The 57,671-nt window shown below is 69.4% G+C and carries 41 protein-coding genes and 2 pseudogenes (2 of these 43 running past the window's edge); 18 read left to right on the top strand and 25 right to left on the bottom strand.

What is annotated here, in order from left to right; translation table 11 throughout:
- From K7G19_RS05615 to K7G19_RS05590, 6 genes are all read right to left on the bottom strand, one after another.
- A protein-coding gene (locus K7G19_RS05615; RefSeq protein ID WP_370639500.1) for a molybdopterin-dependent oxidoreductase crosses the window boundary here: on the bottom strand, positions 1-1,843 show its 5' portion. Its footprint begins 965 nt before the window's first position; the window shows 1,843 of its 2,808 coding nt (coding positions 1-1,843); it begins with the start codon at positions 1,841-1,843; its stop codon lies off the left edge, out of view.
- A gap of 76 nt (positions 1,844-1,919) precedes the next feature.
- Positions 1,920-3,149, bottom strand: coding sequence for an NAD(P)/FAD-dependent oxidoreductase (locus K7G19_RS05610; RefSeq protein ID WP_226106228.1), 1,230 nt, complete (start codon positions 3,147-3,149; stop codon positions 1,920-1,922).
- Positions 3,146-3,499, bottom strand: a complete 354-nt coding sequence (gene nirD / locus K7G19_RS05605) for a nitrite reductase small subunit NirD (RefSeq protein ID WP_187829076.1) — start codon at positions 3,497-3,499, stop codon at positions 3,146-3,148. The genes K7G19_RS05610 and nirD overlap by 4 nt, the downstream gene beginning before the upstream one ends.
- A gap of 108 nt (positions 3,500-3,607) precedes the next feature.
- Complete coding sequence (gene nirB / locus K7G19_RS05600; protein ID WP_226106226.1) at positions 3,608-6,214, bottom strand: nitrite reductase large subunit NirB; 2,607 nt, start codon at positions 6,212-6,214, stop codon at positions 3,608-3,610.
- A gap of 88 nt (positions 6,215-6,302) precedes the next feature.
- Positions 6,303-7,655 (bottom strand): MFS transporter, encoded by a 1,353-nt coding sequence (locus K7G19_RS05595; protein WP_150082829.1) that lies wholly within the window; start codon positions 7,653-7,655, stop codon positions 6,303-6,305.
- Positions 7,656-8,196: 541 nt separating this feature from the next.
- A complete protein-coding gene (locus tag K7G19_RS05590; RefSeq protein ID WP_226106224.1) occupies positions 8,197-8,706 on the bottom strand; it encodes a helix-turn-helix domain-containing protein in 510 nt (169 codons plus the stop codon).
- Between the two features lie 88 nt (positions 8,707-8,794).
- Here K7G19_RS05590 and K7G19_RS05585 point away from each other — a divergent pair, with 88 nt between their 5' ends.
- A complete protein-coding gene (locus K7G19_RS05585) occupies positions 8,795-9,415 on the top strand; it encodes a GNAT family N-acetyltransferase (protein ID WP_226106222.1) in 621 nt (206 codons plus the stop codon).
- An 18-nt stretch (positions 9,416-9,433) separates the two neighbouring features.
- On the opposite strand, the gene K7G19_RS05580 is transcribed toward K7G19_RS05585, so the two are convergent.
- The 3 genes from K7G19_RS05580 to K7G19_RS05570 all read right to left on the bottom strand — a co-directional run bounded on the left by K7G19_RS05580 (position 9,434) and on the right by K7G19_RS05570 (position 11,797).
- Complete coding sequence (locus K7G19_RS05580; RefSeq protein ID WP_150082826.1) at positions 9,434-10,129, bottom strand: DsbA family oxidoreductase; 696 nt, start codon at positions 10,127-10,129, stop codon at positions 9,434-9,436.
- A gap of 137 nt (positions 10,130-10,266) precedes the next feature.
- Positions 10,267-11,214 carry a hypothetical protein gene (locus K7G19_RS05575; RefSeq protein WP_149316326.1) on the bottom strand — a complete coding sequence of 316 codons (948 nt, stop codon included), beginning with the start codon at positions 11,212-11,214 and terminating at the stop codon, positions 10,267-10,269.
- Positions 11,195-11,797, bottom strand: a complete 603-nt coding sequence (locus K7G19_RS05570; RefSeq protein WP_226106220.1) for a hypothetical protein — start codon at positions 11,795-11,797, stop codon at positions 11,195-11,197. The genes K7G19_RS05575 and K7G19_RS05570 overlap by 20 nt, the downstream gene beginning before the upstream one ends.
- Positions 11,798-11,974: 177 nt before the next feature.
- Between K7G19_RS05570 and K7G19_RS05565 the strand changes: the two genes are divergently transcribed.
- The 3 genes from K7G19_RS05565 (at position 11,975) to K7G19_RS05555 (ending at position 14,590) form a co-directional block, all read left to right on the top strand.
- Positions 11,975-12,568: a TetR/AcrR family transcriptional regulator gene (locus tag K7G19_RS05565; protein ID WP_149316325.1), complete on the top strand. Its 594-nt coding sequence runs from the start codon at positions 11,975-11,977 to the stop codon at positions 12,566-12,568.
- Between the two features lie 164 nt (positions 12,569-12,732).
- A complete protein-coding gene (locus tag K7G19_RS05560) occupies positions 12,733-13,422 on the top strand; it encodes a type 1 glutamine amidotransferase domain-containing protein (RefSeq protein WP_226106218.1) in 690 nt (229 codons plus the stop codon).
- Positions 13,423-13,492: 70 nt separating this feature from the next.
- Positions 13,493-14,590 carry an NADH:flavin oxidoreductase/NADH oxidase gene (locus K7G19_RS05555; protein ID WP_226106216.1) on the top strand — a complete coding sequence of 366 codons (1,098 nt, stop codon included), beginning with the start codon at positions 13,493-13,495 and terminating at the stop codon, positions 14,588-14,590.
- A gap of 195 nt (positions 14,591-14,785) precedes the next feature.
- Here K7G19_RS05555 and K7G19_RS05550 read toward each other — a convergent pair whose 3' ends face one another.
- The 3 genes from K7G19_RS05550 to K7G19_RS05540 form a co-directional block, all read right to left on the bottom strand.
- Positions 14,786-15,637, bottom strand: coding sequence for a DMT family transporter (locus K7G19_RS05550; protein ID WP_226106350.1), 852 nt, complete (start codon positions 15,635-15,637; stop codon positions 14,786-14,788).
- Between the two features lie 195 nt (positions 15,638-15,832).
- A complete protein-coding gene (locus tag K7G19_RS05545) occupies positions 15,833-16,117 on the bottom strand; it encodes a hypothetical protein (RefSeq protein ID WP_149316322.1) in 285 nt (94 codons plus the stop codon).
- A 136-nt stretch (positions 16,118-16,253) separates the two neighbouring features.
- The gene (locus K7G19_RS05540) at positions 16,254-16,676 is read right to left on the bottom strand and encodes a VOC family protein (RefSeq protein WP_223819542.1); all 423 of its coding nucleotides are present in this window, start codon (positions 16,674-16,676) and stop codon (positions 16,254-16,256) included.
- A 531-nt stretch (positions 16,677-17,207) separates the two neighbouring features.
- Between K7G19_RS05540 and K7G19_RS05535 the strand changes: the two genes are divergently transcribed.
- A complete protein-coding gene (locus K7G19_RS05535; RefSeq protein WP_226106214.1) occupies positions 17,208-18,596 on the top strand; it encodes an FAD-binding oxidoreductase in 1,389 nt (462 codons plus the stop codon).
- A gap of 94 nt (positions 18,597-18,690) precedes the next feature.
- On the opposite strand, the gene K7G19_RS05530 is transcribed toward K7G19_RS05535, so the two are convergent.
- On the bottom strand, positions 18,691-19,860 hold the full coding sequence (locus tag K7G19_RS05530) for an MFS transporter (protein WP_226106349.1): 1,170 nt from the start codon (positions 19,858-19,860) through the stop codon (positions 18,691-18,693).
- Positions 19,861-20,171: 311 nt separating this feature from the next.
- Between K7G19_RS05530 and K7G19_RS05525 the strand changes: the two genes are divergently transcribed.
- The 7 genes and pseudogenes from K7G19_RS05525 to K7G19_RS05495 form a co-directional block, all read left to right on the top strand.
- Entirely contained in the window at positions 20,172-21,830 is a 1,659-nt protein-coding gene (locus K7G19_RS05525; RefSeq protein ID WP_226106212.1) for an ATP-dependent DNA helicase RecQ, read from the top strand.
- A 161-nt stretch (positions 21,831-21,991) separates the two neighbouring features.
- Positions 21,992-23,215 (top strand): efflux RND transporter periplasmic adaptor subunit, encoded by a 1,224-nt coding sequence (locus K7G19_RS05520; RefSeq protein WP_226106210.1) that lies wholly within the window; start codon positions 21,992-21,994, stop codon positions 23,213-23,215.
- A gap of 13 nt (positions 23,216-23,228) precedes the next feature.
- Positions 23,229-26,468 (top strand): annotated as a pseudogene (locus K7G19_RS05515) (efflux RND transporter permease subunit).
- 193 nt (positions 26,469-26,661) lie between these two features.
- Positions 26,662-27,039, top strand: a complete 378-nt coding sequence (locus tag K7G19_RS05510; protein WP_226106208.1) for a hypothetical protein — start codon at positions 26,662-26,664, stop codon at positions 27,037-27,039.
- Positions 27,040-27,150: 111 nt separating this feature from the next.
- Complete coding sequence (locus tag K7G19_RS05505) at positions 27,151-27,675, top strand: host attachment protein (protein ID WP_226106206.1); 525 nt, start codon at positions 27,151-27,153, stop codon at positions 27,673-27,675.
- A gap of 13 nt (positions 27,676-27,688) precedes the next feature.
- Entirely contained in the window at positions 27,689-28,651 is a 963-nt protein-coding gene (locus tag K7G19_RS05500) for a YihY/virulence factor BrkB family protein (RefSeq protein WP_226106204.1), read from the top strand.
- Positions 28,652-28,746: 95 nt separating this feature from the next.
- Positions 28,747-29,478: pseudogene (locus K7G19_RS05495) on the top strand (YoaK family protein); the annotation flags it as partial.
- Between the two features lie 17 nt (positions 29,479-29,495).
- On the opposite strand, the gene K7G19_RS05490 reads toward K7G19_RS05495, so the two are convergent.
- The 4 genes from K7G19_RS05490 to K7G19_RS05475 form a co-directional block, all read right to left on the bottom strand.
- A complete protein-coding gene (locus K7G19_RS05490; protein WP_226106202.1) occupies positions 29,496-30,383 on the bottom strand; it encodes a DUF3626 domain-containing protein in 888 nt (295 codons plus the stop codon).
- A 187-nt stretch (positions 30,384-30,570) separates the two neighbouring features.
- Positions 30,571-32,826 carry a xanthine dehydrogenase family protein molybdopterin-binding subunit gene (locus tag K7G19_RS05485; protein WP_226106200.1) on the bottom strand — a complete coding sequence of 752 codons (2,256 nt, stop codon included), beginning with the start codon at positions 32,824-32,826 and terminating at the stop codon, positions 30,571-30,573.
- Positions 32,819-33,817 (bottom strand): xanthine dehydrogenase family protein subunit M, encoded by a 999-nt coding sequence (locus K7G19_RS05480; RefSeq protein WP_226106198.1) that lies wholly within the window; start codon positions 33,815-33,817, stop codon positions 32,819-32,821. Before K7G19_RS05480 ends, K7G19_RS05485 begins: the two co-directional genes overlap by 8 nt.
- Entirely contained in the window at positions 33,814-34,524 is a 711-nt protein-coding gene (locus K7G19_RS05475) for a 2Fe-2S iron-sulfur cluster-binding protein (RefSeq protein WP_226106196.1), read from the bottom strand. Before K7G19_RS05475 ends, K7G19_RS05480 begins: the two co-directional genes overlap by 4 nt.
- A 352-nt stretch (positions 34,525-34,876) precedes the next feature.
- On the opposite strand from K7G19_RS05475, the gene K7G19_RS05470 reads away from it, so the two are divergent.
- Positions 34,877-35,821, top strand: coding sequence for a LysR family transcriptional regulator (locus K7G19_RS05470; RefSeq protein ID WP_226106194.1), 945 nt, complete (start codon positions 34,877-34,879; stop codon positions 35,819-35,821).
- A gap of 36 nt (positions 35,822-35,857) precedes the next feature.
- Here K7G19_RS05470 and K7G19_RS05465 read toward each other — a convergent pair whose 3' ends face one another.
- Both K7G19_RS05465 and K7G19_RS05460 read right to left on the bottom strand, forming a co-directional pair.
- Positions 35,858-37,294, bottom strand: a complete 1,437-nt coding sequence (locus tag K7G19_RS05465) for a S9 family peptidase (RefSeq protein WP_226106192.1) — start codon at positions 37,292-37,294, stop codon at positions 35,858-35,860.
- A gap of 225 nt (positions 37,295-37,519) precedes the next feature.
- A complete protein-coding gene (locus tag K7G19_RS05460) occupies positions 37,520-38,224 on the bottom strand; it encodes a glutathione binding-like protein (RefSeq protein ID WP_150082815.1) in 705 nt (234 codons plus the stop codon).
- A gap of 322 nt (positions 38,225-38,546) precedes the next feature.
- On the opposite strand from K7G19_RS05460, the gene K7G19_RS05455 reads away from it, so the two are divergent.
- Positions 38,547-41,291, top strand: coding sequence for a penicillin-binding protein 1A (locus tag K7G19_RS05455; protein ID WP_226106190.1), 2,745 nt, complete (start codon positions 38,547-38,549; stop codon positions 41,289-41,291).
- Between the two features lie 66 nt (positions 41,292-41,357).
- Positions 41,358-42,029: a MarC family protein gene (locus K7G19_RS05450; protein WP_149316305.1), complete on the top strand. Its 672-nt coding sequence runs from the start codon at positions 41,358-41,360 to the stop codon at positions 42,027-42,029.
- 158 nt (positions 42,030-42,187) lie between these two features.
- On the opposite strand, the gene K7G19_RS05445 is transcribed toward K7G19_RS05450, so the two are convergent.
- Both K7G19_RS05445 and K7G19_RS05440 read right to left on the bottom strand, forming a co-directional pair.
- On the bottom strand, positions 42,188-42,877 hold the full coding sequence (locus K7G19_RS05445; protein ID WP_226106188.1) for a methyl-accepting chemotaxis protein: 690 nt from the start codon (positions 42,875-42,877) through the stop codon (positions 42,188-42,190).
- Positions 42,817-43,677, bottom strand: coding sequence for a hypothetical protein (locus K7G19_RS05440; protein ID WP_226106186.1), 861 nt, complete (start codon positions 43,675-43,677; stop codon positions 42,817-42,819). Before K7G19_RS05440 ends, K7G19_RS05445 begins: the two co-directional genes overlap by 61 nt.
- 354 nt (positions 43,678-44,031) lie before the next feature.
- Here K7G19_RS05440 and K7G19_RS05435 point away from each other — a divergent pair, with 354 nt between their 5' ends.
- Positions 44,032-44,889, top strand: coding sequence for an SDR family oxidoreductase (locus tag K7G19_RS05435; RefSeq protein ID WP_226106184.1), 858 nt, complete (start codon positions 44,032-44,034; stop codon positions 44,887-44,889).
- 175 nt (positions 44,890-45,064) lie between these two features.
- Complete coding sequence (locus K7G19_RS05430; RefSeq protein ID WP_226106182.1) at positions 45,065-47,212, top strand: ATP-binding protein; 2,148 nt, start codon at positions 45,065-45,067, stop codon at positions 47,210-47,212.
- 88 nt (positions 47,213-47,300) lie between these two features.
- On the opposite strand, the gene treY is transcribed toward K7G19_RS05430, so the two are convergent.
- The 4 genes from treY to K7G19_RS05410 form a co-directional block, all read right to left on the bottom strand.
- Positions 47,301-49,889 carry a malto-oligosyltrehalose synthase gene (treY, locus tag K7G19_RS05425; protein WP_226106348.1) on the bottom strand — a complete coding sequence of 863 codons (2,589 nt, stop codon included), beginning with the start codon at positions 49,887-49,889 and terminating at the stop codon, positions 47,301-47,303.
- A 157-nt stretch (positions 49,890-50,046) separates the two neighbouring features.
- Entirely contained in the window at positions 50,047-52,104 is a 2,058-nt protein-coding gene (locus K7G19_RS05420; protein WP_226106181.1) for a DUF3459 domain-containing protein, read from the bottom strand.
- A 135-nt stretch (positions 52,105-52,239) separates the two neighbouring features.
- Positions 52,240-54,018, bottom strand: coding sequence for a glycogen synthase GlgA (glgA, locus tag K7G19_RS05415; protein WP_226106180.1), 1,779 nt, complete (start codon positions 54,016-54,018; stop codon positions 52,240-52,242).
- Positions 54,019-54,259: 241 nt separating this feature from the next.
- Positions 54,260-56,785 (bottom strand): glycogen/starch/alpha-glucan phosphorylase, encoded by a 2,526-nt coding sequence (locus K7G19_RS05410; RefSeq protein WP_150082532.1) that lies wholly within the window; start codon positions 56,783-56,785, stop codon positions 54,260-54,262.
- Positions 56,786-57,166: 381 nt separating this feature from the next.
- Between K7G19_RS05410 and K7G19_RS05405 the strand changes: the two genes are divergently transcribed.
- A protein-coding gene (locus K7G19_RS05405) for a DNA topoisomerase IB (protein ID WP_370639486.1) crosses the window boundary here: on the top strand, positions 57,167-57,671 show its 5' end (the start). The gene runs 617 nt beyond the window's last position; 505 of the gene's 1,122 nt are visible here — the first part of the coding sequence; the start codon lies at positions 57,167-57,169; its stop codon lies beyond the right edge, outside the window.

Genomic DNA, 57,671 nt, shown 5'->3' with positions numbered 1-57,671 from the left:
CGGGTTTGCGCGGCGCGGTGGCGACGAAGCGCGCGCGCCGGTCCGGATGCGAGAAGCCGCCGTCGGCGAACAGCCGTGTCGTGCCATTGCCGTTGCCGCTGGCGCGCACCGGCCATTGCACCGGTTGCAGCGTGTCGTAGCCGTGGGCGTCCAGGCCGGCCAGGCCGCCGATGTCGAAGGCGCGCGGGACCGTGTCTTCCCTGCGGGCATGGCCGTTCTCGTTGCTTTCGTGGCTGTCGTTGCTGTCATTGCGGTATGCCGACAGCCGCGCATGCTCGTCGAAGATCTCGCGCGGCGATCCATAGTCGAAGCCGGCAAATTCCATCCGGCGTGCGACCTGGCAGACGATCCACCAGTCGGCGCGGGCCTCGCCGGGCGCGGGAAGGAAGGCGCGCTGGCGCGAGATGCGCCGCTCCGAATTGGTCACCGTGCCGTCCTTTTCGCCCCACCCCAGCGCCGGCAGCAGGATATGCGCGCTGTCGTTGGTATCGGTGCGGGTGACGATGTCCGACGCGATCACCAGTTCGCAGCGCTGCAGCGCGCGCCGGGCCTGGTCGGCGTCGGGCAGGCTGACCACCGGATTGGTGGCCATCACCCACACCGCCTTGATGCGGCCCTGTTCGATCGCCTCGAACAGCTCGACCGCTTTCAGCCCGGGACGATCCGCGATGGCCGGCGCATCCCAGAAGGTCTGCACCAGTTCGCGATGGCGCGGCTCGGTCAGCTCCAGATGGGCGGCCAGCATGTTGGCCAGGCCACCGACCTCGCGTCCGCCCATCGCGTTCGGCTGGCCGGTCAGCGAGAACGGGCCCATGCCGGGCTTGCCGATGCGGCCGGTCAGCAGGTGGCAATTGATGATGCTGTTGACCTTGTCGGTGCCAGCCGACGATTGATTGACGCCCTGCGAGTACGCGGTAACCGTACGTGGGGTCTCGGCGAACCATTGGTAGAAGGTCAGCAGATCGGTTGGATCGACCTTGCAGGCGCGGGCGACGGCAGCCGGATCGGCCTCGCCGGCGGCGGCCTGCAACGCGGCCGCCAGCGCGTCGTCGCCATCGGTATGCGCCTGCACGAACTGCGCATCGATGGCGCCTTCCCGGTGCAGATGATGCAGCAGGCCGTTGAATAGCCAGACGTCGGTGCCCGGCCGTATCGGCAGGTGCAGGTCGGCGAGATCGCAGGTGGCGGTGCGGCGCGGGTCGATCACCACCAGCTTCATCTGCGGGCGTTCGGCCTTGGCCCTGGCCAGCCGCTGGAACAGGATCGGATGGCACCACGCGGTGTTCGAGCCGACCAGCACCACCAGATCGGCCATCTCCAGGTCCTCGTAGCAGCCGGGCACGATGTCCTCGCCGAACGCGCGCTTGTGGCCGGCCACCGCCGAGGACATGCACAGCCGCGAGTTGGTATCGATATTGGCCGTGCCGATGAAGCCCTTCATCAGCTTGTTGGCGACGTAGTAGTCCTCGGTCAGCAGTTGCCCGGAAACATAGAGGGCGACCGACTCGGGGCCGTGGCGCGCGATGATGTCGCGCAGGCCCGAGGCCGCGCGATCGAGCGCCTCGTCCCACGACGCGCGCCGCAGCGTGCCGTCGGCCGCGCGCAATTGCGGATGCAGCAGGCGCTCGTTCAGGTCGACGGTTTCGGCGAGCGCCGAGCCCTTGACGCACAGGCGTCCCGCGTTGGCGGGATGCGAGGGATCGCCGGCGACCTCGACGGTGCCGTCGGCGTGCCGCTGCGCGCGCACGCCGCAGCCGACGCCGCAGTAGGGGCAGGTGGTCTGCACGCTCGCCACCGGCGTGGACGGCGCCGCGGCGTCTTCCGCGGCGCCATCTTGCGTGATGGCGCCCGCGGCGATGGCGACTGGAATATCGGAGAGTTTCACACCTTGCCCCTTGCTGGCTTGCTGCTGTGCGCGATCACGCGGCTACCGCCTCGCACTGTGCCTTGCCGAACAGCAGCCGGTTGCGCATCGCGCCGATCGGCGTGCCGTTCTGGATCAGCTCGAAATACCACGGACCGTCCTGCACGTCGCCGTACAGCACGGCGCCCGCCAGCCGGCCCTGTTGCAGCACCAGGCGCTTGTAGACGCCGCGGCGCGGGTCGCGCAGCACCAGGTCCTCGCTGTCCTCGCCGCCGACGATGTCGCCGGCCGAGTACAGCTCGACGCCGCTGACCTTCAGCCGCGTGGCCGTGGCCTGCTGGACATAGCGGCGGTGTCCGGCACCGGCCAGGTGCGCGGCGCACACGCGCGCCTGATCCCAGATCGGCGCCACCAGCCCGAAGGTGGCCTGGCGGTGCTGCACGCATTCGCCGACGGCATAGATGCGCGGGTCGTAGGTCTGCAGCGTGTCGTCGACCACGATGGCGCGCTCGCAATGCAGGCCGGCGGCGCGGGCCAGCTCCGCGTTCGGACGCACGCCGGCGGCCATCACGACCAGATCGGCGGGAATCCGCGCGCCGTCGGCCAGGCGCACGCCGGTGACACGCTCGTCTCCAAGGATCTCGCTGGTATTGGCGCCGAGCAGGATGCGCAGGCCGCGCCGTTCCAGCGTGCGCTTGAGCAGCGCGGCGGCGTTGGCGTCCAGCTGGCGATCCATCAGCGCATCGCCCAGATGCAGCACGGTGACGTCCATGCCCTGGCGCAGCAGGCCGTTGGCCGCCTCCAGCCCGAGCAGCCCGCCGCCGATCACCACGGCATGGCGATGCGCGCGTGCCGCCGCCAGCATGGTCTCGACATCCTGGATGTCGCGGAACGCGATCACGCCGTCGAGCTGGTGTCCGTGGACCGGGACGATGAAGGGACGCGAGCCGGTCGCCAGCAGCAGCCGGTCGTAGCGGACCTCCTTGCCGGACTGCGAACGCACCAGCCGGCGCGCGCGATCGATCGCCACCACCGGATCGCCGGCCAGCAGCGTGATGCCATGGCGCGCATACCACTCGCGCGGATGCAGCATGATTTCGTCGACGGTCTTTTCCCCGGCCAGCACCGGCGACAGCAGGATGCGGTTGTAGTTGCCGTGCGGCTCGGCGCCGAACACGGTGATGTCGTACAGGTCGGGCGCCAGCGCCAGCAGCTCCTCGACGGTGCGCATGCCGGCCATGCCGTTGCCGACCACCACCAGGCGGGGCTTGTCGGTTCGCGTCATGCCGCCACCCATACCTTGCCGTCGTAGACGCGCGCCGGATAGGCGGGCACCGAATGCTCCGGCGCCTCCAGGCATTCGCCGGTGCGCAGGTCGAAATGCTGCTTGTAGATCGGCGAGGCCACCACCAGCCGGTCGCCGAGGTTGCCGACCAGACCACGCGACAGCACCGAAGCATCGGCGTTCGGATCGTAGTTGCCGATCGCGAAGACCTGGTTGTCCGGGCCGACGCGGAACACCGCGATCTGCTGATACCCGACCAGTGCGCAGACGCCGGTGTTCGGCACGATGTCGCGGAGCGCGCAGACCGCGGTCCACTGTTCGGAAGAAGCGTGCGTGGCAGACTGGCTCATGATGGTTTCCTCGGCTGCGTAGGGCATGGCGGCTGATGTGGCGACTGACGTGACGACAGATGTGGCGGCTGACGTGGCTGGTGTCGTTCGGCTGGCGAAAGGGTCCGGTTACGCTACCGGGTCCGCCTCGGCGATCCGATCCATGCGGACCAGCGGCACCGCCACCGGGCGCTGCGCCGGCATGCCGCCGCCAGCGCCGCGTTGCAGCTTCCGTTCCTCTGGCGTGGCCGGACGGATCTGGCCGCGCTCCTGCACGAACACGACATGCTCGTCCCCTCGCTCGCTGTTGACGAAATGGTGGAAGCGCTGGCGCGTCTGCGGATCGGTGACGGCCTTCTTCCATTCGCACTCATAGGTATCGACCACCAGTTGCATCTGCGCCTCGAGCTCGGCCGCGATGCCGAGGCTGTCGTCGACGACGACGGCCTTCAGGTAGTCGAGGCCGCCTTCGAGGTTGTCGCGCCAGACGCTGGTGCGCTGCAGTCGGTCGGCGGTGCGCACGTAGAACATCAGCACGCGGTCGATGTAGCGGACCAGCGTGTCGCGATCCAGATCGCTGGCCAGCAGCTCGGCATGGCGTGGCTTCATGCCGCCGTTGCCGCAGACGTACAGGTTCCAGCCCTTGTCGGTCGCGATCACGCCGATGTCCTTGCCCTGCGCCTCGGCGCATTCGCGCGTGCAGCCGGACACGCCGAACTTGATCTTGTGCGGCGCGCGCAGGCCCTTGTAGCGGTTCTCCAGGTCGATGGCCAGGCCCACCGAATCGCCGACGCCATAGCGGCACCAGGTCGCGCCGACGCAGGACTTCACGGTGCGCAGCGACTTGCCGTAGGCGTGGCCCGATTCGAAGCCCGCTTCGATCAGCTCTTCCCAGATCAATGGCAGCTGCTCGACGCGCGCGCCGAACAGGTCGACGCGCTGGCCGCCGGTGATCTTGGTGTAGAGCCCATATTTCTTCGCCACGCGGCCTACCGCGATCAGCCCGTCGGGCGTGACCTCGCCGCCCGGCATGCGCGGCACCACGGAATAGGTGCCGTCCTTCTGGATATTGGCCAGGAAGTAGTCGTTGGAGTCCTGCAGGCTGGCGTGCTCGGGCTTGAGCACGAACTCGTTCCAGCACGAGGCCAGGATGCTGGCGACGGTCGGCTTGCAGATGTCGCAGCCCTGGCCCTTGCCGTGCGCGGCCAGCAGCGCGTCGAAGGTGCGAAAGCCGCCGACGCGGACCAGGTGATACAGCTCCTGGCGCGAGTAGGCGAAGTGCTCGCACAGGTGGTTGTTGACCGCCAGGCCCTGCTTCTTCATCTCGGCCTTCATCAGCTGCGTGACCAGCGGCACGCAGCCGCCGCATGCGGTGCCGGCCTTGGTGCAGGACTTCAGCGCGCCGATGCTGGTGGCGCCGTCGCCGACCGCGGCGCAGATCTGGGCCTTGGAGACGTTGTTGCAGGAGCAGATCTGCGCGCCGTCGGGCAGTGCATCGACCCCGAGGCCGGGTCTGGCCCTGCCGTCGGAGGGCGGCAGGATCAGGAATTCGGGCGATTCCGGCAGCGGCATGCGGTTCAGCATCATCTGCAGCAGCGTGCCGTATTCCGCCGCATCGCCGACCAGCACGCCGCCGAGCAGATAGGTGCCGCACTCGGACACCACCAGCTTCTTGTAGACCTCCTTGCGCTCGTCGGCGAACTGGTAGACGCGCGCGCCGGGGGTGTGGCCGTGCGGGTCGCCGAGGCTCGCCACGTCCACGCCCATCAGCTTGAGCTTGGTGCTCATGTCGGCGCCGGTGAAGGCGGCCTCGTCGCCGAGCAGCTGGCTCGCGGTCACGCGGGCCATGTCGTAGCCGGGCGCGACCAGGCCGAAGATCTTGCCCTGCCACAGCGCGCATTCGCCGATCGCGAAGATGTCCGGGTCGGAGGTGCGGCACTGGTCGTCGATCACGATGCCGCCGCGCTCGCCGATCGCCAGGCCCGCCGCGCGCGCCAGTTCGTCGCGCGGACGGATGCCGGCCGAGAACACGATCATGTCGGTGTCCAGATGCGTGCCGTCGGCAAAGCGCATCCGGTGCGTACCGTCCTCGCCGTCGACGATCTCGACGGTGTTCTTGCCGGTATGCGCGGTGACGCCCAGCGCCGCGATCTTCCGCCGCAGCATCTGGCCGCCGCCGTCGTCGACCTGCACCGCCATCAGCCGCGGCGCGAACTCGACCACGTGGGCCTCCAGACCCATGTCGCGCAGCGCCTTGGCGCATTCGAGGCCAAGCAGGCCGCCGCCTACCACCACGCCGGTGCGCGAGCGGGCGCCGCACTCGCGCATCGCTTCCAGGTCCTCGATGGTGCGGTAGACGAAGCAGTCCGCGCGATCGCGGCCCGGCACCGGCGGCACGAAGGGATAGGAGCCGGTCGCCAGCACCAGCTTGTCGTAGTGCAGCGTCTCGCCGGTCGACACGGTGACCGTGCGCGCGGCGCGGTCGATCGCCGTGGCGCGCGCGTTCAGCCGCAGCGCGAAGCCGGTCTCGTCGAAAAAGCCGGGCGCGACCAGCGACAGGTCCTCGGCGCTCTTGCCCGCGAAGAACTCGGACAGGTGCACACGGTCATAGGCCGGGCGCGGCTCCTCGCACAGCACGGTGACCTGCAGGTTGGGGCCGCCTTCGTCGCGCGCCTGCGCCAGGCATTCGAGCAGTTTGTGGCCGACCATGCCGTGGCCGATGATGACGAGCTTCATGATGCGTTCCTTGTTCGTGGGCGCCTGCGTGGGCATCTGTTCTTGCGTTCCGGTCCGTTCTTGTGGGCAGTGGGGCGGGCGGGATCGGCTAGCTGGCGAGCGCGCTTTCCAGCAGCGCCTGCTCACGGGCCTTGTGCTCGGCCGAGAAGCGCACCGCCACCGCGCACAGCGCCGACAGCACGACCAGCACGCCGAGCACCATCAGCGTTTGCTGCAGGCTGCCCAGGCTCTTCATCAGCAGGCCGGCGGCCACCGCGCCGACGTTGCCGCCCGCGCCGATGATTCCGGACACGCCGCCGAGCGCCTTGCGATCGATGAAGGGCACCAGCGCATAGGTGGCGCCGCATGCCATATGGGTGAAGAGACCAAAGGCCAGCATCGCGATCACCGCCAGCGCGACCGAATTCGACTGCGAGAACCACAGCAGGCCCAGGCCCTCGCCGAGCATCAGCACGAACAGCAGCGTGGTGCGGGCGCTCAGGCCATGGGTGCGCGCGACCTTGTCCGAGGCCCAGCCGCCCAGCGCGCGGGCGAACAGCGCCAGCAAGCCGAAGCTCGCGGCGGCCAGGCCCGCGGCCTTCAGCGACAGCTCGAACTTGTCGACGAAGTACATTGCGGCGACGTTGTGGATGAAGATCTCGACGCCGAAGCAGGCGCCGTAGGTCACGAACAGCAGCCACACGCGATAGTTGGCGCTGGCGGCGACGAAGCTGGCCCAGCCGCCTTTCTTGCCGCCGTCGATGGCAATGCCCTGCGCGCGCAGTTCGGCGTAGTTGCCCTGCGGGCAGTCCTGCGTGAAGCGCCAGTACAGCGCGGCCATCAGCAGCATCGCGACGCCGGGCACCAGCAGCGCCACGCGCCAGCCCATCGTCTCGCTGACGCCGAGCATCAGCACGCCGGCCAGCAGCAGCGGCATCAGGCCCTGCGCGGCGCCGCCGCCGGCATTGCCCCAGCCGGCCGAGGCGGCGTTGGCGGTGCCGACCACGTTGGGCGCGAACATCACGGAGGTGTGGTACTGCGTGATCACGAAGCTCGCGCCGATCGCGCCGATCAGCAGCCGGAAGAACAGGAAGGCCTCGTAGGTCTGCGCCATCGCCACGCCCAGCACGGGAATCGCGCCGAGCACCAGCAGGCCGGTATAGGCCTTGCGCGGGCCATAGCGGTCGCACAGCGGACCGATGATCAGCCGCACGAGGATCGTCACCGCGACGGCGGCGATATTGATGTTGGCGACCTGGTCGGGCGTCAGGCCGAACTCGCCGCGCAGCATCGGCATCAGCGGCGCGCAGGCGAACCAGGCGAAGAAGCAGATGAAGAACGCCATCCACGTCATATGGAAGGCGCGCATCTGTGGCGTGCGGAAGGTGAACAGCGCGATGCGGGTCGCTTTGCCTTGCGCGCTGGAATTCAGGCTTGCATCCGGGCTGGGGGTCGCTGCCATGCTGGCTCCAAGAAAACAAAAGGCGTCCCGAGAGCCGAGGCGGTAATGCGATCGGATCAGGGGACGCCGTTGTCCTGACGCCGGCGGTGAAGACCGCCGACGCGCTGTGTGTCTGGAGCGGGCCGCCGTTGGTCCGCTCGCGTCACAATTCAGCAAGCGGCATGCCAGGGGGTTTTGTGCTGTGGGATGCAGAAACGGCGCTGCCGCGGCGCGGCATACGCCACGCGATGCGCGCTGATGGGGCGGGGCGGCACGACGATGGTGCGGCGCAATGCGCGGCTGCGGTGCGGCCGCCTGGTCGGCGTGGGAGGGGCCGGGGATGCTGGAGGGCCGGGTGGCGTCGGTCGCCTTCGTGACGTCGCTGGCGTGGGTCGGCTCGGACCAGGGGCAGGGCCAAAGGCCGGGTAGGGCAGGGCTACGGCCGGCCAAGGCCAGGGGCTAAGGGCTAGGGGCTAGGGGCTAGGGCTAAGCCTAGGGCTAAGCCTAGGGCTGGGCCTAGCGCCAAGGCCAGGGCCAGGGCCAGAGGGCGGGGCCCGTCGGGCTAGCCGGCTTCGGACGGCGATGGCTGGGAGCGGGCGGCATCGCGCGGCGCCGCATCCGCGTCCGGATAACGGGCGCGCACCACCTTCAGCTGGTTCGGCGACACCTCGTTGCCGGCCTCATCGAGCAACGCGGCGTGGACCTTGAGCCCGCTGCTGGCCGAACGCACCTCCATCAGCCCGCAGCCATCCTTCAGATGACGGTCGCCCCACTGCATCAGCCCGATCAGCACCGGCAGCAGTTCGACCGCGGCGCGGGTCGGCCGGTAGGCGAAGCGCTCCCGCTCACCAGGCTCGCGGTAGCCGACCCGGCGCAGCAGGCCGGCTTCGGTCAGCGTCTTCAGCCGGGCCGACAGTACCGCCGGCGAACACTGGAGCCGGCCGAGCAGGTCGTCGAAGCGGCCGACGCCGTTCAGCACATCGCGCAGGATCAGGATCGACCACTTCTCGCCGATCAGCGAGAGCGTGCCGGCGATCGAGCAATGGCGGAGGTCTTCGTGGGTCAGTTCCATGACCGAAGCATAGCAGGCTGACTTCATTTGCAAAAGTCAGGTTTCCGCCTATACTCTGGCTACGACAAATGAAGTCAGGATGCCACTCATGCCCGCCGTCTTGCGTGCCGCCGAAATCGCTCCCTTCCTGTTTGCCAAGCCCCTGGCGTTCGGCGACTTCCCGCAGACCTGGACCATCAAGGGCGGGCAGACCTTGACGGCCCGTGCGGTGCGGCCGGACGACTTTGTCCGCCAGCGTGCCTTCGTCGACGGGCTGTCGCGCGAGAGCCGCTACTACCGCTTCCTGACGGGCGGGCTGGTGTCCGACGAGTTCATCGCACAGTCCGTCCGCAGCCGCTGCGCGCTGGTGCTGACCACGCGGGAGGAGGGCGATGGCGCCGAAGAACGCATCGTCGCCAATGGGGAATACGTGGCTGGGGAAGGCGGCGTGGCCGAATTGGCCCTGGTCGTGACCGACCGCTGGCAGGGGCGCGGCATCGGACGCCGGCTCGTGCAGACCCTGGTGCAGGGCGCCCGGGCTCAGCGCCTGCGCGCCTTGCGTGGCGAGGTGTTGAGCGAAAACCGCCGCATGCTGGCGATCCTGCGCGAGCACGGCTTTTCCGTGCGGCTGCATCCCGGCGACGCGTTGCTGCACGAGGCCATGCTGACGCTGGCGCCGGCCCGGCAAACCAACGAGTGGCTGCCGGAGGACTGGTTCGCGATGCGCTGAGCCGCGGCGGCGCGGCGTTCAGCCTTTGGCGCCTTCAGCGCCTTTGGTTCCTTCAGGACCTACGGCGCTTTCCGCGCCCTCGGCGAGGATCTGCCGGATCACCCGTTCGAACGCTTCGGCCGGTTGTCCGCCGGTGACCAGATAGCGCCCATTGAAGATGATCGACGGCACCGAGTGAATGCCCATCGACTGGTATTCCCTTTCCTCGGCGCGGACCTCGTCGGCATAGTTGCCGCCTTCCAGCACGCGCCGCGCCGCGGCACCATCGAGTCCGGCCGACTGCGCCGTCTCGACCAGCACGTCATGGTCGCTCGGATCCTTGCCCTCGCCGTGATAGGCCCGCAGCAGCGCCAGCTTCAGCGGCAACTGATGGCCTTCGAGCCGCGCCCAATGCAACAGCCGATGCGCGTCGAAGGTGTTGTACACGCGCTCGCGCGGACCGAACGAAAAGCCGACATCGGCGCCGCGCTCGCGAATCATCGCCTGCGTCTCGGCGATCTGGGCCGGCGTGCGGCCATACTTGTTGCCGAGATAATCGACGATGGCCTCGCCGTCGGGCCCCATGTCGGGGTTCAGCTCGAACGGGTGCAGCACGACCTCGGCGTCGACCTCATCCCCGAGGTGCGACAGCGCCAGCTGCAGCGAGGACAGGCCGATCGCGCACCAGGGGCAGGCGATGTCGGAGACGAAGTCGATTTTGAGGGCTGGGGGCATGGATCTTTCCGTGACACGATCTGTTTTGCAATGCGGCTGGGTCGTACGGCCACATGAATGCGCGACAGATTAACCCGAATGACTGATCTCTGCTCTGAATGCCAGGATGACTTGTCGGACCCTTGTCGCACTTACTATTACGATTGGGCCCGGATAAACCGAAGCAACGTGTACGAAGCCCGCGACTTGCCGCTTCCTTGCTTGACCGTCTTCTCCTGCAGTTCGACCAACCAGCGTTTTCCCACGATGTCCGCGGCACGGGCGCCGGCACCGCGATGTTCGTCTTCTCCATTTCGCTGGATGACATCGGCGGCAACGATCCCCTTCAGCACGGGCCCGGCCGTGGGGTGCAACTCGAACCGGCGTGCATCGGGAACGAGAAAGAGGACACCTTCCCGCTGAATAATCGTTTCGTCGATCACGGTGGCGTCCGCTCGCTCCCTGCCTCGATGCAGGCTATGGCTATCGAACGACAGCTCGCGGTCTCCTTCAACGAGTCGCAGCGTGGCGCCGTTGTCATCAAGGACACGGAGAAAATCCCTGATCGCAAAGAGCGTCCTGTCGTCGAGGGTCTCTGCCGCTTCTTCGAATGCAGTCGGATTCTCGGCCGCGATATTGACCAACAGGTTGCTCACGTCTTCCAGGGTTTGCCGGAGCGACGCAACGATCGGTTCGCTGGTCTCGCCATTCTCTTGCAGGACAAATCCGAAGGAACCCCGCACAACATCGGTGACCAGCATCGTGGAGATGTCCCGACGCGGCACCGGTCCACGCGTCGCCAGCGGGCCCAGCGCCTGGCTGGCCATACGCTTGGTGACCAGTTCCTGATAATGGCTGATGGCGTCGGCAGCAAAGTCGGCTCGGATTCCCCGGGATCCCACTACGGGTGTTCCGCCAAAGAAGACCGCAACTTCGGCGTTGGAAGGCAAATCGGACTCCATGCGCGCGAGCCGTTCCGCCACGTCTGCCCGGCGATGCGTCAGTTGCAGCCAGCCTAGCGGGTCCTCTTTCTCCGTGCGTCGGGCGAGCAGTGCATCGAGGGTCGATAGTTCTGCCTGCAGGCTGTCAAGTTCCAGCTTTCTCATCAGAGCCCCCTGTTTCCAGCACGGCAAGCGCGGCGGCATCGTCGTCGACAAGGCCAACTTGCAGCATGCCCTTCCAATGATATGAATTCCGCTGGTGGGAAAAGAGCCCGAACCAGTAACGCGTGTCATCGACCAGCAGGGACCCTGGGCTCTGAAGGTCCATCAGGAATGCCTCACAGTGATATCGCGCCTTTACCGTTGCCGGTATCAGCAAATCGAGATGCTCTTGCTGGAGGACGTTCCACTTTGCGTTGTCGCGCGCTTCCTTCGGCCGCTCCACGAAGGTGACGACGTCAATGTCGCCGGGCGGACGCATGCGGGCGCTTTCGACGTCTTCGACGAAGCTGCCATCGAGCCATTGAAATCCTTGTGTCAAGCCAATGTCCCTCAGTGCCTTCCGATATGCCAGCAGGCCACGGAAGATGGTTTTTCGCGCTGGCGATTTCGCGAATCTCCGGGCCACATCTTCGATGCCGACCTGATAGGGGGACATGGAGCCGCGGCGTGCTGGTGAGTCGCCTACGAAAGGGGGTAACACGCCCGATGGCGTAAAAGCCGGAATCACAGTGTCGATCTCCGTCATGTGTGATTCCGAATGCTGCCCGGATGACGGATCCGCAACTTGCGACTAACTGAGCCGTCGATCGATTTAGGTATGCCGGAGCGACTTATGAGATTCTTCTGACGCCGGTTGAGCCGACTTGGACGACGTCGTTCAAATTACTAGACGACCGGTCTAATTCTGCTATCATCCCACCCCATGGCAACCACCACTACCGCTGACGTCCGCCAGCACATCCTCGACACGGCCAAGCCGATCATGCTCCGCAAGGGCTTCTCGGCGGTGGGGCTGAACGAGATCCTGCAGGCGGCGGGGGTGCCGAAGGGGTCGTTCTATCACTATTTCGGCTCCAAGGAAGCGTTCGGCGAGGCGCTGCTCGAATCGTATTTCGCCGACTATCTGGCCCACCTCGAACAGATGCTGGTGCGCGGGCAGGGCGATCACGGACAGCGGCTGATGCGTTACTGGACCGAGTGGCAGAACGCGCAGGGTACCGAGGATCCCGAGGGCAAGTGCCTGGCGGTCAAGCTCGGCGCCGAGGTTTGCGACCTGTCGCAGGCGATGCGCGGCGCGCTGGAGCGCGGCACCGGGCAGATCGTCCAGCGGCTGGCGGCATGCATCGAGGCAGGGTTGCGCGACGGTTCGCTGCGGGAGATCGACGACCCGCATGGGCTGGCGACGACGCTGTACCAGCTGTGGCTCGGCGCCACGCTGTTGGGGAAGTTTCGGCAGGACGGCAAGCCGTTCGCGCTGGCGATGGCCGCGACGCGGCAATTGCTGAAGCTGTCGTAGAAGAGCAGGGCCGGCGAATAACCCGCCGGTGGCGACGCGGCAATGAGGCGTCGCTTTTTTTGGCTTCGTTACTAGACGACCGGTCTAATTCCGGCGTTTCCGTTTCGGTTATCTCCGTTTCAGTCACCTCCATTTCACCGAATCGACCGACAAGGATTCGCATCATGAAACTGCTGATCGTATTGACCTCGCACGACCGCCTCGGCGACACCGGCCAGAAGACCGGCTTCTGGCTGGAGGAACTGGCGGCGCCGTACTACGTGTTCCGCGACCAGGGCGTCGATATCACGCTGGCCTCGCCGCAGGGCGGGCAGCCGCCGCTGGACCCGAAGAGCAGCGGCCCGGCTTCCCAGACCGACGCCACCCGGCGCTTCGAGGCCGATGCGGAGGCGCGCGCCGCGCTGGCGTCGACGCGCAAGCTGGCCGAGGTGTCGATCGACGATTTCGACGCCGTGTTCTATCCCGGCGGCCACGGCCCGCTGTGGGACCTCGCCGAAGACCGGCATTCGATCGCGCTGATCGAACGGGCCATCGCCGCCGGCAAGCCGGTCGCGGCGGTGTGCCACGCGCCCGGAGTACTGCGCCACGTCAAGGGACCGGACGGCAAGCCGCTGGTCCAGGGCAAGGCGGTGACGGGCTTCTCCAATACCGAGGAAGCGGCGGTCGGCCTGACCGACGTGGTGCCGTTCCTGGTCGAGGACGTACTCAAGGCCAATGGCGGCCGCTATGAAAAGGCCGCGGACTGGCAGCCGTACGCCGTCACCGACGGGCTGCTGATCACCGGCCAGAACCCGGCTTCGTCCGAGCCGGTCGCGCACGCGCTGCTCGGCGCGCTGGCGGCACAAGGCCGCTGAGGGCACTTCGTGCCAGACGCCTCTTGCTCAAGTTCGCTCCTGTTTTGATCTCACTGAAGGAAAACAATAGATGTCCGCGCTGTTCCAACCGTTCCAACTGAAAGATGTCACGCTGCGCAACCGTATCGCGGTGCCGCCGATGTGCCAGTACGTCGCCGAGGACGGCGTCATCAACGACTGGCACAAGGTCCATCTGGCCGGCATCGCGCGCGGCGGCGCGGGTCTGGTGATCGCGGAGGCGACGGCCGTCTCGCCCGAAGGCCGGATTACGCCGGGATGCGCCGGCCTGTGGAACGACAGGCAGGCCGAGGCATTCGCTCCCGTGGTGAGCGCCATCAAGGCCGCCGGCGCGGTGCCCGGCATCCAGATCGGCCACGCGGGGCGCAAGGCCAGCGCGAACCGGCCGTGGGAAGGCGACGACCATATTCCCGAAGGCGATCCGCGCGGCTGGCAGACCATCGCGCCTTCCGCCATCGCGTTCGGTGCCGGGCTGCCCAAGGTGCCCCGTGCGATGACGCTCGACGATATCGCCCGCGTGCGCGCCGATTTCGTCGCCGCCGCGGAGCGGGCGCGCGACCTCGGCTTCGAATGGCTGGAGTTGCATTTCGCGCATGGCTATCTGGCGCAGAGCTTCTTCTCGCCGCACTCCAACCAGCGCGACGATGCCTACGGCGGGTCGGCCGAGAATCGCGGCCGCTTCCTGGTCGAGACGCTGGCGGCGGTGCGCAAGGTCTGGCCCGAGCGCCTGCCGCTGACCGCGCGTTTCGGCGTGATCGAATACGACGGCCGCGACGAGGAAACGCTGAGCGAAGCCATCGCGCTGACGCAGCGGCTCAAGCAGGAAGGGCTGGACATGCTGAGTGTCAGCGTCGGCTTTTCGACGCCGGAGGCGAATATCCCGTGGGGTCCGGCGTTCCTCGCGCCGGTGGCCGAGCGGGTGCGTCGCGGGACCGGCCTGCCGGTGGCATCGGCCTGGGGCATCGATACGCCGCAGCTCGCCGAACGCGTCGTCGCCCAGCAGCAGCTGGACCTCGTGATGGTTGGGCGTGCCCATCTGGCCGATCCGCATTGGCCGTATCACGCGGCCAAGGTGCTCGGCGTCGAGCGCGCCGCGTGGACGCTGCCCGCGCCCTACGCCCACTGGCTCGAGCGCTACAAGGTCGCCTGAGCGCGACGAAGGCCGCACCGCGGCGGGGCGCTGTCCGCGCCCTCCGCGCATTGGCTCGAGCGCTACAAGGTTGCCTGAGCGCGACGAGGGTCCCGCTGCGGCGGGGCCCTGAGCGCGCCCTACGCGCATGGCTCGAGCGCTACAAGGTCGCCTGAGCGTGACTGCGGCCGCGCGACGGCGGGGCCTTCAGCGCCTTCACGCGGCCGAGCCGGTGCCCCGCGCCTCCGCCTTGGCCGGGCGGCGCGCACCGGCCGTCGCGGTGCAGCCGATCGACGCGACGATGATGCAGCCGATCGCCAGCCACTGCGTGGCGCTCAGCTGCTCGTGCAGCATGACGAGCCCCGCCAGCGCCCCCATCGCCGGCTCCATGCTGAGCAGGATGCCGAAGGTCCGCCGCGGCAGCCGCTTGAGCGCGACCATCTCCAGCGAGTAGGGAATGGCGCTGGACAGCACGCCTACGGCCAGCCCGGCCAGCAGCAGCGCCGGGCTGAACAGCGCCGTGCCCGCATGGGCGAAACCGAACGGAAACACCACCAGCGATGCCATCAGCAAGCCCAGCGAGGTCGCCTGGCCGCCGTGGGCATTGCCCGCGCGTTGGCCGAAGATGATATAGAGCGCCCAGCCGACCCCGGCCGCGAGCGCATAGCCGATGCCGACCGGATCCAGATTGCCGGCATGTTCGCGCAACGGCAGCAGCAACAGCAATCCGATCACCGCAAAGGCGATCCAGAGGAAATCGATCGCACGCCGCGACGAGGCGATCGCCACGGCCAGCGGGCCCGTGAATTCGATCGCAATCGCCAACCCGAGCGGCACCGTCCGCAGCGACATGTAGAACATCAGATTGGTCGCACCCAACGCCGCGCCGTACAGCGCGATGGCACGCGCATCGGCCCCCTTCAGCGGCCACCGCCACGGCCGCCACGCAATCAGCAGGATCAGCGCGGAAAACCCGACGCGAAGCGCGGTGGTGCCCTGCGCGCCGACCGCATCGAACAGGCTCTTGGCAAACGACGTGCCGATGCACAGCGAGGCCATCGAACCCATCAGGGCAAGCACGGCGAGCAGGGTGGAACGGTCTTGGGAAGCGGGAGAGGACACGGTTTCTTGTTTTGTGGTCCGACGGGCGGGCCGATCGGGCTCTCGCCGCAACCATACCGGCGCGGCGGTGGATGAGGCGCAAGTGTAGTGGAAGGCGTGGGTATGGGACAGCCAGCAAAGCCGATTGGACCGAACCGGCGCTTACTGCGCCTCCGCACTCCCTGCCGGTCCTGCCTGCGTTGCCCCGTTCTGTTCGACCTGCTTCGCCTTGCGCATCCCTCGCAGATTCAGCGCGGCCAGCGCGAACTGCAGCACCACCAGCGCATAGGCGCTGGTGTGCAGGCCCCAGACGACCCACAGCACATTGCTGAGCAGGAAGACCCAGAAGCCGACCTTGCGGCGCGTGGCGATGCGCGAACCGATCAGCCAGGTGGCCGCGACGGTGATGGCCATCGCCGGCCATTGCAGCATGTCGATCCAGTCCATCGCCTCTCCTGGTTGCGTGTCGGCCCATGCAGGCCGAACGCCGCCAGCATAGGCCGGAGCGCCTACCGCGGGACACCGGCGTCGGGCCGCATCGGCTGTCAGCCGATTCCGACACCGGCGCCGCGGCCCGCAGCCCTCAGCTCGCGAAGGTGACGTAGCCCTCGGGCGAGATCGGCCAGGCCGGGTTGTAGGCCACCTCCCACAGGTGTCCGTCCGGATCGGCGAAATAGCCCGAATAGCCGCCCCACGGCAAGGCGCGCGCCGCCGATACCAGTTCGGCGCCGCTGGCCACGGCCTGCGCCATCAGGCGGTCCACTTCCTCGGGCGATTCGACGTTGTGGCCCAGCGCCGAGCCGCGTGCGCCGGGGCTCGACGGCCCATGGATTTCCGCCTCGAAGGAGGTCTTGTTCCATAGCCCGACGATGAAGCCGTTGAACTGGAAGAACGCGATGTCGCCGTTGTCGAATACCGGCGACCAGCCCAGCCCACCGCAATAGAAGGCCTTGGCGCGGTCGAGATCGGCGACGGGGAGGGTAACGACGGAGATGCTTTGCTTCATGATGGCCTCGCTGAAAAGGCTGCACGGCATGCCGATGGGGCAGCCGACACAGCGTCGAACGAAAAGGCTTCGCGCCGAGACCGGGGATGGACAGCAAGTCGACGTGTCGACGTGGACGCACGCGGCCCTGCCCACCGGATCTGCGGGCGAAGGTCGCGGGTCGGCGGGTGCCGACAGAACCCCTGATTCGGGGCGGGCGGACTAACCGATACCGCCGCTGTCTTTTTCGACGCCGCGATTATCCCGCACGAGGTCGGCACCCGCAAATTCCGCTTGCCTTCGCATGGAATGGCCTGAATGGCGCGCGGAATGGCACGCAAACAGCCCGGCTTTACATTTGCCAACCCCCCGCCTTAAATGTTCCGCACCAGCGCCCTCCGCCGATCCCGCCTTCTACCCTCATCCTCCCAGGTCCCAGACCCGATCGATCCGGGCACGCACACCACGTGATGGCCATCACCCCGCCACCGCGCGGCCCCAGGCCGGACAGCCTGTCGAGGGCGCTGCGTCAAAAGCAAGACGAGGTGCGCCATGACCAGTGTGACCAGGGAAACCATCGACCAATGGAAGTCGGGTATGCGGGGAGCGGTGTTGCAGGCAGACGATCCCGGCTATGAGGAAGCGAGAAAGGTGTGGAATGCCACGGTGGATTGCCGGCCGGGCGCGATCGCCCGTTGCGCCGGCGCCGCCGACGTCATCAGCGCGATCCGCTTTGCCAGGCAGAACGGCATGCGCGCGGCGGTGCGAGGCGGCGGCCACAACATCGCCGGCACGGCGGTCTGCGACGAAGGACTGGTGCTCGACATGTCGACCATGCGGTCCGTGGTGGTCGATCCGCAGGCGCGGGTGGCCTGGGTCGATCCAGGCGCGACGCTCGCCGATTTCGATCATGAGGCGCAGGCCTTCGGGCTGGCGACGCCGCTGGGCATCAACTCGACCACGGGCGTCGCGGGGCTGACGCTCGGCGGCGGCTTCGGCTGGATCAGCCGCAAGTACGGCACCACGGTGGACAATTTGCTGGGCGCGCACATCGTCACGGCGGACGGCAAGTTCCGCCGCGTCGATGCCGACAACGATCCCGATCTTTTCTGGGCCATCCGCGGCGGCGGCGGCAATTTCGGCGTGGTCACGCAGTTCGAGTTCGAGATGCATCCGGTCGGCCCCGAAATCTACGGCGGCCTGGTGGTGTATCCGTTCGAACAGGCGGCGCAGGTGTTCCCGCGCTATCGTGACTTCATCGAGGCCGCGCCCGACGAACTGACGGTATGGGCGGTGTTCCGGCTGGCGCCGCCGCTGCCTTTCCTGCCGGCCGAGGTGCACGGCAAACCGGTGATGGTGCTGGCCAGCTGCTATATCGGCCCGTCGGCCGATGGGGCGGACGCGGTCGCGCCGCTGCGCGAATTCGGCCAGCCCTATGGCGAGCACCTGGGCGCGATGCCCTATACCGCGTGGCAGAAGGCCTTCGATCCGCTGCTGACGCCGGGCGCGCGCAACTACTGGAAGTCGCACAATTTCGCGCGGCTGGACGACGGCATGCTGGCGGTGCTGAACGATGGCCTGGCGACGCTGCCGTCGCCGGAATGCGAGATCTTCATCGGCGCGCTCGGTGGGCATGTTGGCCGCGTGCCGGTGGACGCCACGGCCTATGCGCATCGCGATGCCAACTTCGTGATGAACATCCACGGCCGCTGGCAGCAGCCCGCCGACGATCAGCGCTGCATCCAGTGGACGCGCGGCCTGTTCGACGCGCTGACGCCGTTCGCATTGGGCAGCGTCTACGTGAACTTCCTCACGCAGGACGAGACCACGCGGGTGGATGCGGCCTATGGCAGCAACTATGCGCGGCTGGCGCAGATCAAGCGCGAATACGATCCGGACAATCTGTTCCGCGGCAATCAGAACATCCGGCCGGCGCAATAAGGCAACCACGCAACCACGCAACCACGCAACCACGCAACCACGCAATAAGGCAATCACGCCAGCGCGTTTCGCCGCGCCGCGCAGCTGGCGCGGCCTAGGCCGTCGCCACCCGCGGCGGCCGCGGCCGCGTCGCCACGGCGAACGCGATCTGCGCGAGGCCGGCGGCCAGGCCCAGCGATACGCCGACCTGCCAGGCCAGCGTGTACGAGCCGAGCGCGTCGAACAGCAGACCGCCGCCGAAGGCGCCGACGAAGCTGCCGATCTGGTGGCTGAAGAACGCCACGCCGCCCAGCATGGCCTGCCAGCGCAGGCCGAAAGTCTCCGCGATCCAGCCCGCCACCAGCGGCGCCACGCCCAGCCACAGGAAGCCCATCACCGCGGCGAACACCAGCGTGCTCTCGGGCGTCGGTGCCGACGAGAAGTACCAGGTCAGCGCCAGCGAGCGCACCGTGTAGATGCCGCCGAGCAGCAGCAGCTTGTTGACGCGGCCGCCGGCCCAGCCGAAGAACAGGCTGCCCAGCACGTTGAAGCCGCCGATCACGCCGAGCGCCTGCGCGCTGAGCATCGCGTCCATGCCGCAGACATCGAGATAGGACGGCAGATGCGTGGTCAGGAAGACCAGCTGCATGCCGCAGACGAAATACGCCAGCGCCATCACCAGGAAGGGCGCATGGCGCAGCGCGGTGCCCAGCGCCTGGCGTGCGTTCTGCTCGATCCCGGTGGTCGACACCGGCGCGGGCAGCCGGTCCACACGGCCGGCGAACCACGCGGCCGGCAGCATCGCCAGCGCCAGCACGACGAAGGCCGCCATGCCGACGCGCCAGCCGTAGCCCTGCGCGACGACCTGCCCGATCGGCGCGGCGATCAGCGCGCCCAGCGACCCGGCGGCCGACACGATGCCGAGCACCGTGCTGCGCAGCGTCGGCGAGATCGGACGGGCGGCGACCGCCATCGCGATCGCGCTGCCGGTGCAGGCCATCGAGGCGCCGATCGCGACGCCGGCGCCCAGCGTGACGCCGATCATCCCCTCCGCTCCGGCGAGCAGGGCCAGCCCCAGCACATACAGCGTGGCGCCGCTCATCATCAGCGGGCGAAAGCCGACCCGCACCGCCCACGCGCCGGCGATCGGCTGCAGCAGTCCCCAGGCGAGGTTCTGCACCGCGATCGCCACGGTGAAGTCCGATACCGAGATGCCGATGTCGCGCGTCAGCGGCGGCATGAAGATGCCCAGGCTCTGGCGCAGGCCCATGGCCAGGCTCAACATCACGGAAGCGCCGATCAGGATCGGCAGGGCGGGACGCAGTTCGCTGAGCAGCGAGGGGTTCAGGCGGGAGGAAGGCACGGCGGGGCTGTCTCGGAGAGATTTGTCGTTATGGGTATGGGGGACTGCGGTGCCCGGAAGGGCTTGCGGCGCGGCGGCGCGAGGCGGCGTGCGGGGCATGTCCAGGGACGACCGAGCGTAAGTCCGTCCGTTTGGGGGTGTCAATTTTTCTCAAAGACGGACCGCCGCGGCCGCATCGTGGAACGCGCGCGGCAGGGAGGGCGCGGCACGGAAATTGCAGCCGCCGCTCCGACATGACGACCTCGCTGCCCGATTCCATCCGGCGCCTGCTGCGCGAACGCTTCGACATCCGGCGGCTGCGCCCCGGCCAGGCCGAAGTCATCGACAGCGTGCTCCAGGGCCACGACACGCTGGCGGTGATGCCCACCGGCAGCGGCAAGTCGCTGTGCTACCAGGTGCCGGCGATGTGCCTGGACGGCCTGACGGTGGTGGTCTCGCCGCTGATCTCGCTGATGCAGGACCAGGCCGAGAAGCTGGAAGGACTCGAGCTGGATCCGGCGGTGGTCAACAGCGCGGTCGGCGATGCCGCGGCCGATGCCGCGCTGGACAGTCTGGCCCGCCGCGACGAGCGGATTGTGCTGACCACGCCGGAGCAGCTGCAGGACCCCGAAGTCATCGCGTCGATCCAGCGCAATCGCGTCGCCTTGCTGGTCGTCGACGAGGCGCACTGCATCTCGCAGTGGGGCCATGATTTCCGTCCCGCGTATCTCGGCATTCCCGATGCGGTGCGCGCGCTCGGGCGTCCGCCCGTGCTGGCGCTGACCGCGACCGCGACCGACGCGCTGATCCACGATATCGCCGCGCAGCTGGACCTGCAGTCGCTGTGCGTGGTCAAGGCCGGCCTGTACCGGCCCAATCTGATCTATGCGGTCCAGCATGTCGCCGGCGACGACGAGCGGCTGGCGCAGGTGCGCAGCCTGGTCGCGCGCGAGCCAGGCGCGGGCATCGTCTACACGGCCACGGTGCGCGAGGCCGAGCGGCTGCATGCCGGGCTCAAGGAGGCCGGGGAGGACGTGGCCCTCTATCACGGCCGCTGCACCGCCGCGCAGCGCCGCGACAGCCAGGGAGCCTTCATGGCTGGCGATTGCCGCGTGATGGTGGCCACCAACGCCTTCGGCATGGGCATCGACAAGCCCGATGTCCGCTTCATCGTCCATGCCCAGCTGCCCGGCAGCCTCGATGCCTATTACCAGGAGACCGGCCGTGCCGGGCGCGATGGCAAGCCGGCACGCTGCACGCTGCTGCACGACGAGCGCGACAAGCGCGTCCAGCAGTTCTTCTTGGCCAACCGCTATCCCGGCGCCGATACGCTCGAACAGATCGTCGCGGCGATGGGCGGCCGCCGCGATGCCGCCGCGCCGCTGTCGCTCGACGCGCTGCATCAGGCGTTGCCCAATGTGGCCCGGCGCAAGCTGCAGGTCGCGCTGACGATGCTGTGCGAGGCCGATATCGCGCGCCGCCACCAGGACGGCAGCTACAGCCGGCAGCCGGACAAGAACGATGCCGAGGCGGTGCGCAGCATCGCGGCGCAGTACGCCGAACGCAGCGACAAGGACCGCGCCACGCTCGAGGCCATGCTGCACTACGCTCGCAGCGGCCGCTGCCGCTGGGCGATGCTGCTGGAGTACTACGGCGAGCACGGCGGCCCGGAACGCTGCGGCACCTGCGACAGCTGCGTGCGGGCCGCCGAGGCCGCGCGCCATCCGGTCGAGCCGCTGCCCGAAACGAAAACCGGCGCCAGCGCGCCGCGTTTCGCCGAAGGGGACAAGGTGCGCGCCCGCCGTCATGGCGTCGGGACCGTGGTGGCGACCACGCGCGAACGCGTCGATGTGCGCTTCCCGGACGGCACGATCCGCCGCTTCGTGCCGCGCTATCTGAGGCGCGAGGCGTAGGCCGCCGCTCGTACGCGTGGCGGTCGCGGTCCTGTGGCGGCGCACGGAAGGCGCCTGAGCCGTGCCGGGCCATACATGACAAAACCGTCAGCCTGGCGCCAGCGGCTTGACCGGCAGCGACGGATAGCATCGGTGCCGCCCGATGTTCTCCGATTGCCGCCATGCCTGCCGACCCCGCCTTCGCCGCATCCCGTTCGCCGTCTTCACCGGCATCGTCTTCTTCGAGGCCGCCAGCCACCGCGCCGCTGCTGCTGCCACTGCTGCTGGCGGCATTGACCCTGGCCGCCTGCGGCAAGGAGCAGGCCCCCGCCGCCGCCCGGACCCCCGAGGTCGCCTATGTCACGCTGCGGCACCAGCCAGTGGCGCTCAGCACCGAACTGCCCGGCCGTACCGTGGCCTACCGCGTCGCCGAGGTTCGGCCGCAGGTCGACGGCATCATTCTGAAGCGGCTGTTCAAGGAGGGCAGCGAGGTCCGGCAGGGGCAGCAGCTCTACCAGATCGACCCGTCCATCTACCAGGCCGCGCACGCCAGCGCGTCGGCGACGCTGGAGTCCGCGCGGCAGACCGCGCAGCGCTACGAGCGGCTGGCGCGTGATCGGGCGGTGAGCCAGCAGGAATACGAGCAGGCGCGAGCGGCCTGGCTGACGGCGCAGGCGGCGGTGGACCGCGCGGCGATCGACCTGCGCTACACCCGGGTGCTCGCGCCGATCTCGGGGCGCATCGGCCGCTCCTTCGCCAGCGAGGGCGCGCTCGCCACCAACGGCCAGGCCAACGCGCTGGCCACCGTGCAGCAGCTCGATCCGATCTATGTCGATGTCACGCAGCCGTCGTCCGCGCTGCTCGGGCTGCGGCGCGATCTCGCGGCCGGCCGCCTCGAAGCCGCGGGGGACAACGCCGCGCGCGTGCGCTTGATCCTCGAAGACGGCAGCGAGTACGCCGAGCCGGGCTGGCTCGAGTTCACCGAGGTGGGGGTGGACACCGGCACCGGCTCGGTGACCTTGCGCGCGGTGTTTCCCAATCCCCGCCACGAACTGCTGCCCGGCATGTTCGTGCGGGCGCGGATGCAGCAGGGCGTGCGGCCCGCCGCCATGCTGGCGCCGCAGCGCGGCGTCACGCGCGACGCGAAGGGGCAGGCCACCGCGCTGCTCGTCAATCAGAACGACGAGGTCGAGCTGCGCCGGATCGAGGCCGAACGCGTGATCGGCGACAACTGGCTGGTCAGCGGCGGCCTGCAGCCGGGCGAACGGCTGATCGTCGAGGGGCTGCAATTCGTGCGGCCGGGCATGAAGGTGCGGCCGCTGCCGCTGACGGCGGTGGCGCCGGCCGACACGGCCAACACGGCCAACGCAAGCAGCGCGGCCAGCGCCGTCGTCTCCCAGCGTTGAACGGAGCGCCTCGATGTCCCGATTCTTTATCGAACGCCCCATCTTCGCCTGGGTCATCGCGCTGGTGATCATGCTGGCGGGCGCGCTGTCGATCGGCGCGCTGCCGGTGAGCCAGTATCCGGCCATCGCGCCGCCGACCATCGCGATCCAGGTCAACTACCCGGGCGCGTCGGCGCAGACCGTGCAGGACACCGTGGTGCAGGTCATCGAGCAGCAGCTCAATGGGCTGGACCGCCTGCGCTATATCTCGTCCGAGAGCAACGGCGACGGCAACATGACCATCACCGTCACCTTCGAGCAGGGCACCAACCCGGACATCGCCCAGGTGCAGGTCCAGAACAAGCTGCAGCTGGCCACGCCGCTGCTGCCGCAGGAGGTGCAGCAGCAGGGCATCCGCGTGACCAAGTCGGTGCGCAATTTCCTGATGATCGTCGGCGTGGTGTCCAGCGACGGCAGCATGACGCGCGAAGACCTCGCCAACTACATCGTCTCGAACATCCAGGACCCGCTGTCGCGCACGCCGGGCGTGGGCGACTTCCAGGTGTTCGGCGCGCAGTACGCGATGCGGATCTGGCTCGATCCGGCCAGGCTCACCGCCTACCAGCTGACGCCGTCGGACGTCAGGACCGCGATCCAGGCGCAGAACGTGCAGGTCGCGTCGGGCCAGCTGGGCGGACTGCCGTCGGTCGCCGGCCAGCAGCTGAACGCGACGGTGGTCGGCAAGACGCGCCTGCAGACGCCCGAGCAGTTCCGCGAGATCCTGCTCAAGGTCAACGGCGACGGCTCGCAGGTCCGGCTCAAGGACGTGGCCGAGGTCGGCCTCGGTGGCCAGGACTACAACATCAATGCGCAGTACAACGGCCGCCCGGCCTCCGGCATCGCGATCCGGCTCGCCAGCGGCGCCAATGCGCTCGATACCGCCAAGGCGATTCGCGCGACGCTGGGCGAGCTCGAGCCGTTCTTCCCGCCCGGCATGCAGGTGGTCTATCCGTACGACACCACGCCGGTGATCTCGGCCTCGATCGAGGGCGTGGTGCGCACGCTGCTCGAAGCGGTGGTGCTGGTGTTCCTGGTGATGTATCTGTTCCTGCAAAACGTGCGCGCCACGCTGATTCCCACCATTGCGGTGCCGGTGGTGCTGCTGGGCACCTTCGGCGTGCTGGCGGCGTTCGGCTATTCGATCAATACGCTGACGATGTTCGGCATGGTGCTGGCGATCGGGCTGCTGGTCGACGACGCCATCGTGGTGGTCGAGAACGTCGAGCGGCTGATGGCCGAGGAAGGGCTGTCGCCGAAGGAAGCCGCGCGCCGTTCGATGGGGCAGATCCAGGGCGCGCTGATCGGCATCGCGCTGGTGCTGTCCGCGGTGTTCCTGCCGATGGCGTTCTTCGGCGGCTCCACCGGTGTCATCTATCGGCAGTTCTCGATCACCATCGTGTCGGCGATGGTGCTGTCGGTGCTGGTCGCGCTGGTGCTGACGCCGGCGCTGTGCGCGACGATGCTGCGTCCGCTGCCGCAGCATGGGCAAAGGCAAAGGCAAGGGCATGGGCAAGGGCAAGGGCAAGGGCAAGGGCATGGGCATGGGCATGGGCATGGGCATGGGCATGGGCATGGGCATGGGCACGGCGCGCCGAAACGCGGCCCGCTCGGCTGGTTCAATCGCGCCTTCGACGCGGCCACGCGCGGCTACGAGCGCGGCGTGGTGGCGGTACTCAAACGCCGCGGCCGCTATTTCGCCGTCTACCTGCTGATCCTGGCGCTGGCGGCGTGGATGTTCACGCGGATCCCGACCTCGTTCCTGCCCGACGAGGACCAGGGCGTGCTGTTCGCGCAGGTGCAGACGCCGCCCGGCGCGTCGGCGCAGCGCACGCAGCAGGTACTGGACCGGCTGCGCGAGTATCTGCTGCAGGAAGAGGGCGGCGTGGTGCAGTCGCTGTTCACCGTCAACGGCTTCAACTTCGCCGGCCGCGGCCAGAGCTCGGGCTTTGCGTTCGTGCTGCTCAAGCCGTAGCACGAACGCATCGGCGAGGCGACCAGCGTGTTCGACCTGGCGCGGCGCGCGCAGGCGCGGTTCAGCGGCATGCGCGATGCGATGGCCTTCGCCTTCGTGCCGCCGGCGGTGATGGAGCTGGGCAATGCGACCGGCTTCGACGTCTATCTGCAGGACCGGGCCGGCGTCGGCAGGGAGGTATTGATGCAGGCGCGCGACCGCTTCCTGCAGCTGGCCGCCCAACGCCCGGAATTGCAGCGGGTGCGGATGAACGGCCTGAACGACGAGCCGCAATACCGGCTGCAGATCGACGACGAGAAGGCCCGTGCGCTCGGCGTGTCGCTGGCCGAGATCAACGGCACGGTGTCGATCGCCTGGGGCTCGAGCTATGTCAACGACTTCATCGACCAGGGCCGCGTCAAGCGGGTCTATCTGCAGGGCAGGCCCGACGCGCGGATGAATCCCGACGATCTGGCCAAATGGTTCGTGCGCAACGAGCGCGGCGCCATGGTGCCGTTCACCGCGTTTGCCAGCGGCAGCTGGGGCTACGGCTCGCCCAAGCTGCAGCGCTACAACGGCGTGGCGGCGATCCAGATCCTGGGCGAGCCGGCGCCCGGCCACAGCTCCGGCGAAGCGATGGCCGCGGTGGAGGCGATCATGGCGCAGATGCCGGCCGGCGTGGGCTACTCCTGGAGCGGACTGTCGTACGAGGAGCGGCTCTCGGGCGCGCAGGCTCCGGCGCTGTACGCGCTGTCGCTGCTGGTCGTATTCCTGTGCCTGGCCGCGCTGTACGAGAGCTGGACGATCCCGTTCTCGGTGATGCTGATCGTGCCGCTCGGCATCGTCGGCGCGCTGGCGGCGACGCTGCTGCGCGGCCTGCCCAACGATGTGTTCTTCCAGGTCGGCCTGCTGACGACGATGGGGCTGTCGGCCAAGAACGCCATCCTGATCGTCGAGTTCGCCAAGGCCCTGCAGGATCAGGGCAAGGGCATCGTCGAGGCGGCGATCGAGGCCAGCCGGATGCGGCTGCGGCCCATCGTGATGACCTCGCTGGCCTTCGTGCTCGGCGTGGTGCCGCTGGCCACGTCGGTCGGTGCCGGCTCGGGCAGCCAGCATGCGATCGGTACCGGCGTGATCGGCGGCATGATCACGGCGACGGTGCTGGCGATCTTCTGGGTGCCGCTGTTCTATGTCGCGGTGCATCGCTGGTTCGGCGGAAAGTACCGTCCGCAGGCCGGCGAAGCCTCGACCAGGACCGCGTGAAGAACCTTACCGCCCGGGTATTTGTTACTCACGGGCCCGGTGCGCGGGCGGGAGCCGATGCCGGCCGCACAGGCCTTCCTCCCGCCGCAAGCCCGCCCCGACGCGGTTTGCGGCCCCCGCTGCGCATGCGCCGCCGCCAATGGCAGGCTTCTTGCAGCTTCGGCTGCAGGCATCGTGACGAATGGAGGACACCATGGCACAGCAACCGCAAGGCGGAAAGGGCGGCAGCGGCGGGGGCCAGCAGAACCCCGGGCAGAATCCCGCCACCGATCCGGCGCAGCGCCCCGATCGCGAGGCCGCCAATACCGATGAGACCGTGCAGGCCGAGGAGCGCGCTGCGGGCGGCGCGTCGGGCGGCGCCGCGGGCGGCGTGTCCGGCAGCGGCAACACGCTGGGCGATGGCATGACCTCCGGCGGCGCGGAGAACGTCGAGGAGCGCAAGGTCCTCCAGCAAGGGGAGGACGGCCAGGACAGCCAGAACGACAACAAGGGAGACAAGGGCCAGCAGGGCCCCGTGAAGATCGCCGTCGCCGGCGACGAACACGGGGACGAGGACGCGACCAGCCAGTAGCAATGGATTGCCGCGGCGCACCGACGCAGGTCCACGGCGCGATGGGCGCCATGGGCCCTTTCGGCGCCGATGCGTCAGGCGTCAACCGCTGAGCAAGCAGAGGAGCACCCGATGAAAACCACCTGGGTCCTGGTGGCCGACGAGGCCATCGCCCGTATTCTCGAAGGGCACAAGCCCGGCCAGGAACTGGCCTGCATCGATGAACTGACCGACGCCGGCGCGCATGCCGATGCCGCCGATCTGCGCCGCGACGCCTATGGACGCCGCGCAGGCGCCGGAGCGGGCCCCGGCGCGGGGCCGGCCGTGGGCGGCGGCACGGGCCGCCAGCGTGCGCCGTCGAGCGTCACGTCGTCGGCCGGCGAGGACGAGCTGCATCTCGAAGCCGAGGGCTTCGCCCGGCGCGTCGCCGAGCATCTGGCCGAGGCGCTGCAGAAGCAGCGCTACGACGAACTGCGCATCGCCGCCGCGCCGCGCTTCCTGGGGCTGCTGCGCAAGCATCTGCCCGCGCAGGTCGCCAACGTGGTGACCGAGGAAGTCGACAAGGACCTGGTGCATCTGCCCGAGCGCGAACTGACCGAACGGCTGTTCGCCGCGAAGTTCGCCGGCGATCGGGCCGGCGGCCAGTCCGCCAGCTGAGCGCGAGGCCGCCATGCCGCGCCGCGTGGTGGGCGCGGTCCGTAATCTCTACGGACTGCTGAAGGACACGGTCAGCGCCTGGATCGACGATTACGCGCCCAGCATGGGCGCCGCGATCGCCTACTACACGGTGTTCTCGGTGGCGCCGCTGCTGCTGATCGTCATTTCGGTGGCGGGCGTGGTGTTCGGCGCCGACGCCGCACGCGGGGCCATCGTCGCCGAACTGCAGGGCTTTTTCGGCACCGAGGGCGCGAAGGCCATCGAGGACATGCTCGCGGCGGTCAGCGAACCGGCCACCAGCACGCTGACGGCGCTGGCCGGGCTGGTCACGTTGCTGATCGGCGCGACCACCGTGTTCGCCGAACTGCAGAGCGCGCTCGACCGCATCTGGCGCGTGCCGGAACGGCAGAAAACCTCGGGGTTGTGGGGCCTGCTGCGCGCGCGCGTGCTGTCGTTCGGCATGATCCTCGGCATCGGCTTCCTGCTGATCGTGTCGCTGCTGGCGAGCGCCGCGCTGGCGGCGCTGTCGCGCGGATGGGCGCCGCTGTTCGGGGAAGAGGAGGCGCTGGCCCATGCCGTCGATTTCGTCTTCAGCCTGGCGGTGATCACCACGGGCTTCGCGATGATCTACAAGATCATGCCGCGAGCCCGCGTGCGCTGGCCCGACGTCTGGCTGGGCGCGCTGGTGACCGCGCTGCTGTTTACGTTCGGCAAGTTCCTGATCGGCCTGTATATCGGCAAGACCGGCGTGGCCTCGGGCTACGGCGCCGCGGGTTCGCTGGTGGTGCTGCTGGTGTGGGTCTACTACTCCGCGCAGATCTTCCTGCTCGGTGCGGAATTCACCTGGCTGTATGCGCATCGCTACGGCTCGCTGCGCGGGCAGCAGCCGGCCGAACGGACGGTGCAGGTCAAGACCGGGCGCTTTGTCGAACGGCAGCCGGCCGAGCATCCCGGCGAGCGCTCGGGCCAGTCCTAGGCGCGGATCCGGCCGCCGCGGCGGCGGGACGCCATGGTAGAGTACCTGCGGCCGCTGCCCTGTGCGGCGGTGCCCCTCCGCCGAGCGCCCGCACCATGCCGATCACGTACCTGCGCAATCTGACCGGAAAGGACAGGAGTACCCTGGCCAACTGGCAACTGGCCCGCTACCTGGCCTTCGTCGCCGGGGCCATCAATGCCGGCGGCTTTCTCGCGGTACACCAGTACACCTCGCACATGACCGGCATCGTGTCTGCGATGGCCGACGACCTCGCCGTCGGCCATGCCGCGCTGATGCTGGCCGGATTGGGCGCGTTGATCTGCTTCGTGGCGGGCGCCGCACTGTCGGCGATGCTGGTCAATTGGGCGCGGCGGGTGCGGCTGCACAGCCAGTACGCGCTGCCGCTGATGGTCGAAGCCGCCCTGCTGCTGTGCTTCGGTCTGCTGGGCGGCAATCTCGAACGTCGCGAATGGCTGTTCGTGCCCGCCACCGTCGCGGTGTTGTGTTTCATCATGGGTCTGCAGAACGCGTTGATCACCAAGCTGTCGCGCGCCGAGATCCGTACCACGCACGTGACCGGCATGGTCACCGATATCGGAATCGAACTCGGCAAGCTGTTCTACTGGAACCTGACCGAAGGCGAGGGCGCTGCGCGCGTCGTCGCCGATCGGCGCAAGCTCGTCATGCTGGCCACGCTGGTTGGCCTGTTCTTCGTCGGCGGCGCCGCCGGTGCGTTGGGTTTCAAGCAGGTCGGTTTTGGCATGACGGTGCTGTTCGCGGCGCTGCTTGGCGCGCTGGCGGCCGTACCGGTCTGGGATGATCTGCGCCGGCTCGCGTCGCGCCGCTAGTCCGCCGCCGGCTCGCGGCGCCGCTCGCCGAAGCGGGCGAGGTAGTGCCATACCTTCTTCAACTCCTGCGAGTCATGCTGTCCGCCGCGGGCCGCCTCGCCGATCAGCGCGGGCGTCAGCCAGCCGCCGCGTGCCAGCGCGCAGCCCAGTTCGACGTAGCGCGGGCCGCGATAGCCGGGGTGGCGGCGCAGTTCGTCGACCGACAGCCGGAAGCCCGCATGCCATTCCAGCGCGCAAGGCAGCGCGCGGGCCATCGCCTCGATCTCGGTACCGCGATAGCAGGGATCGAGCACAAGCGCCTCGACATCGCGCGCCAGATCGACCGGTCCGTGCACCTGCGCCTCGATATAGTCGTCGAGCGGGTCGGGCTGCGCCGTGGCTGCCAGCGCCATCAGGCCCATGCGCTCGGCCACGCCGAACGCCGTCGGCTCGTAGACGCTGTCGGGATAGCAGAAAGTCGTGCGCCCCAGCACCGCGCCGGTGAGCCGCAGATGCGCCGAGCCGAAGCGCGGCGAGCCGCCGGTGGCACGGCCGCGGAAATTGAGCGCGCCGTACTTCGGGCGCTCGGCCGGCGCGGCGTCATCGTAGGCGCCGCCGAACAGCCGGCTCTCCCACTGCCAGCGGTCGCCGCCGGGATGCGCGGTCAGGCCGCCATTGCTGGTGCCGGTCTCGAACTGCGAGCGATAGACGCCGTCGTTGGCAAGCGCCTGCAGGAACGGCACGCCGCGGTGCAGGCGGTCGGGATGGAAATTGAGCGTGACGCGCAGCGTCGGGTCGATCGGCTCGCCGAGGCTGCGTGCGGCGACATGGGCCAGGGCACGGGCCTGGGGAGAATCCGGGGGCGGTACCCATGAATCCCCGGTATCGGTGGCATGGACGGGCATGACGGTCGCTTGGCGATTGGCTTGCGGTGCGGCTTGCAGGTCGGCTTGCGGTTCGACTTGCGTTGGGCTTGCGTTGGGCTTGCGGTTGGGCTCGCAGGTCGACTTGCGGTGCGGCTTGCCGCCGCAGTAGCCGATGCATTCTAACGTCGCCGATGCGAAGCGCGTGCCATGCCTGTCCTTCGCCCGATCAAGCCCGCATGCCGTCCAGCACCTTGTCCAGCGTCAGCGGATAGCTGCGCAGCCGGATGCCGGTCGCATTGAACACGGCATTGGCCAGCGACGCCCCTGCGCCGCAGATGCCCAGCTCGCCGACGCCCTTGGCCCCGAGCGGATTGGCCTTGTCGTCGTATTCGTCGAGGAAGACCGCCTCGATCGCCGGGATGTCCGCATGCGCGGGCACGTGGTAGCCGGCCAGGTCGCGGTTGACGAAGGCGCCGTAGCGAGGGTCCACCATGGTCTCTTCCATCAGCGCCGCCCCCACGCCCCAGATCATGCCGCCGATCATCTGCGAGCGCGCCGTCTTTGGGTTCAGGATGCGGCCCGCGGCGAATACGCCCAGCATGCGCCGCAGCCGGATTTCGCCGGTGTCCATGTCGACGCCGACCTCGGCGAAATGCGCGCCGTAGGCGTGCTGCGAATAAGTCTGGTATTCCGGACCGCGCTGCACCTCGCCGGTGACGCTGAGCCCGTCGGGCATCGCACGGGCGAGCAGCGCGCCCACCGGCTCCGATCTGCCACCGGCATGCAGGCGGCCGTCCGCCAGGCGAGCCTGCGCCGGGTCGGTGCCGAACAGCGGCGAGGCGCGGTCCGCCGCGGCGACCTCCGCAAGCCGGCGGCACAGCGCGGCGCAGGTATTGAACACGGCCGAGCCGGTGCTGGCCGCGCCCCAGGAGCCGCCGGAGCCGGGCGTCGGCGGGAAGTCGCTGTCGCCCATCTCGACCTGCACCGCCTGCATCGGCAGGCCAAGCGATTGCGCCGCGATCTGCGTCAGGATCGTATAGGTGCCGGTGCCGATATCGGTCATCGACAGCCGCACGCGCGCGGTGGCATCGCGATACAGCGTGACCTCCGCCTTTGACGCCTGCAGGTAGTTCGGCCGGATCGCCGCCGACATGCCGTAGCCGATCAGCCAGCGCCCGTCGCGCATATTGCCCGGCGTCGAGGGCCGGCGCGACCAGCCGAAGCGCTCGGCGCCCTCGCGCATGCAGGCGACCAGGCCCCGCGTGGAAAATGGCACGTTGCGCTCGGGGTCGACGCGCGGCTCGTTGCGGATACGCAGTTCGATCGGGTCCATCCGCAGCGCATGCGCCAGCTCGTCGACCGCGCATTCGAGCGCCAGCGCGCCCGGCGCCTCGCCCGGCGCGCGCATGATGTCCGAGGGCGGCAGGTCGAGCCGGACCAGCCGATGGCTGGTGCGCCGGTTCGGCGCGGCATACAGCGAGCGCGTGAAGGCCGCGGTCTGCTCGGCGAATTCGTCGTACATCGCGGTCTGCTCGATGACATCGTGCGCCAGCGCCGTCATGCGGCCGTCGCGGCCGGCGGCCAGGCGGATGCGCTGGCGCGTCTCGGTGCGGTGGTTGGTGTTGGCGAACATCTGCTGCCGCGTCAGCGTGACCTTGACCGGCCGGCCCGTCATCCGCGCGCCGATCGCTGCCAAGATCGCGTCGGCATGGGTCGGCACCTTGGAGCCGAAGCCGCCGCCGACATGCTTGCAGACCACGCGCACGTTCTCGGTCGGCAGGTTCAGCGTGCGCGACACCGCGATCCGGCAGGTATCGACCATCTGTGTCGAGGTATGGATCAACAGCCGGTCGCCCGACCACTGCGCGACGGTGCCGTGCGGCTCCATCGGATTGACGTGTTCGTACGGGGTCGTGTAGGTGGCGTCGATCCGCACCGGCGCGGCGGCAAACGCCGCGTCGAAGTCGCCGACCGCGGTGTCGTGCGGCATGCCCGCATTGATGCCGTCCGGCACATAGGCGTTGCGCAGCTCGGCGGTCATGTCGAACTTCGCGCCCCATTCCGGGGTGTACCGCACGCGTACGTGCGCCGCGGCGTCGCGCGCGGCCTCGAACGATTCGGCGATCACCAGCGCGACCGGCTGGCCGTAGTGACGTACGCGGTCGCTGTCGAGCATGGGCTTGGGCCGTTCGAAGCGCCGCGCCACCTTGGGCGGACCATAGGGCGACTGCGCCGGCGCGTTGCGATGGGTGACGATCAGGATCACGCCGGGCATCTGCGCGGCGGCCTCGGTATCGATCGCGGCGATGCGGCCGCGCGCGATCGTGCTTTCGACAAGATAGCCGTAGGCGAGCCGGCCGTTCGGCACGTGATCGCAGGCATAGACCGCGCGGCCGGTGACCTTGAGGCGCCCCTCGACCCGATCGACCGGTGCGCCGATCCATTGCTGGCCGCTGCGCTGGCGCTGCTGAAGTTCATCCATGGTGGGCTCCGTCGCGTTGCGATGCCAGCGTCAGGCTGGCCTGCAGCAACTGCCTGGCCAGCGGAATCTTGAAATCGTTGCCGCCGAAGCCGCGCGCGCCGGCCAGCGCCGCGTCGGCGGCCCGGGCGAACAGCCGGGCCGACGGCGCCTTGCCGGTCAGCATCGCCTCGACCTCGGGAACGCGCCACGGCCGATAGGCGATGCCGCCGAAGGCCGCGCGCACGTTGTGCATGCGACCGCCGTCGACTTGTGCGACGAGCGCCACCGATACCAGCGCGAACGCGAACGAGGCGCGGTCGCGCACCTTGCGGTACGACTGCACGCCGGGCGGAGGCGGCGGCAGCACCACCGCGCCGATCAGCTCGCCCGGGGCGAGGTTGGTCTCCAGATGCGGCGTCTGTCCCGGCGCGCGATAGAGCTGCTGGATCGGGATCACGCGCATGCGACCATCGGGCTGCACGGTCTCGATGCGCGCGTCGAGCGCGCTCAGCGCGACCGCCATGTCCGATGGATGCACCGCGATGCAGGCCTCGCTGTGGCCGACCACCGCATGCATGCGGTTGAAGCCGCGCAGCGCCGCGCAGCCCGATCCGGGCGAGCGCTTGTTGCACGGCATCGCGGTGTCGTAGAAGTAGGGGCAGCGCGTGCGCTGCAGCAGATTGCCGGCGGTGGTGGCCTTGTTGCGGATCTGCGCGGAGGCGCCGGCCAGCAGCGCGCGCGTCAGCAGCGGATAGCGTTCGCGCACCAGCGGGTGGGCCGCGAGGTCGCTGTTGCGCACGGTCGCGCCGATGCGCAGCGTGCCGTCGGCGCCGGCCTCGATGCCCTGCAGCGGCAGCGCGTTGACGTCGACCAGCCGCGTGGGCCGCTCGATCTGCAGCTTCATCAGGTCGAGCAGATTGGTGCCGCCGGCGATGAAGCGCGCGTCGGGCTGGGCCGCTGCCGCGACCGCCTCCCTGAGCGCGGTCGGGCGCTCGTAGGTGAATGGGATCATCGCTGGCTCCCGGCCGCGCTGCGGATCGCGGCGACGATATTCGGATAGGCGCTGCAGCGGCACAGGTTGCCGCTCATGCGTTCGCGCACCTCGGCCTCGCTCAGGTCCTGCAGCGATACCGTGCGGGCGCCGCTCAGGTCGGCACTGGCATGGCTGGGCACGCCGTCGGCGACCTCGCGCAGCATGCCGACCGCGGAGCAGATTTGCCCGGGCGTGCAGAAGCCGCACTGGAAGCCGTCGTGCGCGATGAAGGCGGCCTGCAACGGATGCAGCTGTCCGCCGCGCTCCAGTCCCTCGATCGTGGCGATCTCGTCCTGCTGGTGCATCACCGCCAGCGTCAGGCACGCGTTGATGCGGCGGCCGTTCAGCAGCACCGTGCATGCGCCGCATTGCCCGTGGTCGCAGCCCTTCTTGGTGCCGGTCAGATGCAGCGTCTCGCGCAGCGCGTCGAGCAGCGAGGTGCGGACATCGAGCGCGAGCTGATGGCGCTTGCCGTTGACGGTCAGCGTGACCGGTGCGTTCGGTGCGCCCGGCCTGCCGGGTTCGCCGGCTGCGGCCGGCATCGGCGCGCCGCCTGCGGCGCCCGGTGTTTGCGCGACGGCCGGCGTGACGGGCAGCACCGTGATGCCGCCGGCGGCCACCGTGGTACCGAGAAACGCGCGCCGGCTGAGCCGTGGCGTGCCTGTGTCGTCGTGGCGATTGCCCATGGGGAGCTCCCGAGTCGAGGTGGCGGGGCGCGGTGCTGCCGTGGATGAAACGAGCCGGCAGCAGCGCGATCGGGCGCAGTTTGCGCAATCGCTTTATCGGGTGGTAGCCTCGGCGCGGTTGAAACCTCTTCAACCGGATGGCTAGGAACGAGGCGGGCATTGGCTTTGGCGGCGACGCCGTCAGCGCATCGTCACGACGCTGTCAGCGTGGTGACAGTTTCGGGTCAGCGGCTTGTCAGCGCGCTGCCGCGATACTGCAAGCCAGGGGCCGCCGGGCGCGATCGACGCGGGCCGCGACGGCCCCGATCATCCCCACATTCCCCCCTTCGAACCGCACGGACAGGATGGCGCGATGGACCGCTTGCGAGCGCTGACGGTATTCGTACGTGTGGCCCAGGCCCGCAGCTTCAGCCAGGGCGCGCGCGAGCTCGGCATGTCGCCGCAGGCGGCCAGCAAGCAGGTGATGCTGCTCGAACGGATGCTCGGCGTGCGGCTGCTGCACCGTACCACGCAGAAGGTCGGCCTGACCCGCGAGGGGGAGCAGCTGCTGGCGCAGTGCCAGCGTCCCGTCGAATCGCTCGAGGTGGCGCTGCGCCATATCGATGGCGACCGCGAGCACGTGGCCGGCGTGGTACGCGTTGCGGCGCCGTATTCGCTGGCGCACCGCTATGTCGCGCCGGCCATCGCCGCGTTCGTGCAGGCGTATCCCGACGTCGCGGTCGAGTTGCTGGTCGGCGACCAGCTGACCGACGTGATCGAGCAGGGCATCGATATCGGCCTGCGTACCGGCAGCCTGCCCGACAGCTCGCTGGTGGCGCGCCGCATCGCGCCGCTGCAGCTGATCGTCTGCGCGGCGCCTGCCTATCTGGAGCGGCACGGCGTGCCGCGGAGCATCGCCGAGCTGGAGCGGCACCGTTGCACGAGCTTCCTGCATCCGCGCACGGGCAAGGTGTTTCCGTGGGAATTCCTGGTCGACGGCGCGATCGAGACGCGCACCTTTGCGCCGTTCGTCGCGACCAACGATGTCGATGCCGAGGTCGAGACGGTGGCCAGCGGCGCGGCGATCGGGCAGTTCTTCCAGTACGCGGTGGCGCAGCACCTGCGGGCCGGGCGGCTGGTGCCGGTGCTGCCCCAGCATACGACCGAGCGCTACGGGGTGTTCCTGTACATGCCGGCACGCGCGCACGTGCCGCGGCGCAATCGCCTGCTGGCGGATTTTCTGGTGCAGACGCTGGCCGGACATGAGGACTTCCAGCGCATTGTGCTGGAGCTGCCGGCCGTGCGGCGGCGCGCCTGATCGACGCGCCGCCGCGGTTCCACTACGCGGCTCGCCTTACGACGCCGGACACGGCAGGGCCGCCGCGATCTGCGGCCGGCCCTGCGCGATGGCCGGCGAATCGTCCGCGCTCACCGTGTTGTCGGTGAACCTGCAGCCGTAGTCGGGCCGCGCCACGGTGGCGGCGTCGAGCACGTTGTCGCCCTCCGGCCTCGGCCCGCCCTGTTCCCACTGCACCATCGCCTCGAACGCCGCCTTCTGCTCGGCCACCGTGAAATCGCAATGGCTGACGCCGCGGATCGCGCGCTGCACCAGCCATTGCGCGGTGCCCTGCGCATCGGCCCGCCGCTTGTAGATCTGCTGCATGCTGAACGGCACGTACATGTCGCCGAGCGTATGCAGCGTGACCACCGGCACGTTGATGCGCGCATTGGTCTTCGGGATCCAGCGCAGGCCGTCGCGCCGCAGGCGGTTGGCCTCGGGATCGGCCCTGGCGCGCAGGATGGTGTCGTTCAGCGTGGTTTCTTCCGCCGACAGCGCCGGATCGCCGTCGAGCTGGTAGACGATGCTGGTGGTCGACACGCCGTTGCGGTTCAGGATGCCGTTGATGGTGCCGTCGCCGCCGAAGGTGCCCCACACCGTGTTCTGCACCGGGCCGGCGAAGCCCTGATCGAACATGGGACGGGCGCCGCCGGTGAGGTTCTGCACGATCGCCTTGACCTTGTCGCCCTGCGCGGTGGTTGCGCTCGGGAAGGTGGTGAACAGCGCGTCGCGCACCGCCGGTGCGATCTCGGCCCAGTTGTTTACCGGCCACGCCGTGGCCGGACGGCCCGCGTATTGCTGGGCGGCGAGCTGGTAGGCCGCGAAGTAGTCGAACAGTTCGGTATCGCCGAGCACGCCGCACATCGGCACCGCGCCGTGATAGCGGACCTTGTTGTTGGCGGTATCCAGCGTCTCCTGGTCGACCGCCGCGGCGGCGATATGGCCGCCCATCGAATGGCCGATGATATAGATGCGGCTCGGCGGCGCGAGCGGCCGCCGATTCTGCGCGGCGATCTGCACGAAGGCCAGCGCCAGTGCATTGGTGTCCTCGACACCGGCGCGCACGTCGTAGTAGTTCTTGCTGTAGCTCGACGCCGCCCACGCGTAGCCGGCCTCGATCAGATGGCGGCGGATGCTCGGCGTGGTGACGCCCAGCACCGCGCCGGTGCCGGCATAGCCGTGCGCGTACATCACGAGCTTGCCGTTCCACTGCTTGGGAACCTCGATGCGGTAGCCGGAGCCCTTCAGCGTGCCGGTCCAGCGGTCGGTCTCCGGCGCGTCGGCCAGCGCCGGGAAGGCGAGGGCGGCTTCGTTGACGGTGAAGGTGCGGCTGTCCTGGGCGCGGGTCTCTTCCGGCTGGCGCGGCGGATCGTCGTCGTCGCCGCCGCAGGCAGCGAGCGGCAATGCGGCGGCCAGCGCCAGCGCCAGGGCGGCGCGCTTGGTGAGCTGCATGGTTGTCTCCTCGTTATCTCGTTTTGGACACTGGGGAGGCCTTCGCCTTCATGCCGCACTGCCACATCGCTTCGTCACGAAAACGAACGACCGTGCACGAAGTCTAAAGACGAGGAGACGAAAAGTAAAAGAAAAGCCGCCCAGCGTTTCGTCTGGCGAAATGCCGGGCGGCTGCTGCAGGCGGCTCCTGCGGGCGGCCGCTCCAAGGACGGTGGTGGCCGCCGGTCAGCCGCGCCTGGGAATTTCCAGCCCGCGGATCACCGCCGGCCGCGCGACAAAGGCATCGAGCACGCGTTGCACCTGCGGGAAATCGTCGAAGCCGACCAGCTCCCTGGCCTCGTAGAAGCCGATCAGGTTGCGGATCCACGGGAAGGTGGCGACATCGGCGATGGTGTACTGCTCGCCCATGATCCAGTCACGCCCGGCCAGGTGTTTCTCGAGTACGCCGAGCAGGCGCCGCGATTCGGCGACGTAGCGGTCCCGTGGGCGCTTGTCCTCGTACTCCCTGCCGGCGAACTTGTGGAAGAAGCCGACCTGTCCAAACATCGGGCCGACGCCGCCCATCTGGAACATCACCCACTGGATGGTCTGATAGCGCGCGGCCGGATCGGCGGGGAGCAGCTTGCCGGTCTTCTCGGCCAGGTAAAGCAGGATCGCGCCGGACTCGAACAGCGCCAGCGGCTTGCCGCCCGGGCCGTTGGGATCGAGGATCGCGGGGATCTTGTTGTTCGGATTCAGCGACAGGAATTCGGGCGAGAGCTGATCGTCGGCGTCGAACCGCACCAGGTGCGGCTCATAGGGGAGCCCGATTTCCTCCAGCATGATCGACGCCTTGACGCCGTTGGGCGTCGTCAGCGAATACAGCTGCAGCCGGTCGGGATGCTGGGCGGGCCATTTGCGGGTGATCGGGTACGCGGAAAGATCGGGCATGGTTCCTTGGTCTTGGTCCTGGCTTGACGGGACGGTTGCCGCCGCGGATGGCGATGGCGCCGGGCGGTGCCACCGGAGGGCACCGGGAGGCGCCGGCGATGGCGCCGAGGTTGGCATCGACGGTGGCGCCGTGCATCGCGACCGCCGCGGCGGGCAGAGGTGATCATAAGCCCTTTGCCGGCAACGCGTAGGGACGGTCCCGCGCCGGGCATCGGCGGCGGCCACCGCCCGTTTTGGTACGATGCACGCTTCCCGAATTCGCAGTACTCCGTGTGAAGCGTCTTTTCCTACTCAGCGCCGGCCACGCCGGCGAGCGCGCGCCATGATGCGCGACCGTCTGCGCAGCACCCTCGCCGACTGGCGGGCGCGGCTGCGCCGGCCCACCGGCCGCCAGATCGCCTGGGGCGTGGCCGCGATGCCCGTCCTCTTTCTCGCCTATACGCTGGTGCTGGTGCCGTTTACGCCCGGCATCAGCGATATCCGCAAGGCCAAGTCCGAGCGCCCCGCCCAGGTGCTGTCGGCCGACGGCAAGGTGCTGGCCGAGTTCAAGCGCGCCAACCGCGACTGGGTGCCGCTGGACAAGATTTCGCCCAACGTGGTGGCGGCATTGATTTCCACCGAGGACCACCGCTTCTACGAGCATTTCGGCCTGGACTGGCGGCGCACCGCGGCGGCAGCCTGGTACACGCTGTCCGGCGATCGGCAGGGCGGCTCGACGCTGACCCAGCAGCTGGCCCGCAACCTGTATCCGGAGGAGATCGGCCGCGCCGCCAGCGTGACGCGCAAGATCAAGGAAGCGATCACCGCGCTGAAGATCGAGGCGCTGTATTCGAAGGACGAGATTCTCGAGACCTATCTGAACACGGTGCCGTTCCTGTACAACGCGACCGGCATCGAGATGGCGGCGCGCACCTATTTCGACAAGCCGGCCGACCGGCTCGACGTGCTCGAGAGCGCCACGCTGGTCGGCATGCTCAAGGGCACCAGCTACTACAACCCGGTGCTCAATCCCGAGCGCGCGGTCGAGCGCCGCAATACGGTGCTGGCGCAGATGGTCAAGCGCGGCAAGCTCAAGCCCGCGCAATTCGAGGCGTTGAAGAAGCGCCCGCTGCGGATCGACTTCGAGCGGCAATCGCCGGAAGAGGGGCCGGCCCCGCATTTCGCGCAGCAGTTGCGCAAGTGGCTGATCGACTGGGCCGACCGCAACGACTACAACATCTACACCGACGGCCTGGTGGTCCATACCACCATCGACTCGCGCCTGCAGGCGATGGCCAACCAGGCGGTGGCGCGCCAGGGCGCGCGGCTGCAGGGAATCGCCAATGCGGCGTGGTCCCCGCGCGGTGGCTGGAGCGCGAATCGCGCGCTGGTCGAGGCCTTCATGCGCGAGACCGCCCAATACCGTGCCGCGCGCGAGGCAGGCCTCGCCGATGCGGACGCGCTGGCGCAAGTGCGCAAGAACGCCGACGCGATGCAGAAACTGCACGAACAGAAGACGCGCATCCAGGCGGGCTTTCTGGCGATCGATCCGCGCAACGGCGAGATCCGCGCGTGGGTCGGCAGCCGCGACTTCGCCGACGATGCCTTCGATCACGTGCAGCAGGCGCGCCGCCAGCCCGGCTCGACGTTCAAGCCCTTTGTCTACGGCGCGGCCTTTGCGCAGGGCATCGGCCCGGACACGACGCTGCGCGACGAGGCCGTCGAGATCCGGCTGGCCGGGGGCGAGGTCTGGCGCCCGACCGACGGCGGCCCGCCGAGCGGACGCGAACTGACGCTGCGCGACGGCCTCGTCTATTCGAAGAACACCATCACCGCGCAGCTGATGCAGCAGGTCGGCCCGGTGCGCGTGGCCAACCTGGCGCGGGCGATGGGCGTGCGGCAGAGCCGGCTCGACACGGTGCCGTCGCTGGCGCTGGGCACCAGTCCCGTGACGCTGAAGGAAATGGTCGCGGCCTACGGCACCATCGCCAACGGCGGCGCCTATCAGGAACCGACCATGGTGACCCGCATCGAGGACCGCGACGGCCATGTGCTCGAGTCCTTCCGCCCGGCATCGCCGGAGCGCGTGTTGCCGCCCGCGGTCGCCTACACGCTGCTCGACGTGATGCGCGATGTGGTCGCCCGCGGCACGGGCGCCAGCATTCGCACCCGCTACGGCATCCATGCCGACGTCGCCGGCAAGACCGGCACCACGCAGGACAACGCCGACGGCTGGTTCATCCTGATGCATCCACAGCTCGTGGCCGGCGCCTGGGTCGGCTTCAACGACGCGCGCGTGACGCTGCGCAGCGACTACTGGGGCCAGGGCGCACACAGCGCGCTGCCGATCGTCGGCGACGTGTTCCGCCGCGCCTTGCAGACGCGCGCCATCGATCAGCGCGTGCGCTTCGAGAACCAGCAGCAGCCGGGCATGCTCGATCCGTGGCTGAAGTCGGTGGAAGGCTGGTGGGCGCGCACCTTCGGTCCGGCGTCGGAGCCGGAGGCGGCGGCCGAGGTCCACGTCACGCCGGCGCCGGCCGCGCGGCAGGAGACGCCGGTGGACAGCGGCATGGCCTCCGAGCCTGAGGTGCTGGACGAGGCCGAGCCGCTGCCGTTGCCGACCGATCCGCAGGCATCGGCGCCGTTCGGGGAGCCGGTTGCCGGGGCCGGCCAGCCGGCATCGGCCGGGGCGGCGCCTGGGGCGATCAATGGAACCGGTACGCCTGGCGCCGCCGGCACGAATGCGGGGCCGAATCCGGGGGGCTACCCGGGAAGCTATCCGGCACCGGGCGTCGGCACTGGCAACGCCCCGCCTCCCGCGGTTTCGCCGCCGGCGGGGCAGGGCAGCGGGGCCGCGCAAGGGGCCGCGAACGGATCGGCCGGTGCACGGCCATCGGCAACACCACCGACGCCGGCGGCGCCCGCGCCGTCGCCTGCACCGTCTGCTGCGCCGCTGCCGCAGGCGGCACCGCCCGCCGTGCCGTCGGCACCGCCATCCGCACCGGCCCCGCCACCGGCCCCAACCCCAACGCCGGCACCGCTACCGCCGGCCACCAACGGCGCGGCGAGCCCCAATGCCCCCGGCTGATCGCAGTAGTCGCCGCAGTGCCCCATGCGCTATGCTTGCGCGATTTGGTGAGGATAGGCGCGCACAATGGGCATCCTGAGCTTGAGCAATCTGGTGGCGGAGTTCCTGCTCGCGTTCTCCGCGCTGCTCAGTATCATCAACCCGTTCGGCATGGCATTCGTGCTGTTCGACCGGACCCGCTTCCTGACCGTCGAGGAGCGTCGCAAGCTGAGCCGCCAGGTCGCGATCAATTCGCTGATCGTGCTGCTGGTGACCTTCTTCCTCGGCACCGCCATCCTCGGCTTCTTCGGCATCTCGCTGCAGGCGCTGCGCCTGGCCGGCGGCTTCGTGGTGGCGTTCAGCGGCTGGACCATGCTGAACGCGCCGACGCAGCCCGCCGAGAAGCGCATCGAATCGGTCTCGACCGGCGATGTCACGCAGATGGCGTTTTTCCCGCTGACGATTCCGCTGACCACCGGCCCCGGCTCGATCGCCACCGCGATCGCGCTGAACGCCAGCCGCAGCCGCGAATGGCGCGATGCGATCGAATCGGCGGTGGTGTCGGTGACGGTCAGTGTCGCCGTGGCGATCGTCGTCTATGTGGTCTACAGCCGCGCAGAACTGCTGGCCCGCGTGCTGGGACCGGAAGGCACCAACGTCGTCACGCGGCTGTCGGCCTTCCTGCTGCTGTGCATCGGCGTGCAGATCATGATGACGGGCATCAGCGAATACCTGACGACGCTGCCGGGCCTGGGCTGATCGCCGGCATTGCCCGCACCCCGCACCCCGCACCCCGCACCCCGCACCCCCGCAGCCCCGCAGCCCCGCAGCCCCGCAGCCCCGCAGCCCCGCAGCCCCGTACCGCCGCACCGCCGCACCGCCCGGCGGCGCGTGCGGATGGTCGGCCATCCCGCGACCTAATCCAGCCTGAACTGCCCCACCGCGCCGGTCAGCCGCGCCAGTTGCTGCTGCTGGCGCGCGACCTCTTGCGCGGTCTGGTCGACATGGTCGACGTTCTGGCGCGAGGCCGCGTCGATGCCGGCGATATTCCCATCCACCTGATCGATGCCAGCGCGCTGTCCACCGGTGGCGAGCGCCATCTGGTCGACGATGGCGGCGAGCCGCGCGACGCTGGCCTCGAGTTCGCCCATCGTGCTGCCGGCGGTGCCGACCAGTTCCGAGCCGGCGCGCGCGCGGTCGACCGATTCGCCGATCAGCGCGCGGATCTCCTTGGCCGCCGCGGCGCTGCGCTGCGCCAGCGTGCGCACCTCGCCCGCCACCACCGCGAAGCCGCGGCCCTGCTCGCCCGCGCGGGCGGCCTCGACCGAGGCGTTCAGCGCCAGGATATTGGTCTGGAATGCGATGCCGTCGATCACGCCGATGATGTCGGCGATCCGTTCGCTGGCCGCATGGATCTCGCCCATCGTGCGGATGACCGAGCCGATCACCTCGCCGCCCTGCGCGGCCACCGCGCGCGACGTGCCCGCCAGCGTGTGGGCCGCCTGCGCGTGGTCGGCGTTCTCGTGGGCGCTGCGGCGCAGCTCGCTCATCGCCGTGACGATTTCCTCCAGCGCGCGCTGCTGGCTGTGCGTGCGTTCGGCCAGCACCGTATTGCGCTGCAGGATGTCGCCGGAGGCAGCGGCGGCCTCCGCCGCGCTGTCTCGCACCTGCAGCAGCGTGCCGCGCACCGCGTCCAGCGTGGCCTGGAACGAGCGCGCCAGCGCGCTGGCCGGCCGCGGCGCGCCGGCGTCAGCGTCAGGTAGCCGGGATCGCTGCCGATGCGCGCGGCCAGCGCCGCCAGTTCGCCGGCGGAGCGGGCGTCGGCCTCCATCCGATGGGCCAGCACCACCAGCACCGCGGTCTGCACCACGACGAAGGCCGCATGCAGCAGCACGATGCCCAGGCCCGGCTCGGTGAAGCAGATCACGCCCCAGCCCCAGGTCTGGAAATAGTTGAAGCTCAGGTGGTGCACGGCGATCAGCGCCGCGGCCAGCAGGATCGGCCGGAAGTCGCGATAGGCCAGCAGCACCGACAGCAGCACGAACACCGCGAAGTGGTACTCGGCCTGCCCGTGCGCCTGGTGGATCAGCAGCCCGACCATCGTCATCGAGATCGCCGCGGTCGCCAATCGCGTGCCGAGCCGGCCCGGTAGCGCCGCGGCCCACAGGCTGGCCGCCGCCGACAGCGGCAGGCCGACCGCCAGGCTCGGGCCGAGCGTGCCGTAGCGCCAGCCCGCCAGCAGCGATGCCGCCCACAGCAGCCAGATCGTTCCGACCAGCAGGCGGTCGGCGCGCCGGTGGACGGCCTCCAGCAGCGTGCCGGCGGCCTGCGCCTCCGGCACGCGTTCATCCGGTCGCGTGGCGGTGTGACCCGCTTCCGCGCGCAAAGCGAGCGTGCTGCTACCCATTCGACCCCCTGTCGTTGCAATTTCGCATTCGTTGTGATGTTGTTATCGCGGCCGCACGACGGCATGCCGCCGCACCGACGATATCGGCAGATCGGAGGCGGACCTTAGGCCGGACGCGGTCATGGTTTACCCGCAAGGACGCGGGACGACCGGTGTCGCCGGTAAGGATTGCCAGCGCGGTTGTAAGGAGGAGAGCGCCGGGGCGGGGCCATCCGGACCGATGAGCGGGGTGGAAGCGGCTGGGGCGGGGAAGGACGCCATATGCCGGCGGCGGCATGAAAGTTGCGGCCCCACGGCAAGGTGCCACGCGCCAGGCGTGGCGTTCGCCAACGTTTGCCAGACAGGAGAAAGCCCATGGCCACACCCGAGCAACTCCCGCCACAGCACCAGGACCGGCAGCCCGGCCTGGAAAGCGAGATGCATCCGAAGCCCGACAGCGGCGCCGACGACTATGTCGGCAGCGGCCAGCTGACCGGCAAGGTCGCGCTGATCAGCGGGGGCGACAGCGGCATCGGCCGCGCCGTCGCGGTGGCCTTCGCGCGCGAGGGCGCCGATGTCGCGGTGGCCTATCTGAACGAGCATGAGGATGCCAAGGAAACCGCGCGGCTGGTCGAGGAAGCGGGCCGCCGCTGCCTGCTGATGGACGGCGATCTCGGCGACAGCGCCCATGCCGCGCAGGTCGTCGAGCGGACCGTCAAGGAACTCGGCAAGCTGGACATCCTCGTCAACAACGCGGCCGAGCAGCATCCGAAGCAGCAGCCCGAGCAGATCGACGAGGCCCAGGTCGAGGCGACCTTCCGCACCAACGTCTTCGCGATGTTCCACCTGACCCGCGCCGCGCTGCCGCATCTGCAGCCGGGTTCGGCGATCGTCAATACCACCTCGGTCACCGCCTATCGCGGCAGCGCGCACCTGCTCGACTATTCGTCGACCAAGGGCGCGATCGTCTCGTTCACGCGCTCGCTGGCGCTGCAGGTGGTCAAGCGCGGCATCCGCGTCAACGGCGTGGCGCCGGGCCCGATCTGGACCCCGTTGATCCCGTCGACCTTCCCGCCGGAGCAGGTCGAGAAGTTCGGCAAGGAGACGCCGATGAGGCGTCCCGGCCAGCCGTTCGAGGTGGCGGCCGGCTTCGTCTTCCTGGCCTCGCGCGCGGCCAGCTATATCACCGGGCAGGTGCTGCATATCAACGGCGGCGAGGTGATCAACGGCTAGGCAAAGGCAAGTTTCGTTGTGGCAAGGGATCGATGGGTCGTCCGGCACCGGCCCATCGGGGGGCGCTCGCGCTTGACGTTCGGGGCTCGGCGTCTAACCTGAATGCTTGCTGGGGTAAGCTGCGCATTCGTGCAGTGGCCGCCATCGCGGTTGCCCGGTCCAGCCCCTTGCCACCATGCCCCACAGCTATCTCGGCACGCGCCACTACTTCGCCACGCAGCGCCGTACCCTGGTCGCGCTGCTGTTCGGCGCGATCCTGTTCCCCGCGGCGGTGCTGGCCACCTGGGCGTGGCTGTCGCTGCGCGCGGACGTGGCCGAGGCCGAGCAGCGCTCCGCGCGGCTCGCCCGCGTGATTCAGGAGCACGCCAGCAAGGTCTTCGAAGGCAATCACCAGATCAACAGCCGCATCCGCGATGCCACCGCGGGCTGGAGCAACGCGCAGCTGCGGCAGCACGAGGACGACGTCCATACCCGCCTGGCCGATATCGTCGGCGGCCTGCCGCAGGCGTCGTCGCTGGCGGTCTACGACGAGCAGGGCGTGCTGCTGGCCAGCAGCCGCTTCTACCCGGTGCCGCGCGTCTCGATCAGCGAGCGCGAGGACTTCCGCGCCATCGTCGGCGGGCTGCGTCCGTTCGATGTGACCGGCGTGGTCACCGACAAGGTGGTACCCGAGCGGGTGATCAACGTCAGCATGCCGCGGCTCGGTCCCGACGCGAATGTCGCCGGGCTGGTGTCGGTGGCATTGCGCCCCTCGTATTTCGCCGACTTCTATCGCGACGTGCTGAGCCAGGAGACCGGCGCCCAGGCCGCGCTGGTGCGCAGCGACGGCGTGGTGCTGGCCGCGTATCCGGACAGCGTGCCCGAGCAGGTGCCCGATGCGGTGCGCGAGGGGCTGCAGCGCGTATCGGAAGGGTCCGGCGACAGCGTCGCGCGGATGCCGGGCCTGGGCGGCGAAGACAGCATCGTTGCGCACTGGGCGATCGGCGGCGGGCTGCTGCACGCGGTGGTCGACATTCCGATGCGGGTGATCCACGCGCAGTGGCGGCACCGGCTGTATATCGGCGCGACCGTCGCGGCGATTCCCGCCTTCGCGCTGTGGGCGCTGGCCTGGATGAGCCTGCGCCGGCTCAAGCGCGAGGAGCAGTCGTATCTGCGCTGGCAGGAGGAGGTCACGCGCCGGCAGGAGGTGGAGGAGCGCTATCGGCAGTCGCGCAAGCTCGAGGCGGTGGGGCATCTGATCACCTCGGTCGCGCACGACTTCCGCAATGTGCTGTCGGTGATCTCGTTCAATACCGACCTGATGATCACGCGCCCCGATGTCGCGCGCGAGAAGGCGCTGGCCGGCATCAAGCGCAGCGTGGCGAGCGGCGTCGCGCTGAGCAACCAGCTGATCGGCATGGCCCGCAAGCGCCAGCACCGCAAGGAAGTCCTGCTCCTGCCGCAGGAAGCAGAGGGCTGGACGCCGCTGATCCGCTCGACCCTGGGTCCGCGCGTGCAGCTGCGCTACGAGATCGATCCGGCCTGCTGGCCGGTCTGCGCGGACAAGAACGAGCTCGAACTGGCGATGATGAACCTGGCGTCGAACGCGCGCGATGCGATGCCCAGCGGCGGGCAGTTCGTGGTGACGGCATCCAACGTGACGCTCGATGGCAGCCGTCCCGGCGGCATGCGCGGCAACTATGTCTGCCTGTCGGCGCGCGACAACGGCAAGGGCATGCCGCCCGAGGTGGTGGAGCGCGTCTTCGAGCCGCTGTTCACCACCAAGACCGCGGGCCTGGGCAGCGGCCTGGGACTGGCGCAGGTACACGACTTCTGCCGCGAAGTCGATGGCGTGGCGGTGATCGAATCCGAGGTGGCCAAGGGCACCACGGTGCGGCTCTATCTGCCGGCCTGGCAGCATGGCGACAGCCATGCGCGCACGCGCTGGGGGGGCGGCGCCAGCGCGGTGCTGATCGTCGCCGATCAGCCGCGCAGCGTGCAGAGCGCGGTCGAATCGCTGCAGGCAACTGGCCATCGCGTGACGCTGGTGCGCGACGAGGCCGAGGCAATGGCGGCGACCGACCGCTACGGCTTCGATCTGGTGATCGCGGATGCGCGCCTCGGTCCCGCGCTCGGCGGACTGGCGCTGCGCGATCGGCTGACCCGCAGCTTTCCCTTCCTGCCGGTGATCCTGATGACCGACGACGCCGACATGATCGCGCTCGCATCGGTGTCGGGGCTGCCGTTCCTGCTCAAGCCCTGGAACGCGCAGACGCTGGTCAAGGCCGGCATCCTGGCGCCGACGCGCGCCGTGGACGGACAATCGAGCCCGTCGCGGCTGTAGCGCTCGGCCGGTACCGATACAGACGGCACCGATTCAGACGGCACCGGTCGGCAGATACGCACCGCACGGTGGCATCGGCGCAGACCCCTCAGCCGGTACGGCGCAGCAGCGCGACCGGCAGCGGGTCCAGCACGTCGGCCACGCGCAGGCGGCCGTTCGGCGCCGACAGCGTGCGGCCGGTCAGTGCGTCGGTCCAGCGGCTGGCGCCCGGCTCGCCGACGCACAGCAGCGTGTCGCCCCATGCCGCGGGCGCGACGGCGGGCCGATCCTGCACCAGCCTTGCGGCCAGCCGCGTGGTGATGGCGATGACGCGCTCGTCGCCGCGGCGGCGCTCGAACGCCAGCAGATGCGAGGCCGCCGGGCCTTCGCCATGCAAGTGCCGGTAACCGCCATCGCGGAACAGCGCCGGCTGCTCCTGGCGCGCGGCCAGCAGCGCGCGCACCAGTTGCACCTTGATGCGGCCGTCGCGCCATTGCTCGAGCCAGCTCTGCCAGCCCGCCGTGCAGGCCAGCGCCGCGCGCAGCGCGTCGTAATCGACCGGGCGGCGATTGTCGGGATCGACCAGGCTGAAGTCCCAGCCCTCCGTGCCCTGATAGCGGTCCGGCACGCCTGGCGCGGTCAGTTGCAGCAGTGTCTGCGCCAGGCTGTTGAGCGCGCCGGCCGGTGCGATGCGCTGCGCGAAGCGCGCCACGCTGCCGAGCAGATCGCTCTGCGCCATCGCCTGCAGCAGCCCCGCGTAGGCCTGTTCGTAGGCCTCGTCCGGCCGGGTCCAGTGGCCGTGCCGCTTGGCCTCGCGCACCGCCTTGGTCTGCCAGGCACCCACGCGTTCGAGCAGGGCGTGCACGGCCGGGTCGCCGGCATCGCGGTCGGCCGGCAGCTCGGGCGGCCAGACACCGACCAGCGTTTGATACAGCATCAGCCGGTCGGCGCCATCGGGAACGGCGCGCTCGCCCGAGCCCGCCAGCCGCAGGGCGCGGCCTTCCCACTCGCCGACCGCGGCCTGCCATTCCGGCGCCAGTTCGCTCAGCACCGCGAGCCGCATCCGCATGTCCTCGCCGCGCTTGTGGTCGTGCGTGGCGGTCGCCAGCATCGCGTGCGGCCACACCTGCGCGCGAACCGCCATGCGGGCGTGGAAGCGATCCGGCGGCATCGCCAGCGTCGCGGGGTGGCTGCCGACTTCGTTGCGCGACAGCAGCCGCCCGTAGCGGTAGAACATCGTGTCCTCGGCGGCCTTGGCCGCCAGCGGCGGCATCAGCTGCTGCACGCGGGCGCGCGCCTCGCGCAGCGCGCCGCTCGCGTGCGGACCCGCGCAGAGCCAGGCCAGCAGCCGATCGACGGTGGCGGTGTCGTCGGGCCGGACCGCGCGGCGCGCCAGCTCGGCGGCGGTTTCCAGCCGCAGGCGGTCCTCGCGCGACCACGCGTGTTCGCCCAGGTAGGTGCGATAGACCTCGAGCGGTTCCAGCAGCGCGGCCAGCGCGCGGCGCCAGCTCGCCAGCGTCAGGTCGCGCGTGGCCGGCTCGGCGCGCGCGCAGGCATGCAGGCGGCGGCAGGCGCCTTCGAATTCGGTGACGAGAAAGCGCGACAGCAGATGGCGGCGCGCCTGCCGCACCTGTTCGCCATACGCCTGGCTGTCGCCGCTGACCTGCTGCCACAGCGTCGTCAGCGCCGTTTCGCCGGCGCCGTCGTGCAGCACCGCGCCGACCTCGTCCATGAAGTCGTAGCCAGTGGTGCCGTCGATCTGCCATTCGGTGCGCAGCGTTTCGCTCTCGGCCAGGATCTTCTCGATCACGATCCACGGGCGCGCGTTGCGCGCCGCCATCGCGGCGTTCAGTTGCGCGCGCAGCTGCTGGCAATAGCCGCCGGGGTCGGCCAGGCCATCGACATGATCGACGCGCACGCCGTCGATCAGGCCGTCCCTCGCCAGCCGCAGCACCAGCGCATGCACGTCGTCGAACACCGGCGGCTGCTCGACGCGCACCGCGACCAGCTCGCTGACCTCGAAGAAGCGCCGCCAGTTCAGTTCGTCCGCCGCGGTGCGCCACCAGGCGAGCCGATAGTTCTGCTGCTCCAGCAGGGCGTGCAGGCGTTCGAGGCCTTCCGGCGTCGCCGTATCGAAGCGCGCGCCGTCGCGGCCGGCATCGAAGGACGCCATCGATTCCTCGGACAACGGCACCTCGTGTTCGCCGTATTGCAGCCAATGGCGCTGGCCGTCGCTGCGCACCGCGATCTCGCCGGCCTGCAGCGTTTCCCAGTACGGGCGGCCCAGGATCGGCAGCAGCACCTTGCCATGCAGTTCGGGATCGGGCGAATGCCAGTCGATATCGAAGTGCCCGGCGTAGGGGCTCTCCGCGCCGCGCGCCAGCACGTCGGCCCACCAGCGGTTGTGCGTGGAGCTGGCCGCCATATGGTTGGGCACGATGTCGATGATCACGCCGAGCCCCGCGGCGCGCGCGCGGCCGGCCAGCGCCTGGAAGCCGGCCTCGCCGCCCAGCTCGGGATTGATCTGCTGGAAGTCGGTGACGTCGTAGCCGTGCGTCGAGCCCGGCTTGGCGGTGAAGATCGGCGACAGGTACAGATGGCTGACGCCGAGCGAGGCGAGATAGTCGACCTGGCGTTCGGCGTCCGCGAAGGTGAAGCCGGCATGCAGCTGGAGCCTTGCCGTGGCGCGCGGCACGATGGTGTTGCCCCGGTCGTCCGCGTGCTCGGCGGCGCGATCGACAGCGGGATCGGCCGAATGCGTGGCTGAATGCGCGGCTGAATGCGCGGCCGGGTGCGCGGTGGCGGAATGCGATGCGTTGCTGGAGGCTGACGACATGGTGGCAAGCGCCCGGCGTTCAGCCGGTGGTGTCTTCGGACGGCGTCTGCTGCCCGGATTGCAGATAGGCGACCGTGACGCCGGCGGACAGCGTGCCGTCCTCCAGCTGGCGCGCGGCGCCGGGCTCGCTCTCGGCCAGCAGCTCGCCTTGCGGTCCATCGCCGCAGGAAACGACCGCGTCGCCGAGATTGGCCCACAGCGTCAGCAGCGCGCCGTCGCCCATGCGCCAGCTCGCGCGCACCGCCGCGTCGCCGAGCACGTCGACGCCTTCGCAGCGCGTGCCGGGCAGCCGGGGCAGCAGTTCGCGCCGGCGCAGCGTGATGAGCGACCTGTAGTACTGCGCATTCTCGCCGTCCGGATCGAACTCCGGACGCGAGGCCTCGAAGGTGGTCGGTGCGTTGGGGTCTGGAATGCTGTGGGCGCGCGCGCCGTCGGCAAAACCGGCCATCGAGCCGAACTCGCGGCGGCGGCCCTCGCGCACGGCCTCGGCCAGTTCGGGCGGATGGCTGGTGAAATAGAGAAAGGGCGTGCGCGTGCCGCCTTCCTCGCCCATGAATACCATCGGGATCTGCGGACACAGCATCTGCAGCGCGATCGCGGCGCGCAGCGGGCGCGGCTGGGCCAGCGCCGTGATGCGCTCGCCGAACGCGCGGTTGCCGATCTGGTCGTGGTTCTGCAGGAAGCTGATGAACGCGGTCGGCGGCAGATGCGCGCTGCGCTGCCCGCGATGGACGGGCTTGTCGCCGCCCGCTTCACGCGTGCGATGCGGCGACGCCTCGCCCTGATAGGCGAAACCTTCGGCCAGCACGCGCGCCAGATGCCGGGTGGTGGGGCCAAGCGGCTGATGATCGCCGCGCGGCGCCGCGTCCTGGTCGTAGGCGCGGCCGTAGTCGGGGCCGGGATGGCTGCCGGAGTCGGCCCGGTGCGCGGCGTCGGCACCGGCGCCGAACTCGGGCGCGACCACCGCGCCATAGTCGGCGTAATAGCCGTCGTGCTCGCCGGTCAGCAGCACGTGCAGCACGTGGTGCGCATCGTCGTTCCACTGCGCGTCGTAGCCGCCGGCGAGCAGCTCGGCGTCGTTGTGGTCGTTCTCCAGCACCAGATGGATCTGCCGCCCGGCGCAGCGCTGCCGCAGCGTCGGCGCCAGTTCGGCCAGCCAGCCCTCGTCGGCGATGGCGTGCACCGCGTCGAGCCGCAGTCCGTCGAAGCGGAAGTCCTCGAGCCAGTAGCAGGCGTTCTCGGTGAAGAAGTCGCGGACTTCCTGCCGGCGGAAGTCGATCGCCGGGCCCCATGGCGTGCGCACATCCTCGCGGAAGAAGGTGCTGGCGTAGCGCGGCAGGTAGTTGCCCTCGGGGCCGAAATGGTTGTAGACCACGTCGAGCAGGACCATCATGCCCAGGCCGTGCGCCGCGTCGACCAGCGCCCGCAGCTGGTCGGGCGTGCCGTAGCTCGACTCCGGCGCGAACGGCAGCACGCCGTCATACCCCCAGTTGCGGCTGCCGGGAAACTCGGCCAGCGGCATCAGTTCGACCGCGGTGAAGCCGAGCGCCGCCAGCCGCGGCAGTTCGCGCGCCGCGCCCGCGTAGCCGCCGCACAGGCCGACGTGCATCTCGTAAATGATGGCTTCGTGCCAGGGCCGCCCCTGCCAGTAGGGATGGCACCACTGGTAGGTGGTCGGATTGACGACCACGCTGGCGCCGTGCACATCGCCGGCCTGCGCGCGCGAGGCCGGGTCCGGCACGATGGTGCCGTCGCCGAGGCGGAACCAGTAGCGCGCGCCTTCGCAGCAGGCCACGATGGCCTCGAACCAGCCGTCGCCGGCCGGCGTCATCAGCACCGGGCCGGCGTCGTGGATCTCGAGCCGGGGGATTTCGCCCTGTGCCGCCATATCGGGCGCCCACAGCCGGAAGCAGGTGCGGCCGTCGGCCAGCCGCAAGGGGCCGAAGCGGGGCTGGCGCGCCGGTGCGGCTTCAGACGCGCCGCCCAGCGGCGCGGGCGCCGGCGCGGTGCCCAGCGTTTCCCAGCCGCCGCGCGGCTGGGCCGCGGCCGCGGCGGCGGGGTTCGGCTCTACGCTCATGATGATTTCCGTGTCGATTCAAAGCCGTGTCGATTCAAAGCCGTAGCGATTCCAGGCCGCAGCGATTCCAGGCAGGCGGCAGGATCCGCAGCGGCGCGCGGCCCGCGCACCTTGCGGTCCCGCCGGCTTGCGGCATCAGGCGGCCGCCGTCGGCAGTGCATCGCCGAACCCGCCGCCGTTGCCGGCCGCACTGGCCTGCGCGGGCACTGCGCCGCGGTCGACCCGCGCGCCACGGCCGCGTCGCCGCGACGGCGAGGCCTGGATCGCGAGTTCGGGCGTGGGCTCGGAAGCCATGACGGGGGCGCTGGCCGGCGTCGAGCGCGGCACGCGCTGCGGCGAGCGTTGCAGCTGCGGCGCGGATTCGACCTGCGCGACCTGTGCGGCCTCGGCTGCCCGTTGCGCGGCGCGCTGCATCGCCAGCGCCGAGGCCAGGGCCGGCGACAGCGCGCTGTACAGCGACAGGTATTGCTCGGCCGGTTGCGTCCAGCAGAACAGCGCCTGCATGCCGGCGCGCTGCAGCACCTTCCACGCGCGCGGCCGCCGCAGCCATTGCAGCGCCCGCTCGATCGCCGCGCTCATCGCCTCGGCGGTCTCGCCGTCGAACAGGAAGCCGGTCGCGCCGGGCCGCGGTGTCGACCCATGGCCGGCGTCACGCACCGTGTCGACCAGGCCGCCGACGCGCGAGGCGACCGGCACCGTGCCGTAGCGCATCGCATAGACCGGGGTCAGGCCGAAGGGCTCGAAGCGGCTGCCGTGCAGCAGCACGTCGGCGCCCGCGTGCAGCAGGTGCGCGGTTTCCTCGCGGTAGCCGATCGACACGCCGACGCGGTCCGGATAACGCGCGGCCAGCGCCTCGAAGCCGCGCTCGATGGCGGCCTCGCCGCAGCCCAGCACGGCGAACTGCACGCTGTCGTCGGCCTGCAGCGCGCGCTCGATGGCGCCCAGCGCCACGTCGGCCATCTTCTGGTGCGTCAGGCGGCTGCCCATCGCGACCAGCGGCGCGGCCGGATCGGCCGGCAGCCCGAAGCGGTTCTGCAGCGCCGCCTTGCAGGCCCGCTTGCCGGCCATCGCATTCGGCGTATAGCAGTGCGGCAGCAGATCGTCGCTGGCGGGGTCCCAGTCCTCGGTGTCGATGCCGTTCGGGATTGCGCCCAGCACATCGCGCCGCGCCTGCAGCAGTCCTTCCAGCCCGTGGCCGAACTGCGGCGTCAGCATCTCCTGCGCATAGTTGTGGCTGACCGTGGTGACGCGGTCGGCGTAGCGGATGCCCGCCTTGAGGAAATTGAGCTTGCCCCAGAACTCGACGCCGTCGGACGTCAGGCAGTCTTCCGGCAGGCCAAGCTGCCCCGCCAGGCACAGCGGGAAGATGCCCTGGAAGGCGAGGTTGTGGATCGTGATGATGCTCGGCGTGTCGAGACCGGCGGCGCGCATCAGGAGCGGCGTCAACCCGGCATGCCAGTCGTGCGCGTGCACGGCGGCGGGCACCGGCAGCGGCGTGCGGCCTGCGGCGATGGCGGTCGCCGCATGCGCCAGCGCCGCGAAGCGCTGCGGGTTGTCGGCAAAGTCGCGGCCGGTCGGGTCGGTGTACGGCGTGCCGGCGCGGTCGTAGAACGACGGGCAGTCGAGCAGGGCGACCTGCACGTTGCTGCCCGGCATCCGACCGGCCATCAGCCGCATCGCACTATGCCCGGGTGCCAGCGCCAGCCCGGGCGCGCTCTCGGCAAGTTTCAGCGCGCCGAGGCTGCGCAGCCCCACGGCGCCGGCCAGGGCCTGCGGATAGCCCGGCATCAGGATCGTGACATCGAGGCCCCGCTGCTGCAGGGCGCGGGCCAGCCCGCTGACGACATCTCCCAAGCCGCCTGTCTTGGCCAAGGGCATGGCCTCGGCCGCCACGAATAGCACGTTCGTGTTCAAGTTGATCTCCGCCATTCTGAATGCGCTGGTGGTGGGGCGGCGGTCGGGCTGCACCGCCGCTGTTGCGCTTCACTCGCGGAGCGTCGTTGCATGGCGTCGGCGCGTGAAGCGTTGATGCCATGCGAATGGCATGCCAGCGTGGCGGATGTTTCGCAAAGGCTTTGCGTTCAACGGTTTGCGTAACCGGTTCGTAACTGTTGAAACAAGCACTGCGCAAAGCCTCCGCCGGCCGGTGTAAGAACTACATGCCGGGGCCGCCCTTGTGGCGGGTACCCGCCGTGCTCATCGCGGCGCGATGCAGCAGCGGCACCGGCACCGGTTTCACCCGCCAGATCCGCTCGCAGTACTCGCGAATCGCACGATCGGACGAAAAACGGCCCGAGCGCGCGCACGACAGCACCGACATCCGCTGCCAGCGCGCCTGGTCGGTGAACGCCACCGACACATCCTGCTGGCAATGCAGGTAGGAGGCGAAGTCGGCCAGCAACATATAGGGATCGTGTTGCAGCAGCCCGCCGAAGATCGGCTGGAACACCGACGGATCGCCGCGCGAGAAGAAGCCCTGGCCGATCAGGTCGATCACGGCGCGCAGCTCGGCATGGCTCTCGTAGCATGCGGCGGGCCGGTAGCCGGCGGCCTTCAGCGCGTAGACCTCGGCGGCCGACAGGCCGAACGGGAAGAAGTGGTCGGGGCCGATCGCTTCGCGCAGCTCGATATTAGCGCCGTCCATCGTGCCGATGGTGATCGCGCCGTTCATCGCGAACTTCATGTTGCCGGTGCCCGAGGCCTCCTTGCCGGCCAGCGAGATCTGCTCGGACAGGTCGGCGGCCGGATAGATCTTCTGCCCATAGGTCACATTGAAGTTGGGCAGGAACACAACCTTGAGCCGGTCGCGCACCTGCGGATCGCGGTTGATGACGTCGCCCACCGACGTGATCAGCCGGATCATCAGCTTGGCGTAGTGGTAGCCCGGGGCGGCCTTGCCGGCGAACAAGAAGGTGCGCGGCACGATGTCGGCGTTCGGGTCGGACTTGATCCGGTGGTACAGCGCCACGATGTGCAGCACCGCCAGATGCTGGCGCTTGTATTCGTGGATGCGCTTGACCATCACGTCGAACATCGACGACGGGTCGATCACCACGCCGGTGGTCTCGCGCACCAGCCGCGCGAGGTCTTCCTTGTTCTCGCGCCGCGCCGCCTGCCACCGGTCGCGAAAGCCCGTGTCGTCGGCGTAGGGCTCCAGTTCGCGCAGCCTGTCGAGGTCGCCGATCCAGCCGTCGCCGATCGACTCGCACACCAGCCGCGACAGCCGCGGATTGGACAGCGCCAGCCAGCGCCGCGGCGTGACGCCGTTGGTGATGCTGGTGAACTTCTCCGGCCACATGGCGTAGAAGTCCTTCAGCACGTCCTCGCGCATCAGCCGCGAATGCAGCTCGGCGACACCATTGATGGTATGGCTGCCGACGCAGGCAAGATGCGCCATCCGGACATGGCGCTGGCCGCGCTCGTCGATCAGCGACAGGCGCGACAGCTGCGACTCGTCGCCGAAGAAGCGGATGCGCACCTCATGCAGGAAGCGCGCGTTGATCTCGTAGATGATTTCCAGATGGCGCGGCAGCGTGCGCTGGAAGAGCGGCAGCGGCCACATCTCGAGCGCTTCCGGCAGCAGCGTGTGGTTGGTGTAGGCGAAGGCCTGCCGGGTGATCTGCCAGGCCTCGTCCCATGCCACGCCATGCTCGTCGACCAGCAGCCGCATCAGTTCGGCGATGCCGATGGCCGGATGGGTGTCGTTGAGCTGGACGGCGAACTTCTCGTGGAAGCGCGTGACAGGAATGCCGTGCGCGTCGAGCAGCCGCAGCATGTCCTGCAGCGAACACGACACGAAGAAATACTGCTGCTCGAGCCGCAGCTCCTTGCCTTGCTCGGTTTCGTCATTCGGGTAGAGCACCTTGGTCAGGTTCTCGGAGGTCACCTTCTTGCTGACCGCGCCCAGGTAGTCGCCGCGATTGAACACGCCGAAGTCGAAGGCCTCGGTCGCCTCCGCCCGCCATAGCCGCAATGTGTTGACCGTGTTGACCTGATAGCCGAGGATCGGCGAATCGAACGGCACCCCGACCACCGTCTTGGCCGGCACCCAGCGCACCCGGTAGTGGCCGCGGTCGTCGGTGTAGTGCTCGGTCTGGCCGCCCAGCTTGACCTGCACCGCCCATTCGGAGCGCTGGATTTCCCACGGATTGCCATGGCGCAGCCAGGTATCGGTGCTCTCGACCTGCATGCCGTCGATGATCGACTGGTGGAAGATGCCGTACTCGTAGCGGATGCCGTAGCCGAGCGCCGGGATCTGCATGGTCGCCAGCGAATCGAGGAAGCACGCGGCCAGCCGGCCCAGGCCCCCGTTGCCCAGCCCGGGCTCCAGCTCCTGCGCCAGCACCGTGTCGAGGTCCAGGCCGAGCTCGGCCATGGTCTCCTTGACCTCGTCGAAGATGCCCAGGTTGACCAGGTTGTTGCCCAGGTGCGGACCGAGCAGGAATTCGGCCGACAGGTAGGCGACCGTGCGCGAGGGCTGGCCCAGATACGTTTCCGCGGTACTGATCCAGCGCTGCACCAGCCGGTCGCGCACCGTATGGGCAAGTGCCTGATACAGATCGTTGGGACTGGCAAGGCCGGGCAGCTTGCCCTGCGTGTAGAAGACATGGTCGAGGAAGGCGCGGCGGATGGTCGCGCCCGACATCGCGGTGCGGGTGTCCTCGTGGCTGTCGGCGGGCATGGTTTCGGCGAGCTGGGCCCGGGCGGCTTGCGACATGGCGGTCCTCCGGTTGGGAAAACCGGAGGGAGTTGCAAGAGACGTACCTTGCCCCGGGTAAGCGGGTTTTGCTGGCCCGGACGGGTAGGGCGCCGGGCAGTTCTTGCCAATTATTGGTGAGTTTGTAGAAAACGGTTAGGAAGATCGGGGGCTTGGTTCGCGCCCATGTCGTCCCATTCCTACAAACGATTGCGCGCGCGGCGGGATGCATCGGGCGCCGCCCCGGACTAATGTCGGAATGCCATCCCGAGGAACGGCGCGACACGGCGCAAAGAGCGGCGCTGCAACGGCGCCAGAACGGCGCGGCCACGGCGCCGGACGGGAAGGGTGGAGACGGGAGCCACGATGCGCGCTTCGACGCCGGCCGCTGAGAGCGTGACAGCAGGGACGACAGCAGGAACCACCGCAGCGACCACGGCAGCGACCGCGGCAGCGGCGGCGCGCGAGACATTGCCGCCCGGCGTTCGCTATGTCAACGACACCGGGCCCGGCATCACGCGGCGCCTGGTGCGCGGCCGCTTCGCCTATTTCGCGCCGGACGGCACCCGCATCCGCGATCGCGACACCATCGCCCGCATCGACGCGCTGGCGATTCCCCCCGCTTACCAGGACGTCTGGATCTGCCCCGACCCCCGCGGCCATATCCAGGCCCCCGGCCGCGACGCCCGCGGCCGCAAGCAGTACCGCTACCACCCCGCCTGGATCGCGCTGCGCGACGAGAACAAGTACGACCGCCTGCTCGCGTTCGGCCGTGCGCTGCCCCGGCTGCGGCGGCGCGCCCGGCGCGACCTGCAGCGCAATGGCATTCCGCGCGAGAAGGTGCTGGCCGCCGTGCTGCTGCTGCTCGACG

This window comes from Cupriavidus sp. DB3 (assembly GCF_020418465.1).
GTDB lineage: Bacteria > Pseudomonadota > Gammaproteobacteria > Burkholderiales > Burkholderiaceae > Cupriavidus > Cupriavidus cauae.
This window is presented reverse-complemented; position numbering and strand designations above follow the sequence as displayed.

Bases quoted from the DNA above. Each gene is read 5' to 3' on its own strand.
- K7G19_RS05610 (WP_226106228.1), bottom strand. From the start codon at position 3,149: ATGACGCGAACCGACAAGCCCCGCCTGGTGGTGGTCGGCAACGGCATG.
- nirD (WP_187829076.1), bottom strand. From the start codon at position 3,499: ATGAGCCAGTCTGCCACGCACGCTTCTTCCGAACAGTGGACCGCGGTC.
- nirB (WP_226106226.1), bottom strand. From the start codon at position 6,214: ATGAAGCTCGTCATCATCGGCCACGGCATGGTCGGCCACAAACTGCTC.
- K7G19_RS05595 (WP_150082829.1), bottom strand. From the start codon at position 7,655: ATGGCAGCGACCCCCAGCCCGGATGCAAGCCTGAATTCCAGCGCGCAA.
- K7G19_RS05590 (WP_226106224.1), bottom strand. From the start codon at position 8,706: ATGGAACTGACCCACGAAGACCTCCGCCATTGCTCGATCGCCGGCACG.
- K7G19_RS05585 (WP_226106222.1), top strand. From the start codon at position 8,795: ATGCCCGCCGTCTTGCGTGCCGCCGAAATCGCTCCCTTCCTGTTTGCC.
- K7G19_RS05580 (WP_150082826.1), bottom strand. From the start codon at position 10,129: ATGCCCCCAGCCCTCAAAATCGACTTCGTCTCCGACATCGCCTGCCCC.
- K7G19_RS05575 (WP_149316326.1), bottom strand. From the start codon at position 11,214: ATGAGAAAGCTGGAACTTGACAGCCTGCAGGCAGAACTATCGACCCTC.
- K7G19_RS05570 (WP_226106220.1), bottom strand. From the start codon at position 11,797: ATGACGGAGATCGACACTGTGATTCCGGCTTTTACGCCATCGGGCGTG.
- K7G19_RS05565 (WP_149316325.1), top strand. From the start codon at position 11,975: ATGGCAACCACCACTACCGCTGACGTCCGCCAGCACATCCTCGACACG.
- K7G19_RS05560 (WP_226106218.1), top strand. From the start codon at position 12,733: ATGAAACTGCTGATCGTATTGACCTCGCACGACCGCCTCGGCGACACC.
- K7G19_RS05555 (WP_226106216.1), top strand. From the start codon at position 13,493: ATGTCCGCGCTGTTCCAACCGTTCCAACTGAAAGATGTCACGCTGCGC.
- K7G19_RS05550 (WP_226106350.1), bottom strand. From the start codon at position 15,637: ATGGGTTCGATGGCCTCGCTGTGCATCGGCACGTCGTTTGCCAAGAGC.
- K7G19_RS05545 (WP_149316322.1), bottom strand. From the start codon at position 16,117: ATGGACTGGATCGACATGCTGCAATGGCCGGCGATGGCCATCACCGTC.
- K7G19_RS05540 (WP_223819542.1), bottom strand. From the start codon at position 16,676: ATGAAGCAAAGCATCTCCGTCGTTACCCTCCCCGTCGCCGATCTCGAC.
- K7G19_RS05535 (WP_226106214.1), top strand. From the start codon at position 17,208: ATGACCAGTGTGACCAGGGAAACCATCGACCAATGGAAGTCGGGTATG.
- K7G19_RS05530 (WP_226106349.1), bottom strand. From the start codon at position 19,860: ATGTTGAGCCTGGCCATGGGCCTGCGCCAGAGCCTGGGCATCTTCATG.
- K7G19_RS05525 (WP_226106212.1), top strand. From the start codon at position 20,172: ATGACGACCTCGCTGCCCGATTCCATCCGGCGCCTGCTGCGCGAACGC.
- K7G19_RS05520 (WP_226106210.1), top strand. From the start codon at position 21,992: ATGCCTGCCGACCCCGCCTTCGCCGCATCCCGTTCGCCGTCTTCACCG.
- K7G19_RS05510 (WP_226106208.1), top strand. From the start codon at position 26,662: ATGGCACAGCAACCGCAAGGCGGAAAGGGCGGCAGCGGCGGGGGCCAG.
- K7G19_RS05505 (WP_226106206.1), top strand. From the start codon at position 27,151: ATGAAAACCACCTGGGTCCTGGTGGCCGACGAGGCCATCGCCCGTATT.
- K7G19_RS05500 (WP_226106204.1), top strand. From the start codon at position 27,689: ATGCCGCGCCGCGTGGTGGGCGCGGTCCGTAATCTCTACGGACTGCTG.
- K7G19_RS05490 (WP_226106202.1), bottom strand. From the start codon at position 30,383: ATGCCCGTCCATGCCACCGATACCGGGGATTCATGGGTACCGCCCCCG.
- K7G19_RS05485 (WP_226106200.1), bottom strand. From the start codon at position 32,826: ATGGATGAACTTCAGCAGCGCCAGCGCAGCGGCCAGCAATGGATCGGC.
- K7G19_RS05480 (WP_226106198.1), bottom strand. From the start codon at position 33,817: ATGATCCCATTCACCTACGAGCGCCCGACCGCGCTCAGGGAGGCGGTC.
- K7G19_RS05475 (WP_226106196.1), bottom strand. From the start codon at position 34,524: ATGGGCAATCGCCACGACGACACAGGCACGCCACGGCTCAGCCGGCGC.
- K7G19_RS05470 (WP_226106194.1), top strand. From the start codon at position 34,877: ATGGACCGCTTGCGAGCGCTGACGGTATTCGTACGTGTGGCCCAGGCC.
- K7G19_RS05465 (WP_226106192.1), bottom strand. From the start codon at position 37,294: ATGCAGCTCACCAAGCGCGCCGCCCTGGCGCTGGCGCTGGCCGCCGCA.
- K7G19_RS05460 (WP_150082815.1), bottom strand. From the start codon at position 38,224: ATGCCCGATCTTTCCGCGTACCCGATCACCCGCAAATGGCCCGCCCAG.
- K7G19_RS05455 (WP_226106190.1), top strand. From the start codon at position 38,547: ATGATGCGCGACCGTCTGCGCAGCACCCTCGCCGACTGGCGGGCGCGG.
- K7G19_RS05450 (WP_149316305.1), top strand. From the start codon at position 41,358: ATGGGCATCCTGAGCTTGAGCAATCTGGTGGCGGAGTTCCTGCTCGCG.
- K7G19_RS05440 (WP_226106186.1), bottom strand. From the start codon at position 43,677: ATGGGTAGCAGCACGCTCGCTTTGCGCGCGGAAGCGGGTCACACCGCC.
- K7G19_RS05435 (WP_226106184.1), top strand. From the start codon at position 44,032: ATGGCCACACCCGAGCAACTCCCGCCACAGCACCAGGACCGGCAGCCC.
- K7G19_RS05430 (WP_226106182.1), top strand. From the start codon at position 45,065: ATGCCCCACAGCTATCTCGGCACGCGCCACTACTTCGCCACGCAGCGC.
- K7G19_RS05420 (WP_226106181.1), bottom strand. From the start codon at position 52,104: ATGAGCGTAGAGCCGAACCCCGCCGCCGCGGCCGCGGCCCAGCCGCGC.
- K7G19_RS05410 (WP_150082532.1), bottom strand. From the start codon at position 56,785: ATGCCCGCCGACAGCCACGAGGACACCCGCACCGCGATGTCGGGCGCG.